We start from the raw sequence: 57,671 nt of genomic DNA on the forward strand, positions 1-57,671 counted from the left end.
GGCGACTAAGATGTCAGTATTTAATTTTACGTTAAAAGAATTACAAGAGAAGCTACATAATAAAGAAGTAACAGTTACCGAGCTTGTCCAAGCCTCATTTGATCGTATTGATCAAGTTGATGATCAAGTAAAAGCATTCATAACGTTAAACAGAGAAGCTGCGCTTGCTCAAGCAAAAGAACTAGATCAACAACCTAATTCAGGCAGTAACCCTTTATTCGGTATTCCAATTGGCATCAAGGATAATATCGTCACAAAGGGCTTACGGACAACCTGTGCCAGTCAATTACTCGATAACTTTACTGATCCCCTTTATGATGCAACGGTTATTGAAAAGCTAGCCAAGCAACAGACGGTTACAATCGGGAAATTAAATATGGATGAATTCGCAATGGGTTCATCTAATGAAAACTCTAGCTACTTCACAACACGTAATCCTTGGAATACTGATTATGTGCCAGGTGGTTCAAGTGGTGGCTCTGCAGCATCAGTTGCAGCGGAAGAAGTATTCTTCTCATTAGGGTCTGATACTGGTGGTTCAATTCGGGAGCCAGCAGCATACTGCGGCGTGGTTGGCTTAAAGCCAACCTATGGGCTAGTATCACGTTTCGGTCTAGTTGCCTTTGCATCGTCATTAGATCAAATTGGTCCAATCACCCGTACTGTTGAAGACAATGCGCATCTACTACAAGCAATTGTTGGTCACGATCCAATGGATTCAACGTCTGTTAATGTCGATATACCTAACTATGCTGATGCGTTAAAGCAAGATGTTAAAGGGTTGAAAATTGCGGTGCCAAAGGAATACCTTTCTGAACAAGAAGGATTAGACCCAGAGGTACGTGAAGCTGTGTTAGCAGCACTTAAAGTGTACGAAGATTTAGGCGCAACGTGGGAAGAAGTGTCATTGCCACACTCTAAGTATGGTATTGCCGCATACTACTTGCTTGCTTCCTCAGAAGCATCAGCGAACCTAGCCCGTTTTGATGGCGTCCGCTATGGGGTCAGAACAGAAAATGCAGACAACATGATTGATCTGTTTAAGAAATCAAGAAGCGAAGGCTTTGGCGATGAGGTCAAGCGCCGTATTATGCTTGGAACCTTTGCCTTAAGCTCAGGTTATTATGATGCTTTCTATAAAAAAGCACAAAAGGTTAGAACGCTAATTAAAAATGATTTTGATCAAGTTTTTGAAAAATATGATGTTATTATTGGACCGACAACACCGACCACAGCATTTAAAGTTGGTGAGAAGGTCGATGATCCTTTGACGATGTACGCCAATGACCTATTAACCATTCCAGTAAACCTTGCTGGTGTACCAGGTATGTCATTACCGTGTGGCTTCTCAAAGAAAACAGGCTTACCAATTGGTTTGCAAATTATTGCAAAGCATTTTGGTGAGGATACGATTTATCGTGCCGCCCATGCTTTTGAGCAAGCAACTGATCATCACAAACAACGCCCTAATCTGGGAGGTGAGCAAGCATGAATTTTGAAACAATTATTGGTTTAGAGGTACACGTTGAACTGAAAACCGATTCAAAGATTTTTAGTCCAAGCTTTAATCATTTTGGTGCACAACCTAACGAAAATGTTAACCCGATTGATCTTGGCTATCCAGGCGTATTACCTGTCTTGAATGAGGAAGCCGTGAATTTTGCCATGAAAGCAGCGATGGCACTAAATTGCGAGATTGCAACCGATACTAAATTTGATCGAAAGAACTATTTTTATCCGGACAATCCAAAGGCCTATCAAATCTCCCAATTTGATCAACCGATTGGTGAAAACGGCTGGATTGATATTGAAGTTGATGGCAAAACAAAGCGGATTGGCATTACGCGCTTGCACTTAGAAGAGGACGCGGGCAAGCTCACGCATAGTGACGATGGCTATTCCCTTGTTGATTACAATCGCCAAGGTACGCCACTTGTTGAGATTGTTTCTGAGCCAGATTTGCGCTCGCCAGCAGAAGCCTATGCCTATTTAGAAAAACTTAAGAATATTATCCAATATACAGGTGTATCCGATTGTAAGATGGAGGAAGGTTCGTTGCGCTGTGACGCAAATATTTCATTGCGTCCAATCGGTCAACCACACTTTGGTGTGAAAGCAGAGTTGAAAAACTTAAACTCATTTTCGTTTGTCCAAAAGGGTCTTGAATTTGAGGAAGTACGTCAACGGAAAGAATTGCTTGCTGGTGGTCTTATTCTTCAGGAAACACGACGTTATGATGAACAAACAAAAGAAACAATTTTAATGCGTGTTAAAGAAGGATCGGATGATTACCGTTACTTCCCAGAGCCTGATCTTGTGCCACTTTATATTGATGACGCATGGAAGGAACGTATTCGTGCGGAAATCCCCGAGCTTCCTGATGCGAGAAAAGCACGTTATATTAATGAGCTAAGCTTGCCTGCATATGATGCGATGGTCTTAACAAGTACAAAGGAGATGTCGGACTTCTTTGAGGCGACTATTTCAGCAGGTGCTGATGTCAAGCTTGCCTCTAACTGGTTAATGGGCGAGGTATCAGCTTACCTGAACAAACAACAACAAGAACTGCATGATCTTCCGCTAACACCGGACGCCTTAGCAAAAATGATTATTTTAATTGGTGACGGTACCTTATCATCAAAAATGGCGAAAAAAGTATTTGCCGAGCTTGTTGAAAATGGTGGCGATCCTGAGCAGATCATTAAGGATAAAGGGTTAGTTCAAATTTCAGATGAAGGACAGTTAACGGAAATCATTACTGCTATTCTTGATCATAACGAGCAATCAATTGAAGATTTCAAAAATGGTAAGGATCGAGCCCTTGGCTTCTTAGTCGGGCAAGTGATGAAACAGACAAAAGGTCAAGCAAATCCACCATTGGTTAACAAAATCTTATTAGCAGAATTAAATAAGCGATAAGGTATATGAAAGACTATCAATACATAAGCTATTGATAGTCTTTTTAAATGAAAAATGGTATGATATAGCAAGACAATGCACGTGAACAGGGGGATTAAGATGAAGCGCGCACGAATTATTTATAACCCTACTTCAGGTCGAGAAGCCTTTAAAGCAAAGCTCCCTGACGTATTATTGAAATTTGAACAAGCAGGCTATGAAACTTCAACGCATGCAACTACTGCAGCTGGTGATGCGACTCGGGCAGCTAAGGTAGCGATTGCTCGTGGTTATGATGTCGTTGTTGCTGTTGGTGGTGATGGCACGATTAATGAGGTTGTATCTGGTGTAGCTGAAGCGGATAAACGACCAAAACTGGGCATCATTCCAGCTGGGACAACTAATGACTTTGCTCGTGCCTTAGGGCTACCGAAACAAATAGATAAAGCAGTGGATGTTATTTTAGCGGATCATTCACATAAGCTTGATGTCGGCCGTGTAAATGAAAAATACTTTGTTAATATCGCAGGCGGTGGGAAATTAACCGAGGTCTCTTATGAAGCACCGAGTAAATTAAAAACGGTCTTAGGTCAACTTGCTTATTTTGTTAAGGGGATTGAGCTTGTCCCGCAATTAAGACCAATTCATACGCGAATTGAATATGATGGAGAAGTGTTTGAGGATGAGATTTTACTATTTTTAATTACAAACACCAATTCAGTTGGCGGATTCGAAAAATTAGCACCTGATGCTACGATGGATGATGGTTACTTTGATTTACTTGCGCTCAAGAAAAGCAACGTTGCTGAGCTTGTTCGCGTGTTAACAGCAGCGACGAGAGGTAATCATATTGATGATCCTAATGTTTTTCATGCAAAAGCAAAGCACATTAAGGTGCATACTGATGAAAAAATGCAATTAAACGTTGACGGTGAATTTGGCGGTATGCTGCCAGGTGAATTTTCAAATCTAAAGCAACACATTGAATTTTTTGTCCCAAGCCTTGAAAAAAACCAGCTTCAAATTGAATCATCAGAAGCAGAAGAGACTCCCGAGTAATATCGAGAGTCTTTTACTATGTGGGAATCAGAGGTAGTGCGGAAAACGGGAGGAAGCACTTGGATAAAAAGTAGCAGCCGCGGAAAAAAAGCTAGTGTCCTCACGACATTTTTCTTCATTTCCCGGGAAATGAACGACAACAATAGCTTTCCTTTCTAACTTGTATTTGATAAACTAACTAAAGCAATAGAAAAAGGACGTTGATTTCATGAGTAAAACAGCTACGCCAATAAAAAAGAATGAGCTTGTAACTATCCAATTTGAAGATATGACCCATGAAGGAAATGGTGTTGGGAAAATAAATGGTTACCCCATATTTGTTCCTAATGTAATCCCAGGTGAAATAGCTAAGGTTAAAGCGATTAAAGTAAAAAAGAACTTTGCAATTGGTAAATTAATAGAACTTGAGCATGTGAGCCCAGAGCGAGTTGATCCGCCTTGTGATGTTTATCTTCAATGTGGTGGTTGTCAGCTTCAGCATATGAGTTACCAGTTGCAGCTAGAGATGAAGCAGAAGCAGGTGGAAAATGCCCTCAAAAAAATTGGGCATATTCAGCATGTCAAGGTTGAGCCGACGATTGGCATGGAGGACCCGTGGCGTTACCGTAATAAAGTGCAGATTCCGGTTGGTGAAAAAGCTGGCGAGCTAATTACCGGTTTTTATCGCCAAAAAAGCCATGATATTATTGAAGGAATGGATCGCTGTATTATTACCTCGGAAGTAAACGATCGGATGGTCGAGGCGGTAAGAGCAATTGCTAGCAAACTTGGCATCTCAGCCTATGATGAGCAAACGCATCGGGGCATTTTACGGCACATTATGGTTAGAACAGGTGAAAATACTGGACAAACCATGATTGTGCTTGTTACGAGAACAAATGAACTTCCGCATAAAAAGAAATTGATTGAACAATTAACGCAAAACTTTCCAAGCATTACGTCAATAATGCAAAGTGTAAATCAGGAACGGACCAATGTCATCTTGGGGAGGAGAACCAAATGCCTCTGGGGTAAAGAATATATTTACGATACGATTGGAGAAATTAAGTTTGCCATCTCAGCTAAATCCTTTTACCAGGTTAACCCCACCCAGACAAAAGCGCTTTACGATAAAACGTTAGCGTTTGCCAATTTAACCGGTGGTGAAACAGTTATTGATGCCTACTGTGGAATTGGCACGATCTCACTTTTCTTGGCGGAGCGTGCCAAAAAAGTATATGGCGTTGAAATTGTCCCAGAAGCAATTGAGGATGCCAAACAGAATGCTAAGCTAAATGGTATCAGAAATACTGAATTTGTCGTTGGTCAAGCCGAAAAAGTGATGCCGTGGTGGACTGCTCAAGGCTTGAAGCCTGATGTAATTGTGGTTGATCCACCCAGAAAAGGCTGTGATGAAGCACTACTTCAAGCTATGCTGCAAATGAAACCAGATCGGATTGTCTATGTTTCCTGTAATCCATCCACGCTTGCTCGTGATTTGCAAATTCTTGAGGATGGTGGCTATCAGACTCAGAAAGTGCAGCCGGTGGATATGTTTCCGCAGACTGCTCATGTGGAGACGTTGGTAAAACTACAACGTCGGTACCCTTGATTTTACTGGAGTTCAAGCACTTTTGTGAGTTCTTCAGTTTCAGTAAAAATAGCGAAAATTACCATCAAAAAGACCTGAAAAGCAGTATCAGAATCAAAGTCGTTATATGACATGGTACGTGGGAACACGTCTACCAGCAGTCTGTAACCACAAAATAAACATTTCCGATTCAGACCTGATTTCCGTGAGAATAAACTTTTCCGAAATCGGGTCTTTTTCATGCCTGGTTCTTCTCGAGCTTCAACTGTATCAAGGGTTTGTCAATTTCTCTTTCTCTATTTTCTTTCTTCTATTATCGAAAGACTTTATTTTAACAGCGAAAAAAACGTGAAAAAATGGGTTAAAAAATGAGAAAAACGGGTGATTTTTGATCAAAAAAAGGTCAAAATGAGGATTTGTCGGAAAACTTTATTTTAACTGGAACGGTGGAATGCGGGTTTGAGTGGGGGGATTTAGGAAAAGTTTATTTTGGGGAACATAGTAGAGCCAAGAATTGAAATTTTGTTTGTAATATTCCATCTTAATTATGGAAATCAAGAGTTAAGAGAAGAGATAAAAGTATAGTGTAGTTGTACAAAAGAGATTTACAGAAAGTGTTACTGTGTTACTCTAATATATAGTCTAGTACTCTCTATTGTTAATTTAAAATAAAGACTAATCATTTCAAAATAAAGATTGATAATTTGTAAAAAAGCTAGGTGAAAAGAACTACATTATAAAGTATTCCTATGTTCAACAATCGAACCAAATGGTAGAAGAAATCGAAAGAGTAAAAATATTGATTAAAGATAATTTGTGAGGATTTTCATTAAAATGAGCAAAATAATTCAAATCGATGGAAGGAAAAAATAATCATTTTCAACTAACGAGTGCATAAGAAAGAAAGGATGACAAAAATGGATAAAGAATTTTCCTCAGAAGAAAATCTTTTGTTGATTAATCAACAAAAGATCACTGTTCAAAGGAAAAAAATCGATTCTCAAAGAGAAGTTGCATTATCAGTTCAAGCGATAACAGAAGATGAAAGGAATTGGATAAGGCAGGTTTTGAATGAAGCGGATTGTTGAATAAGACTTTGATAAACTTTAAATACAAAGGGGCAATTATAGTGGTAAACGTTTTTGTTGATACACAAGTATTCATACAAAAGAACTTTGATTTTAGCAATGAACTATTTAAGAGACTAATTGATGCTGTAGAGGATGACCTAATTTCCGTTTATTTAACGGAAGTTGTAAAAAAAGAAATAGAGTCAAAAATTCACGGAAATGTATATGAAACAGTCAATAATAGTCAGAAGAAATTTATTAAAGAGGCTAAAATTTTAAGAAATTTGGAGGAATATAAGAACATCTTTAATATAGCCAACGCATTAGATTGTATAAGTGATTCTTTAATAAAACAGTTCGAACAATTTTTAGGAGATGTTGATGCAGTAATAATTCCTATAGACGATATATCGCCTACATTAATCTTTGAAAAGTATTTTAGAGCAGAACCTCCATTCAGTAATAAGAAAAAAGATGAATTTCCAGATGCCTTTTCATTAATAGCTATTCAAAGATGGGCTGAGACAGAAGGCGAGGGTGTCTCTATCATAAGTAATGACCAAGACCTAAAATGTTTTTGTGACAATATAGAAAAACTTTCATTTGAGCCTTCTCTCGAATCCTTTTTTAACAGTTTAACAAAGAATGATTCTTATAATCATAAGTTTATCGTATCTGTTTACGATGCCAATTATGAGATTATGCAAGAAAATGTATTAAAATCCATTGAGAAACATGAATTTAGATTATCAAATGAAGATGGGGATGTAAATAAAGTAAGTATCAATGACGTTGAGTTAGATGAAGATCCCTATATTATTGAAATAGAGAAAGACGAAGGAATTGCCACAATAGCATTTAATGCTGTTATTTCACTACATGCTGAGGTATCTTACATTGATTATGCAAGTTCTCCTTATGACAAAGAAGAAGGAAGATACTTATTTCATCATACTGAAGAAGCAGTAGTTGAAGATGTTGTTGTTTTGCCAATTATAATGAAGATCGAGTATCAAGATCATGACAAACATGAAATAAGAATTATTGATTTAGTACTTAATGAGGATGAATTTATAGATATTGAAATTGAAAATAGCTATGATTATAGATAAGAGGTATTTTGGTTACTGTGTTCCCGTTCTTTCATCTTCTCCCTATAACTTTGTTTTCCTAGTGGAACTTAATTGGTTTCCTAGTCGGAAGCGGATGGAGAGAAGAATGTGAGAAAATACTATTTCTTGGATGGTTTTTCAATCATTATTCAATAGAATTTTTCAATAAAAAATTAATACAGTTCGAGCTAGACTCAATAGCGGAACCAGTTCTTTTCTTTCCCCTAATATCATGTCGAATCCCTTACCCAATAAGGCTTTCATTTAGGGAAGAGTTAAGAGCCATAAGGGTTCGAGGAGCGTAGGACTTTTTGACAGGAGAACATCTGGCTTGATATTAGGTAGAGATGAAGGTGGTCCTCTGTCAAGATTTCGGACAAGTTAAACGTGGAAATAATCTTAGTTTTGAATTGTGTATTTAATGATGAGCCACCGCGTGTATAAGGTGAGCTTAGGCATGCACTGTGTTCATTAACTTGATAATGCGTGCTCAAAATCATAAGGTGCCATCATGCCACAATGTTCATGAATTCTGACGGTGTTATAAAACGTTTCGATATATTCAAATACTAATTGATGAACGTGTTCGCTATCCTTAATGACGTACCGGTTAAGCCATTCCCGCTTAATCAAGGCATGGAAGGATTCGATACAGGCATTATCCCATGGATTCCCCTTATTTGAATAGCTACGGATAAACTGTTTCGCTGGTGTGGCTTCAAGATAGCTTTTGGATACGTATTGACAGCCACGATCACTATGGATAATGACAGGTTTACTCAGGTTTCGATTGCTTTTCGCCTTTTCAACAGCTTTTAATACATGTTCTGTAGCTAAATTATGCGATACCTGCCAGCCGATGATTTTTCTTGAAAACAAATCCATCACACTCGTCAAATAGGCAAAGCCAGATAGGGTATAAATATAGGTTATATCCGTTACCCAAACCGTGTTGGGGGCGGCTGGACTAAAGTCTCTATCCAGGATGTTTTTTAGCTTATTGTCAAAATCAGGCGCTACTGTTGTTCTCATGTAAGGGCGTATCCAGATGGCCTTTATGCCTTCTTCACGCATGTAATTACCAACCGTTTTCTCTGCGATCACATGACCTCTTGAGTGAAGGATTGACGTTATTTTGGGTGCTCCATATATGTGGTGAGAGGCATTGTAAATGTCAACGATTTCAGCTTTGATTTTTTCTTTCCTCATTCCCTGATGAGACGGCTTCCGCTTGACCCAACTATAATAGCCTGATGAAGAAACGCCCAATAGATTGAGCACACTGTTAACAGAAATCTTGCGTTCCTTCGCTGTCAAACGTGTTGCTTGGTAAATAGATTCTGTTAATCGTTCAGTATGCCGATAGCCTTTTTAAAAATATCAAGTGCATCTTTTGAATCCCTTAATTCCTTCTTTAAGCGTGCGATTTCCTTTTCAGCATCAGATCCATCATTCCCTGACCCTCTGTGATGAACAACACCATGATTAGCTTCAGAACTTCTCACCCACTTACTTAAGGCAGACTTACTCACTTTTAGATCGCTCGCGACTTGTTCAAGTGAGTTGCCAAATGAATGATAATAGTTGACAGCGTCCTGTTTGAATTCTGCACTATATTGTTTAGACATTAACCATTTCCTCCTCGTTTAGATCCTTTAATTTTTATCACTAAACTAAGAATTGTTTCTTTTTCTCCTCTCCTACTTCTATTCTATCAGCAGATACCAAAAAAGATTAAACGGCCATAGCCCTATGGAATATAGAGCTATGGCCGCATAAATCCTTTTTATTGTTTCCACTGTATACTTGACAGGGGGCAGTTCACTAATACTTAGAGTGTCTTTTGTTATTTATTTAGCTCTTAACCAATCTATCTTTCTAAGAAATAATGTGTATACTTTTCCTGAAAACGAGGATCTAGAACTGCATTTTTCTTTTCTGATTTTCTCTTATCATAATCTTCATTGTTGTGTATCCCAAAGATCTCAAAGATGGTCGGTTTTTCATTATTTCCATTAACAATATAACCGTCTGGAATAAAATTACCGTATTCAGGGAGCGGAAGGTAGGGCTTAAAAAATCTTACGCCTTCATCACATAGCTTCTCATAATGCTCTTTTTCGTGATGACTTTCACAATATAGACCTTCTTTTGTAACCGGAATGACTGCATAGCTGGTGAGGCTCAGTAGTCTATGGTATAAATTTGCTTTATAGGCATATCCAGCAACAACATAACGATCACTATGAGGTTCATTTTCAATCTTCGTCTGGAATTCTTCCTTATCTATGTAAAACTTTCTCGTCTTTTTAAAGCTATCTATACAATTTAAAGCCACTTTCTCCGTACCATCAGGCAATGGCTTCTCTTGTGTAATTGGCCTTGATTCATCTACATACATATAGACAAAAGAGATTTCTTTATTGACTTTAACTTCTCTAATAGATTTATACTTATAGAACATCTCATTAAACGTTTTCTTCTTTCCCTTTAAGCGAATGCGCCCGGCCACTCCATAAATTTTCCTTAGCAGCTCATACCTGTCTGGTGTTTTTGGCTCATACCCTTGAACAGAGTTCTCCCAGGCCATCATATTTAATTTCGCAACAAAGCCTAACATCGTTGTTTCATATTGAACTTTGCTTACAGTAGAAGCATTATTTGTTTTTCTATAAATGGTTTTTTTGTTATTATCCTCTTCCTTAGAAGCGGAAGGAGCAATAACTAATTTTTCTAAGTTTACTATATGGAGGCCTTTATCTTCATCATAATTCCAGCCTTTTTCATAGTCACTCCTATTAGTGTTATTAGAATGACGAATACAATCATCTTTATGCTTATGTTTTTTTGTTGACGGGTAGAGGAAAGGGTTTGATTTTACAGAGACCGATAAAGTTACATTATCAGAGCAAGCACATTGTATGGTGATTTCATTCTTTTCTTTTCTTTCATGAAGTCTTCTTAACATACCATGGTTGACCCAATTATATTCGTATTCCGTAGCAACTTTTGTTTCTTTATTTATAACCAAGAAAGATTGTTTCATTTCTATCAACTCCTTACTTTAATTATAATACAGATCCCTTATATGGCTACATTTATTGAGAGATTTATCCATTTAACTGAAGGTTGAAGAAGCATATCTTTAAGTCAGTTCAACAAAAAAATTCAGTTGCTTACAGGAAGGGGAATATGTGTAAATTGTGAATTTAAAAGATTAATCTATTTTCTAATACTCTTATCTCTACTATGTAACCACAAAATAAACATTTCCAATTCAGACCTGATTTCCGTTAGAACAAACTTTTCCGAAATCGGGTCTTTTTCATGCCTTGTTCTTCTCGGGCTTCAACTGTATCAAGGGTTTGCCAATTTCTCTTTCTCTATTTTTCTTCTTCTATTATCGGAAAACTTTATTTTAACTGGAACGGTGGAATGCGGGTTTGAGTGGGGGGATTTAGGAAAAGTTTATTTTGGGGGAACACAGTCGGTTTTAAATTTCAATAATTGAAAATAGGTAGCAAAAAATCCTGAATTCGTGGAATGAGAATTCAGGATTTTTTTTATTGCTTACTGATAGTTGTCATAATCGTATTCGATGTACGAACGGTATTCAGCTTCTATTTCCATCATTATTTCTAAGTGGTGATCAAGTTGACTTTCTACGCAAGAAAAGAAATAGTTAATATCATTAAAACATTGAGCAACATTTTTAAAATTATATCGAGTTTCTCTTTTGAATAAATAATCTCCAAGTTTATTTATTGGATATCTGAATTTACTAGAACATCCATCCCAATTGTTTAGTTGTTGAATATAAACAGAACAATCATCTAAGGTAGTATCATTCTTTTGTGCATTTGAATGCTCATCGATTGTGGGAAGAGTTGCTTTCCAAAGACCCAATATTTTGTGTTTATACTTTGTTAAATCATAATCTAGATTATTTAAATTGCAATGCGATATATAGATCTTCTTCAATTCCAACTCAATCGAATTTCTAAACAAGTAGCACATAGGTAAGAATAAATCTAAATTCTCTACATCGGCGTTCATCCGATCAAGTAAGAAATTTGCAGATCCAGAGTATGCTTTTATATAAGGATAAAAATTTTGTTGGGAAAATTGATAGCCAATAACTGCTTGTTGATAATAGTGACCACCTTCGATTAAAAGAGCTGGTTCATAATTGGATTCTGGAGTAAATGTATCAATAGATTTATTAATTAAATTGAATAATGTTGATCTAGCCCGGTCAACATTTTCGGAAATGGCTATATAGTCATAATGCTTTTGCTCTTTGAAGAAAGCTTCCATAGAACTAGAAGAGCTACATGAGGCCCTTAAGAATATAAAATAATATGAAAAGTAGATCAAGCAGGAGGGTCAGATGGAAAACTTAATGAAGTTTACAATACAGTTAGCCATGCTTTCCAGCCTGCTTGATGAAAAGATGATTTCAGAAAAAGAATTCATCAAGATCAAAGTTGATTTGGAAATAAAATACAAAATTAAACGAGGTTTAAGAGGCACTTAATTATCTACTGTGATAAAATTAAAATGATAATTGGGAACATAGATAAATGAACTATTCGGAATTACCGGATAGTTCATTTATAAATGTCAGACAGTGTCTGATGAATTGAAGTTACATATGGAGAAGGAGGGTTACATTGGAACATAGTAATGATTTACTCATATATCAGACAGAAGACGGAAAAACAAAAATAGATGTAAGACTTGAAAATGAAACTGTATGGATGACACAGAAGGCGATCGCGGAGCTTTATCAAAAAGGCGTTAATACCATTAATGAGCATATAAAAAATATTTATGCTGAAGGTGAATTTGAAGAAAATCGAACTATTCGGGAAAACCGAATAGTTCAAACTGAGGGAAATAGAGAGGTTGAGAGAACAGTACGTTTTTACAACCTAGAATTAATTATTGCTGTTGGCTACCGTGCACGCTCTAGCCGAGGTACACAATTTAGACGATGGGCAACGGAGAGGTTAAACGAGTACTTAGTTAAAGGCTTCACTATGGATGATGAACGCCTTAAGGATATGCGTAATATTGGTGATGACTACTTTGATGAGCTTTTAGAACGTATTCGTGATATTAGAGCCTCAGAAAAAAGATTTTATAAGAAGATAACAGACATCTATGCTTTAGCTATAGATTATGATGGAAAATCTGAAGAAGCTAAAAGGTTCTTTGCAACGGTGCAAAACAAGCTTCATTTTGCTATTCATGGTCATACAGTTGCAGAACTTATTGAACAAAGAGCTGATGCTTCCAAAGATAATATGGGACTTACCACTTGGAAGGGTGACAAGGTACGTAAAGGGGATATTACCGTTGCCAAGAATTACTTGACGGAAAAAGAAATAAAATCCCTCAATCGTATTGTAACCATGTATCTCGATTATGCAGAAGATCAGGCAGAAAGACGCAATCCAATGCATATGAAGGATTGGGAAGAAAAGCTCAATGCCTTCCTGAAATTTAATGAGAGAGATATTCTTACTGGTGCAGGTTCTATTTCACATGAAGTAGCCAAGGAACTTGCTGAAAAAGAATATGAGAAGTTCAATCTAAAGCGTTTAAACGAACCTGAAAAAGATGATTTTGATGTGTATCTAGAAGAGCATGAATGGACAGTTAAGAAGTAACTCTGTTTTACATTTTGCAAAATAAGTGAGTTCATGAAAGAAGTAGAAGTTATAAAGCCTAAAAAAGAATAAATTTGACCGTGCATCGGGAAAAGAACTTTCAAAAATAAGAATAGCACCTTATTGTAGAGTCAGTACCGATTCGGCTGAGCAGATGGCTAGTTATGATTATCAAGTAGCTTATTATGAACAGAAGGTCAGAGAAAACGCTAAGTGGGAACTGGCAAAGATATATTCTGATGCCGGTATAAGTGGCACTAATGTTGATAAACGCCTTGGCTTTCAAGAAATGATTCGAGATGCCGTGGCTGGTGAGTTTGATTTAGTCATTACAAAGAGTATTTCTAGGTTTGGTAGAAATACAAAGGGTGTACTGGAATACACCAGACTATTAAAAAAGCATAATGTTGCTGTATTATTTTAAAAAGAGAATATAAACACCTTCTCTATGCAAGGTGAAGTGGCCATGACGGTATTAACTTCAATAGCCCAACAAGAAAGTGAAAGTATCTCTACCAATGTAAAAATGGGTCTAAAGATGAACATGAAGCGTGGAGAGCTAGTTGGTTTTCAAGGTTGTTTAAGCTATGACTACGACAAAGAAACGAAAGAACTTATCGTCAATAAAGAAGAAGCTGAAGTTGTCCGATTTATCTTTGATTCTTACAATCAAGGTAAGGGCGCTAGGCTTATTGGTAATGAACTCAAAGTAAAAGGCTATAAGACAAAAAGAGGAAGTACCAATTGGCCTGATCGTACTATAAGGGGTATTTTTAGGGTGGAAGATAAAATCAAGAAGCTGATTGATCTTCATCTTGATGGCGCTATTGACCGTGAAAATTATGATAATAACCTTCTTGAACTTAATACAGATAAAGAACGACTAATCAAAAAAACAAATGAACTTTCATTAACTGCTAATGAAGAAAAAGAAATGAAAGCAAGACTTTAAAGCTTTAGGAAGTACTTTGATTCTAATAAGCCCCTTAAGAAGTTTGATACTGATGTTTTTGAGTCTATAGTGGAGAAAATTATAATAGGTGGCATTGATGACAAAGGTCAAAAAGCCCCGCATCAATTGACTTTTGTATTTAAAGCTGGTCCAAAATCAACAATTACTACGGGCAAAGAATTATATTCCCACTTATCACCCATCACATGTGGAGACAGTTGCTCTCCTAGCTCACAAATAATCAGCTTGTTTTTTAGAAGATAAGTTAAGATCTACTGGAGAATATCATTGGCATGAACGGATAAGATTAGTAACGACTAATCTTATCCGTTTTTTAAGTTACGCTTTAATCAAAATAAGTTATTAAATTACAATCAAATTAATTGAGAATGATTTTCAATTGATGTATAGTAATTAACATAACACACTTAGATTAAGGAGAATATATAATGCAAATATACTGGACTAAAATTAATAAGATTATCGATGAGGCACCAGAAGTGAAAACGTACTTGCTTGATTGTCCTGAAGCGTTTACTTGGGAAGAGGGGTCACACACCCATTTCGCGTTACAGGGATTTAACGCAGGTGATAAACCTAATCGTGGCCTGGTTCGTCATATGTCAATTTCGACAATAACTGATGAGGGAGCAATTGGCATTACTACTAGAATGAAGGCGCAATGTTCGGAATTCAAAAGTATCTTAAAAGGTCTTCAGGTTGGAGACGAAGTAGCACTATTTAAAACACATACGAATGTGCCATTGCAAAGAACAGGTAAAAAAATATATCTATTATCATCAGGCGTTGGCTTAGCCACATTTAGACCGCTTGTGCTCAATTATTTGAACAATATTGATCAAGTTAGCCACGTACATTCTTTAAATATTGATTCAACAAAGCATTTCTTATTTACGAATATTTTTAATTCAGATCCAAGGAAGAACTTTACTGCGCAATTTGTCGATAATCGTACGGATTACTATAAAGAAGTTGAGCAGTTAGCAGCAGATCAGGATGGACTATTTTACATTGTTGGTAGTGATGATTTTCTGGTGCAAAACATTAAGTTGTTACGTGAGCATGGAATAACGACTGATCAAATTGCAATAGATAAGCATGAGAGTCAGATAATGAGCTTTTTATCAAACGATTTACAATAGCACTATATATCACAAAAAAACTAAGCATTGTATAAGTGCCAAATGGTATACTTAGGCAATGCTTTTTCTAATATTAGTTGCAATACTAGCTTGATTTCTTCAGGGCCGATGACAGGACAAGATGTTTTTTGGTCAATCTATCCTATGTGGCGAATTAACGGTCAGTATAACCCAATTTGTATGGAGGCTGTTATTTCGGAGGCCGTAGTTGGTTCATCCCTTTAGTGGCAGGTCTGTGGTGCTAGCAATTAGTAGGTGATAAAGCAGCACTAATTAAAAAGTCCCTTTACACCGGCACGTGTAAAAGCTCCTAACTTAGTCCCTTTTTATAATTAGTTAGCCATTGCATGTCCAGTCTTTTAGCTCTTTTATAACAAATGCTAGTTTCTCATGGTTACTATAAAAAGCTTTTGAATTGATGTTTGAGAATAGTGTAGAGTGGAAATTATATTAAGTAAGACGAATAAAGGAGCGTTATAACATGGACATTAGTCGTATTAAACCTGAATTTGTAGATGGTGAGCTTGGTATTAAGCTAGGGCGTGAACAAGCACCTACTAAACTAATCGAGTTCTTAAATCTGCGTTGTCCGTATTGCCGTCAATGGTTTGACGAATCAAACGGATTATTACAACCTCTTACTGAAAATGGTAGCTTATTACGCGTCATAAAGCTGTTTAATAAAAATAAAGAAAGTTTGCAATCAGGTAATCTAATGCACAGATACGTGCCGTCAGCATCTGAACAAGCCTATCAAGTAATAGAAAAACTGTTTAATAGTCAGACCGACTGGGGCAATTTGAGTCTCACTGAAGTGAGTAACTTTGCAGAAGATGAATTGGGACTCAAACAAGTTGAAAACGCTGGAATGCTTGAAAGGATTGGGACAGAAGCACAGGCTGCCAATATTGAAACAGTTCCGACTATTATGGTAGGTGAGCATATTTTTGATCAACATATTAGCAATAAGCAATTAAAACAAATTATTAGCTAATTAATCATCATTCAATTTAATGTTGGTATGGTTAAAAGCACATGCTCGAATTATTCGAGCATGTGCTTAGTTATGCACAATTCTAAAAAGAAAAATGACAGCACATGAACATTGTCAAAGTGTAGCATTTAACCACGCTAAACAACATGGTCTAATGATGCATGGTCAAACCACAAACGTCATTAGCCTGTAATCTATCTCCCAGTAACTAACTTTCGCCGCAGCTTGGTAGAGAACCATTCAACCAATAAAATTAGGATAACAAGGCCGATTAAAATTGAGCCGACCTCATTCCACCGATAAGAATCCATTGCAAATTTTAATGGGGCACCAATTCCCCCAGCTGCAACCAAGCCTAATACGGCTGCATCACGTAAATTAATATCAAAGCGATAAATGATAATAGACAAGAAGATGGAAAACAGCTGTGGTACGATGCCAAATCGAATTTTTTCAAAGGTGTTACAGCCAATTGAGCTCATTGATTCGAAGATGCTGATATCTAGATTTTCAATTGCATCGACATAAAGCTTCGCTAACATGCCAATCGACGTTAAACCGATCGTTAGGACGCCAGCAAAGGGACCCGGACCTGTTACCCGTATAAACATTAAACCATAAACAAGCGCAGGGACTGTTCGAATTACAATCAGTAATAGTCGTGTTAAATAAGCGACAGGCTTTGTGACGATATTTGAAGCAGATAAAAAGGCAAGTGGGATGGCCAACATGCCACCAATTAAAGTCCCAAGGAAGGCAATTGCAATTGTCTCAAGCAGCAGATAGGCAATGCCCTGCTGATTTAGTGCAAACAATAACGCAAGATTAGGCTTAAAGATACCTGTTAAAATACTTTTGGCGATTGTCCACCCATTACTTTCTAGACCATTTACCTGAATTGAGGTCAACAACCAAATAATCAGGCCGACAATAATTAGTGAAATGGTTAGTAAATAACGATAATTCCTTGGTGTTGTTGCTAATTTTTGTTCAATTTGATTCATAACGATGCCCCTTTAAAGTAACTTCTTTCTAAAATGCTCGCTAACTGATTCAATAAGCAAAACAGTGATCGCTAGGACTAATAAAATCATGCCTACCCCAGCATAGTCACGCCACCCTAATCCTTCATTAAGAAGTAAACCAATTCCTCCTGCACCAACGTAGCCTAAAATCGCTGCATATCTGACATTTCCCTCAAAACAGAACAGTGAAGTCGATAAGTAATTTGGGAGGATCTGAGGAAAGATAGCCTGTCGAAAAGCTTGCCCTTTTGTCATTCCGAGGGATTCCATCGCTTCATAAGCGCCCATGTCGGCATTTTCAATTTGTTCGTATAGCAGTTTCCCTACATAAGAAAGTGTAAATAAACAGATTGCGATTGTGCCAGCAAAGGTCCCAAGGCCAAAAATAAATGTTGCAATTAAAGCTGTTACAAGTGAAGGAAGTGTTCTAAGCAAGCTTAGGAAAACACGTGCTAATCCAGTGATAACTGGCTGCTTTACAATGTTAGTTGAAGCAGCATAGGCGATCGGTAGAGCTACTAATGCACCAATAAAAGAGCCGAGCAGAGACATTTTAATCGTATCCAGTAATGGCTGCCAGATAGTTGAGATATGCGACCATCTAGGTGGCAGCATATCAGCCACAATGACAAAAAATTGATCCCAGCGTTCAAGTAACTGACTAAGATTAAACTGTGTGAGTTGAAGAGCAAAATAAATGCCCAAGCAGACCAGTAGTAAAATTATTGGTGTTCGGGAGTGTTTTTCTAAAACAATTTTCCCGCTAGGTAGTGGGATCTGCTTTGGGGGAAAGATGCGATCAAACATAGGCTTGCTCCTTTGCAATCTCAGCCAGTACTTGCTCAGTTTGTCCTTTATAAATATAATCGAGGATATCATCAGTAACCTTAGCTGTTTGGTCATCAAAAACAATCGCACCTTCACGTACACCAATAATGCGGTCAGCATATTGAAGAGCTATCTCAACATGGTGAATATTCATAATGACTGAGATATTCATTTCCTTATTAATTCGCTTAAAATCATCCATGACAATTTTCGATGTGACTGGATCTAACGAGGCAATGGGTTCATCAGCAAGAATGATTTCTGGGTTCTGCGATAATGTCCGAGCTAAGGCCACACGTTGCTGTTGGCCGCCTGATAATTGGTCAACACGTACAAAGGCTTTATCTAAAATGCCAACTTGATCTAAAGCTGTTAATGCTTTAATTTTGTGTTCTTTTATGTACACGCCAGTTAGCTTTCGAATAAATGAAAGATCAGGTACAAAGGAGACCAGTACGTTTTTCAGTACAGTTGTTCGTGTAACTAAGTTGAAGGATTGAAAAATCATTCCAATTCTTCTCCGAAATCGGCGTACTTCTTTTCCTCTTAATTTACTGACATCCATGCCACCTACTATTAGCTGACCAGAGGTAATCTCGTGCATCCGGTTAATACAACGAATTAAAGTTGATTTGCCTGCCCCTGAAAGACCAATAACAGCGACAAATTCGCCTTGCTCAATCTTAAGATTAATTTGTTTCAGCGCTTTTATTTCGTTTGTGTATGTTTTATTAACATTTATAAATTCGATCATGCTAGATCTCCATTTCATTTATGGTTTTATTGAGAAAATGAGAGAAAAAGAGAACACCTTATTGATGTTCTCATGCTTACCATCATGTCGTTAATTCATTTCTCTTAGAAGAACTTGCGCATCACGTTCTTTGTCATAGTCAGAATCAGAAGCTTCTTGATAGCCTTCGTGACTATAGATAGAAATAACGGCTTTTCCTTCATCGGTTTGAGCAATATTAATAAAGGCTTGTTGAATTGCACTTTTTAATGCAGCGGTCATGTTGTCCGCATTTTTGCTGGCACTTACTGTATCATTGTAAATACCTGATGTTACACCGATGACATTAGTTTCAGCCCAAATGTCAGCTTCACGACTAAACTCACCTTGCCAAGCATCAACATTATCTCGGCGCGCATCAGCGTAAGCAACAATAATATCAACTTGCTCAGCAGCTAAACGGGCGAAAGAACTACCATAAGAATCGACTTGCACAAGGTTTTCTAAGTCAGTTAATTTCATATTGTATTTATCCTGAAGCCAAAGGGTTGGATATATATATCCAGCTGAAGAAGATGATGACATCACAGCCCATGTTGCACTGTTTAAATCATCAAATGTTAATTCTTCTCCGTTGTTTACTTTTTCAGCTAATTCTTGTCCTTTTTCAGAGGGACCAGCAATTAGTAAAGAGCGGTAATAAGTAACCTGCTCGTCAACAGCCTCAGTCGGCTTATTATTATTCCATTCGACTGGATCTTCGGAATCAATACTTAATCCAGCACGTGTTGAGGTTAATAACACCTCAGCACCATCATCGTATAACACATATGTTCCACCAGGGATCAAGCCAATATCAGTGGTTCCGGCAGATAGGGCCTCACCGACTGCTTCATAATTTGTTCCAACCGTGATGTCGACTTCCCCGACATCAAAGCCTAGACCGGCAAGCTCGGTAATTAGGAGATCCTTTAATGGCTCAGTAGCGGTAATGATTTCATCTGGTTCTCTAGAAGGGACAAACCCAACGGACAGTTTAGTAATGACTTCATTTGAGCTGGATTCCTCATTCGTTTCTTCACTTGTTGGTTCTGATTCAGGTTCAGCGTTAGCGTCATCTTCTGTGTCGCTACAAGCAACAAGTAGTGCAATTAAAGCAGTAAATAAAAAAAGCAACAACCATTTTTTCTTCATTTCATTTCCCCCTAACAATCTCATTAACGTCGTTAACGTCGTGTACAACCCATCATAATATGAAAGTGTTAAGTTAATTCGAGAGTCTTGTAAAAGTCATGTAAATTAATTACCTGTTCGGAGTAGGAATAATAGTGGTCTATTTGACAGCTGTCTTCATAATGAAGGGGCAACCCGCATCAGGGTAGGCTATGAACTAAAAATTATAATTATCTGTCATGTGAGATGTCTTTGTTACCGAATAGCAACGATCATGGTTCGCTTGGCGAGCGAAAGAGGAAATAATTCTTGCGCGATTCCTGTATACTTTTTGCTAAGAGGAAGCTCTTAATTAGTGAAGGGCTTTAGAAAGGGGGAGCTATGGATTCTGACCTTTTATTGCATGTTTATCAAAAGCAAGCAAAAATGATTTACTTTTATCTGAGAAAGAACGGCTGTCATCACGAAGATGCTGAGGATATTGTTCAAGAAAGTTATACACAGTTCATGCGTTATTGTAAAGGGGTGGCTTCTGATAAGGCACTCTCTTATATTTTCACCACGGCGATAAATTTGTTTAGAAAGCTGTTAAAGCAAAGAGGGAAAGAACAAGTTATCGCCATTGATGATCAGCTTTTTTGGAGCAACTTCTCAAATGATCGAGATACTGAGACGATTATCTTAGCAATAGAGCAAAAAGATGAAATAATCCATACCTTGGCGAGTATGCAAGATCTTTTTAGGCAACTGTTACTATTAAAATATGATTTTCAATATAGCTATCAGCAGATTTCATTACTAACGGGCTTAAAAGAAGAAACCGTCAAAACTTATTTATACCGAGCAAGAAAGGCGTTTTATTTGAAATGGAGGGAACAGCATGGATGAATTTAGTGATGATACATTTGATGAGCGAAAGGTTGCAAAGGTACTAAAAAAAGGTAAGCGGAAATCAATGTTGACGACGGTATTTACCGCAATCATTGTCTTAATTACAGCTGTAATTGCTAATTTTGTCATTTCGGTATTCTTTAGTCAGTCGGCATTTCGCAGTAGAGATGCTTTCGTGCGCCTAACCATTCCGAATGGCTATATTAGCCAAACTTTAGATACTGTGGGAATTTTAGGCGGAACAAGTCACTACAAGGTTTCAAAAGATATGGGATTCAAAGCGGTGGTTATCGAACAAGACCACAAATCCTTTGGTTTAGTGCCAAATCTGGTATCAAGATATCATGGTGGTCAAATTGGTCTCACAGGAGATGATTGGCAACTTACCTATAAAAACAATGGCTGGCGAGAAATGCTTTTCTTTCACCCAGCAGTTGATTATGAGCAGTACAAAGATGATCGCAATTTAATTGAAGAGATGGATGGGGACAATATTTATGAAGTAGCGCTCTCATTTGACTTACCATACACATTTAGCGAACTCCCTTTTGTGGAATTGCCTGAACTGACCTGGCTGTGGCTCGATACATTTAATGAAGTCCAAATAGCTAGCTTTCAACAAGAAGCATTAGAATTTGATTGGACTATTTCGTTTATTAGGGAGTTTGAGTCTCTAGGGTTCACTATGCGTGATCGTTTAACCGCTACTACCACTAATAATTTTAGAAATGAGTATTATAAATTTCTCGATTTGTTGAGCGATAGTTTTTATCCAGGTCACAAGGAAGCACTAGCTAACATGGAGCAAGTTGAAGTAGAAGATATTGAGATATTAGGAGCTGTTATTTATGGAACAAAGGAAGAAGTATTAGAGATAATGGAGCATCAGAGTGTCAAGGCAGCTTCACTAGGTGGAATTATTGAGCATTATTAGTGCATGCCATTGATGCTAACAATTAATAAAGCTCCCAGTAATTGAAGCGGTAAGACCAAAGAAGGGCTTCATGTGACTCTATTGCTCAGTTAAATGACGGAAAAAAAGCTAACGAATACTACGCGCTAAACTTATATCGGGCATACACTTAATCATAACCTTTACAACCTCAAGCGTGAGATTGAGCAAAAAGCTTTTGCTTAATATTGTGTCAATTTAATGAAACTATGACTAAAGTAATCATATAAGGGCTTTTTTGATGATACAATAGTCATGCTTGGAGGGACGTTATTATGAAGAAAATAAAGTGTTGGTTAGATTGCCGTATTAAAAAAAAGCACAGATATAATTTTTATACGGATAGGTGCATTGTCTGTCAACGAAAATGTAAAAAAAGAAGCGCATAATAGCGTTTTTTTTTTTGCTTATTTTTACAAAAAAGTGTACTTGCTATTGTAAGATTATGAATGGCATAGCCCTAACGTTAATTTGGTCTATAGTACTAGATTGGTATTTGATTTAATAGCAGTAGTTAAAAGTATCTACTTAATTTACTATTTAGGGAAAGAAGGAAAAAAGCGATATATGTCTATTGTTGTATTATTTTAAAAATTATAGAAAAAATTGATAAATGTGTTATAATGTAGAAGTGGTAATGAAAAATACTAATTTTCTTAGTATAGGGAGGTGAGCTGATAGATTCAAACGTGTGAGGGTGCATCTTAGTTAGTACACAATGAAAGAAAGCTTAACTTTAAAAAATAATGGAGGTATCTTTTATGAACAAGTCAAAGCATTTCTTGTTACTAAGTTGTCTATCTATCCTAATGTTTATTCTATCTGCAATTCCTATTACAGCATTAGCACAAGCACCTATATTCACTGAAAATTTTACTGGTGCAACGACTAATAATTTATTTACGACATCCTTTCGTGCATTACCTAACGATTCAAGTCGGCCGATGTATTTAAGAACGGGTGGTTCTGTAACAGCTGGCTCTAATAAAGTAACATTAGATGGTGGGAGAATGACAATTGGTGCACGGACTACTACAGAAACAACAAGTAATTCTACACCAGGAGGATCCCTTGACTTGAGTCAACCCTATCGCATTGTTCTTAATATTGATAATTTAAGTGGCGATTCAAGTAAGCGCTTTCAAATTTACGTGGATAATAATACGGTGCGCATGAACGATTCAATTCATGGTGGCGCTTCGCGCGTGTATCATCAAACAATTGGACAAATGGGTACGGGTGATTTAGTTCTTGAGCCAGAAGTAGGTACAGCAAATTCCTTTATTCAGATCCGAACAGAGTCTGATGTAGCGGTAGTTATTAATAGTATTAGAATCGAGTCCCTAAGCGATGCTCAACAACCAGGAGGCCCCTTACCCACAGCGCCGGGTATACCTCAAGGAGATCGGCAATTATATGTTGCAACAAACGGTAACGATAGTAATAATGGTAGTCAATCATCACCGTTAGCTACGTTGGATCGAGCAATTAGCTTGTCAAGAGCTGGTGATGTGATTGTGATGAGAGGGGGTACTTATCATCACGATACCAGAATTACAGCTAATAATAGTGGTACTGCAAGCAAACCCATTACAATTGTCAATTATCCCAATGAAACACCTACATTAGATTTCTCTGCACAAGAGGAACTAGCAGGCAGAGATGGATTTCGAATAAATGGTGATTACTGGCATGTGCTCGGACTTCATCTAAGAAAAGCCGGTGGAAATGGTTTTAGAATTCATGGCAGTCACAATCGCATTGAAAGGTCTGTCGCTTATGAGAACCGATTAACCGGCTTTCATTTGGAGGATGGATCATATAATCTCATTATGAATAATGATAGCTATCGTAATTTCAACTTGAGAGGCAGAGTTGGCAATATGGCTGATGGCTTTGCCGCTAAGTACGAGGCATTAGGGCCGGGAAATGTTTTTTATGGTAACAGGTCTTGGGAAAACTCTGATGACGGCTTTGATTTTTGGATGGCGACAAGTACAATAACGCTTGAGAATAATTGGTCATTTGGTAATGGAAATCCTCAGTTTTGGAATCATTCGAATTTTGAAGGCAACGGGAATGGCTTTAAATTAGGCGGAAATCACTTGCCAGGTAACCACATCGTTAGGCGTAATATGGCTTTTGATAATCAGAGTAAAGGGTTTGATCATAACAATAATACCGGGGCACTAACCTTAATTCATAATACTGGGTTTAATAATGGGATAAGTAATAATGGCCGTAATTATGACTTCCCCAATAATCCAGCTAACGGTCAGCATGTCTTTATCAACAATTTAAGTGCCAATGCTCGTGTGACTGATCGTTTTGCATCCAACTCATCATTGCAGGGCAATAGCTGGCAAACTGGTACGGTAACGTCAAATATGTTTAATAGTGTTGACACGAGTTTAGCCAAGCGCCCAAGAAAGGCTGATGGCTCGTTACCAGATATTAATTTATTTGTGCCACGATCAAATAGCTTTCTTGTTAATGGTGGGGTTGATATTGGCGAACCGTTTAACGGATCAGCTCCAGATATTGGAGCAATTGAAACCGGACAGTAAAGAGATTATAATACATTAATTTACAGAAAACCGCGTTCCTTGTTGATAATAAGGGAGCGCGGTTCTTTAGTTACCTATTTTTTAATACTGTTTTTAAAGAGAGATGATCAGCATGACTCTGCTAAAAGCCTTATTGATTTTTCATGAAATTTTGCTTTGCTAAATAATTTAGTACGGTCTGGGAAAACTGGTGATGCGATTCCTTGGTATACTTGGCAATCGTATAGATTTGCGCCAAATTTTTCAACTCCAATTGGTCGACCATCTCTTTAAGGTGGGGGACATTCATATAACGATTCCAACCGTTCTCATTCCGCTCCTGATAGATTTCGAGAATCTCGGTGTCCGAATAATCCTGATACGTATCATAGTGAACAAGCCCCTTATCTGGGAGACGATCACGTGGGGCAGGGTCTTCAGCTGGATACCCTAATGAGAAGCCAACAACTGGAACTACATTAGGAGGTAAGTTAAGCAGTTCGCCAATTTGATCACAATTGGCAAGTGTCGAACCCATATAGCAAATACCCAATCCGTTATTTTCAGCAGCTAACGCGCAATTCTGTGATACCAGGGTGGCATCAATTGCACCAATCATAAAACTCATAAAATTATCAAAATGGACAGGTGCGTCATTCAGCGTAAGCCATTTCCGCATCCGATTAAAGTCTGCACAGAATGTTAACAGGATGGGAGCATCTATTACCATAGATTGCTCCATATGAGCATCAAATAGTTTGTTTTTTAGCTCTTGATCTTGTGTGACGATAATAGAATAGGCTTGCATATTCCCGCTAGAAGAAGCGCGAATCCCTGCTTCTAGTATAGCATCTAGCACCTCTTGACTCACTTGCTTGTCTGCATACTGCCGGATAGACTTATGTCCGTGGATAACATCGTTTAACTCCAAGGTATCACTCCTCATTCTTTTTTGAAAAATTGCCACGAAAACGACATTTTTAATAGGGTTAACATGCTGTTAATCTTATGACTAGTAGTATATCATACTAGTATAAAGGAGTGAGCGCAATGTTAACTGTTAGTAAAGACTATAATCCTGTTTTTAAAGAATTGAGGCTAGCGATTAAAACAGAAGATATTAATCGTGTACATGAGCAAGCTTTATATGTCCATGCTCTTGCTCATGATAAAAGATTAACGAATCTGCACCAACACACCTTTCAAGATCAGTGTTTGCAGGGGCTGAATAATATTAGCTTTCGCCACACTGTCAGCAAGAAGTATCAAGGCTATCGAACGCTCGCTTTTTTTATTTTTCACATGACACGTATCGAGGATATTTGTGCAAATACCTTAATTGCCAATCAATCTCAGGTCATTTTTAATGATAATTGGCTCGAGAAATTAAATATTAATCGTGTCGATACTGGCAATTCAATGACACAAGATGAAATGGAGGATTTCTCTGCAAATATCATTCAAGAAGAGCTGTTCGCCTATCGATTTGCCGTCGGAAAGCAAACTCAAAATGTCATTAAGAATCTGTCTGTTACTGATTTAAAGCAGAGGCCTTCACAGGAGCAACTTAATTTTATTTTCAGTTCAAAATCAGTTCTTAAACATAAAGATTCTGCCTGGTTGGTTGACTATTGGGGAAAGAAAAATATTGGTGAATTATTATTAATGCCAATTACCCTACATGAACTTGTCCATCTTAATGATTGTTTGGCGATTATTAAAGCTACAAAATAACCAACTAGCATGCTAGTTAAATAAAAGAGAAATTGAATTTTATGAAATAGATTATTCAATCACAGTTGGGTTAATATTATTACGCAGAGAATTAATGGCTTTTTAAGATAAAAACATTGCTAGTATTAATAGATAGATGCAATGATAATTGAGCAAAGAAAAGCATATTCAAGAAATTTTAAAAGAAAAGAGAAAAAAACATGGAGTTTAAATTTGAAATTACCGAAGAGGATTATCTTCAGTTCAATTTGTATCATAGTGAAAACTCACCATCACAGAAGAAACTGGTTAGGGTGTTAAGGTGGGTAATACCCATTGTATTTGCAAGCATAATCTATTATGTTGGTACGGCTGTATTCCACCAGCCTAGTCTCTATTGGCTAATTATCTCCTTACTGTTCAGTGGAGCCTGGATCATTTGGTATCCAAGATTTTATAAAAAGCAATTAAAAAAACAAGTGAGCAAGATGTTAAGCGAAGGTGACAATTCGGCGCTTTTTGGTGAGAAAACGATGGTGATAGAAGGAAATGAAATTAAGGTCTTTGACAAGTACGCTTCTACAACAGTTGTTAAAGAAAATATCAAGGCAATTAACTATTATGATGATATGATTATTATCTATTTAAGTTCAATTACAGCCCAAATTATTCCAACTAGAAATTTAGTGAAGGATGAGCAGAAGCAACTGATAACTTATTTGGACCAGCTAGTAGAAAAAGGTTAAATTGGTTTAATGATAAGGAGGTCCAGTAAATGGAGAAGTTGGTTCCGGCCCAAATACATATCATCGGATCGGTAGGGAGTGGAAAAACGACGCTCGCACGGATACTGTCAGATAAGTTTAACTTGGTCCACTATGAACTGGACAATGTTGTCTGGCAAAGAGGTGATGGTAACGATGTCCGAAGAACTAGTCAAGCAAGAGACGATTATTTAAATGAAATTGTCATGTTAGATGCTTGGATTATTGAGGGTGCACATCACAAGTGGGTCCAGCCCAGTCTTGAAAAGGCGGATTTAATTATATTTCTTGATCCGAAATATTCAATTAGAGTATTTCGAATCATTCGGCGATTTATTTTACAAAAACTAAGGTTAGAGGAGTCAAATTATCAACCTACTTGGTCAATTTTTAGACAAATGTTTATGTGGAATGCTTTTTTTGAGCGGAGCAGTAAGCATGAAATTATCGCATTATTAAGCCAATACGGAGATAAGGTCGTAATTTGTAAAAGCAAGGCTGATGTAAAGAGCCTCTTTAGCAGATAAGGCTGTGCCTAGCAATCAAGTTTCGCTAGCGCGAAGTCTTGATTACTAGGCTGTTATTCTTTATATGAAATAATCGCAATAAAACCTAAATCCTTCTTGTGTTGATTAAAGAAAGTAAACATTTCTTTAAAATAAGTGCGATTTTTAGCTTTCATGGCATTTTTGAAAATTTTTATTACTGTACCTATTCCTTCATCCCTAATCATCCCAATTGGATTCATTAACGACATTTCACCCGTTATACAGTCAAGTTTGTCAAAGCCGTTATCTAAAAATAGTTTTTCCCAGTTAGCTTGGTGATACGGTTTAGCGGGAACATGGATAACCCGTTGCAGCCCGCTAACAAGCTGGTCTTGATTGTCAGTCATTAGCAGAACATCGTGGGTAATCAGAACACCACCTGGTTTTAAGACGCGACGATACTCAGCCACAGCTTTGTTTTTTTGTTTATCACCAAGCATGGTGAGCATGGCTTCATTAATGACTAGATCAAATGATTGATCAGGATAGGGAAGACTTAATGCATTCGCTACCTCTACTTTAATGTGATCGGTCAAACCGTGGGCTGCCACCCTGTGCTTGGCGATGTCAACGACCTTTTTATCAAGGTCAACTGCTGTAATGGAACAGCCTGTTTTTTTTACCAGATCAATGGCATTGGTACATTGATTACAAGCGACTTCTAATATTTTGGTATCCTTTGTTATGGTTGCTTTTGAGAGTAACCAATTTGTAGCTCGAATTCCACCTGGCCTTAGTCGCGTTTTACCAAGGCTTGCTAAAAAAGAGTGGCCTGCCTGTGTCATAATTATTCACCACCTTTAACAACAGTCAAGAGCATCTTAAAGGCTTCAGTAGCCTCAAGTGCATGAGGGATTTCAGCGGGCATTACAATTGCTTGCCCTTCTTTCACAATAAAGCTGTTCTCGCCAATAATAATATGTGCTTCTCCTTCAAGAATTTGCACAAGTGCATCACCGGTAGCAGTGTGCATTGCGATTTGTTGCCCCTGATCTAAGGCAAATAAAGTTAGCGTCAAATCCTTTCTTTGTACAATTGCTTTGCTAGCCTTCTTATTTGGGACAATGTCAATTTGCTCGGCCAAATCAATCACTTTGTTGTGCGGTACTTTGTTGATCATGTAAAGGTCCTCCTCATTTTTATATAGATGAATTTGCTGAAAGCTTACATTTGCTTCAGCAATAATGGCGTGGCGAGCTTGTGTGGGGAGAATAACTGCTTGTCCTGCTCGTAACTGTTTCTCTATGCGATCGAGCTTGAGCTCAAGACGTCCAGTTAAACAATAAATGAGCTTCTGACCACCAACTAGCTCTGTACTAATCGACTCCCCAGCTCCTAAACTGAAAACGGTTATATCCAAAGCGGCATTATGAAAAACTTCTGTGCTAATAATCTGATCAGGAAGCGGATTGGCAACATCTTCAAACGTAAAAATATCATGAATCGGTAAATTCTTCACTGGCTCCCCCTTGTCAATAGATAACCCTATCGATATAATTAAAATGATAATGATTCTCATTTGTGTCTAAGTAAAAATACCATCATTCGCTCACTAAAGCTGTTGCATTTGCAACAAAGGAGGAATAAAATGAAGCCTAATGTCACATCGTTAGAAGGTTCTCCTTTCTTTAAGGATTTCTCAGTTTTGGATACTGAAAAAGCAATAGATTGTTTAGCTTTATCGATTAAAAAACTGGCTAATAATGAACAAATGTCATTATCTGATTTTCCATATCAAATTGCGATTATTTTAGCGGGACGGTTATCGGTAGAGAAGCTGGGTGCTGAAGGTGACCAAGTAATATTAACTATGTTAGGAGCTGATGATGTCATCTGGGCTGACAAAATGGCGTTGTCTGAGGAATACTACATTCAGGTCCATGAACCAATAAGTCTATTGGTATTTGAACAACCAATATTCCCTAAGACATGTCATTTGAGGGCTACAATTTATGAGCATCTATTGGAAGCACACCTTGAGCAAAAAATGAAGCTATTTGAGAAAATTGAATTGCTCAGCTTTCGAAAATTACGTGATCGAATGATGTACTTTCTCAGTAAGCAAGAAGAGCAACCCGGTCATTGTATTAATATCCACTATTCGCGTAACCAGCTTGCCAATTACTTAAGTGTTGATCGAAGTGCGCTTTCCCGCGAATTATCAGCGATGCAACGAGACGGCTTAATTACGTATAATAGGAATGCATTCATTATCCATCATCAACATTAAGCGCGTAACAGCTAGCGTGCTTGCTAATAGTAATACTTGCTGTTCAATTTAAAGCGAAGAGATGAGCAAGAGATGAAGGAGCAGGTAAATTGAAACCATTAAAAAAAGAGGAACTAACATACTTAAGTGAAGAAATAGTAAGGGTGTTAGTAGATACTCATGCTTTTTATGAGCGAACGCCCCATCGATTATTAGACATTTTCCCTAAAAGTCTGACTACTGAAGAGGCAGAGAAGGTGTCATTTGCTTATGAAGAATTACATTTAAAACATGAGTATAAGCATATTAGCTTTTTTAAGCAATTGTATAATGACAATGTGGGTTCACCGTTAATTGTTGAAATAGATTATCAGAATATTGATGCAGCGACTCACCTTAATATCTTAGAGGTGTTGGATCGCTATGAACAATTTCTATGGATCGAACAGCTTGTGAAGATAGATGTAAGTAGTACGACCAATTTCTTTGAAGTTACCTCATTTGAAACACTGAAGATGCTGCTACAAGTAAACACGCGTGAGGCTTGGTTTTGTAATTTTCATTTTCTTAAACTTGATCTCGTTATAAGAGGGCACTATGACCTGTCAATGGAGATGTTTTTTAAGCATGAAGAGCAGATTAAGCATTTACAAGAAAAGGCACAATTGTACAATTTGTTTATTAGACATTATCCAGAGGATTAATCGTTCTCTTCTTAATACTATTTGCGATAGCCAAGTATTTGATCAGTATGTCACTAAGTCCAAACAGTTTAATTGTCTAACAGATGAGATAATTTTTGAATAAAGTTAACCAGTAACGTAATATTTTCGATTTAGAAAGGCAAAACACTTAAAGTAATATCTAAGTGTTTTGCCTTTATTTGGTGAAATATAGTTACATTATAAAGAATTATGTAATGAAAATGATTGACTTTTTTTAAATAAAATAGTTGTGATCAAGAGTGCTGATTATTAGTAAAAACCCTTATATTAATGGTGCAGATTAAGCTTCTAAGATGCAGAAGAACTTGATAGAAATTATTTAAATTGGTAACTACGAAAAAACTTTAAAAACATAATTGACATAGAGGAAACTCTAAGTGATAGGATTTAGTACAAAGGCCAGATAAGTCCTTGACGGAAGTGAAAAACGTCTCTGTCTCGTTCATTTAAGCGCAGAGGCAGCACTTTTTGTAAAAACATTAAAAGGAGTCGGTAATTATGACAGAATCAATTAAAAAAGGCTGGACCGCTGCGGATATACCCTCACAAACAGGAAAAACAGTTGTCATTACTGGAACTGGTGGGATTGGCTATGAAACAGCATTGGCATTGGTACATGCTGGTGCGGAAGTTATTATGGCGGGAAGGAATAAGAATAAAGGAGCAGAATCGATTAGAAAGATTAGACAAACTAATCCAATCGGTCGCATTCATTTTGAACTGCTTGATCTTGCTGATTTATCGTCAATTAAAGCGTTTAGTGAACGAGTGACAGCAGAATTTAACAGTTTGGATATGTTAATAAATAATGCTGCAGTAATGAATCCACCTCAGCGGAAGCTGACGAGTGATGGCTTTGAACTACAGTTAGGAACAAATTATCTTGGTCATTTTGCTTTAACAGCCCAACTGCTTCCCCTGTTACGACAAGCGAATAAACCACGAGTGGTTACTTTGAGTAGCGTGGCTCATTTGTCGGGGGAGATCAATTTCGATGATCTCCAGTCAGAGTATTCGTATAAGCCAATGGAAGCTTATGCGCAATCAAAGCTTGCTTGTCTAATGTTTGCATTTGAACTTCAGCGTAGAAGCGACAAGGCAGGCTGGGGACTTAGCAGTATCGCAGCGCACCCTGGGATCTCGAGAACTGAATTAATTCCAAACGGGTCAGGGCAAAATAGTCCGGCCGGAATTATTCGGCGTTTTGCTGCCTTTCTTTTTCAGCCGGCAGCTCATGGTGCTTGGCCATCACTTTACGCAGCTACTGCTAAAGAAGTTGTTAGTAGTACTTATTATGGACCATCTCGCCTAAGAGAAACAAGAGGGCACCCCAAAGTTGCTCGAGTTGCCCCACAGGCGAATGACATGAAGGTGGCTGCCCAATTATGGACGCAGTCAGAAAAATTAACGAAGACAATCTTTGCTTAATATGTGAGGCTAAATTTGCATGACCTTACTTGAGAGCACTAGGAAAAGATAACTTTATTTATTCTGGTCATCAAATAGCTGAGCAAGAGAGAAACTATTAATAGAATCAAAGGAAGCGATTTTTAAATCAATAATATTCAAGTTTTTCTTAAGATCAGCCATTTGACTATTAATATTTTTTTTATGATTAATCATCATCTCTTTTCGCTCTGCTGATGTCTCAGCACCTTGCATGGTTAAGTCAATATATTTTTTTATATTTTTAATTTGCATACCACTATTTTTAAAGCAACAAATAAGCTTAATTACGTTTAAGTCAGTATCACTAAATTGTCTACGTCCAGTTTCATTTCTTGAAACGAACGGTAACAGACCTTCTTTGTCATAATATCGAATGGTGTGCGGGGAAATATCACAAATATCAGCGACTTCATTAATTGTGTACATAATGGCATACTCCTTAAAAAATAGTTTCCTTAAGTATAAATTTAATGAAAATAAATAACAAGACTGGCTGTACATCCACGGAATTATTAAAGTGGAGATTGTTGAACTGTTTCAGATAATAAGGTAGAGCAGATTCATGCGTGTTTTTTTTAAAAAAAAATCTAAATCATGCATTAAAAATGTTTGGATCTTGTATAAGCGGGAATAGAATACTACAAGGCAAATAAATATGGCTGGTAAAGGAAAGTAAAAGATTGATCAAGAGTCATATTTAATCTGCACAGCCTTGGCGGAAAATTTGCTTAATTGACGACGTAACTCGTCAGTAAGAAGATCTAGTGGTAATAAATGTAGGAGATTATCAGCAGGAAAGCAAAGTAATTTCGGTAAAGTGCATGTCTAAAGCAGCCTAAGCAAATGTTGTGAGAATGTTGTTCACAAGCATGCTCAACCCACATAATGGGTAATGGACTGTAACACAAGCGTTTAGTTTGGCGAGTAACGTTTAGTAGAAGTAAATGCAGGTAAAACTTAATAGGAAAACACAAATTTTCCGCGTATTGAAGAAGCGTGCTCATGATGGTGAGCATGCTTCTTTGTTGTAAAACTGGTCTTAATGATGTAAGCGTACTGCAAAACTGTGACAAATCTTTCACAATGCTATGCTGGTTAAAGTGCTATAATATGTGTATTGCATCACATACTATTCGGAAGGATCTGATCATCATGGGCTTTTATAGTCCGCAGGAGATTGCTAATTATACGGTTACATCGGGAAGTAAGAAGGCTAATTATACCGTGTTGCAATCATCAATATTAGGCTTTGAAGCTGGTGCATTCATTGCGCTAGGTTATTTACTTTATATTCATGTCACAGCAAACATGCCAGTGGAGTGGGGAGGCTTCTCAGCATTCATCGGTGCATCACTGTTTCCGTTAGGCCTTATCTTAACACTGCTGGCTGGTGGTGAACTGTTAACGGGGAACTTTATGGCGGTTCCTTTATCGAGGATGGAAAAAAAGGTTCGTTCACGACAAGTGTTAAAGAATATTTTAATTATCACATTTAGTAATTTTATTGGAGCCATATTTGTTGCCTATTTTTTTGGGCATATTGTTGGTTTAACCGAGAATGCCTATTTAGAAACAACCATTAAATTAGCTGAACATAAGCTTGAAGCAACATTCTTACAAGCATTTTTATCAGGAATTGGTTGCAACTGGTTAGTTGCATCGGCAGTCTGGTTAAGTTATGGTGCGAAGGATATGGCAGGCAAGATTTTAGGTATCTGGTTTCCGACCATGGCATTTGTCGCAATAGGCTTCCAGCATGTTGTCGCCAATATGTTCTTAATTCCGGCAGCCATCTTTGCTGATCATTTTACTTGGTTAGATTATGTGTACAACTTTATCCCTGTCTTCTTAGGGAATGCAGTAGGTGGAATCCTGTTCGTTGCTGGTGCCTATTGGGCAGTTTATTTAAAACAGGAGCAGTCGATTGCACCAATTGATAAACAATCCAAGCATATTGATAAGTTTCAAAAGACTAGTTAGTAGACTAGCTATCATAGATATCTGAAAGCCCAAGAGCCTATTAAATTGACTCTTGGGCTTTTGCTAATTACTAATAGAATAAATTATTGTATAATCAAGTAATGGTTAGGAGTGAGACAATGATAAATAAAACAAGTAATTATATACCAGGGGTTATGTTGGCGGTTGCGATTGCGTTTGTTGCAAGCATGACAGCTACCTATTTGCCTGTTCACATTATAAGTGCCACCGTTTTGGCATTGCTACTAGGGATGCTTATTAATGCTGTGTGCGAGCCCAAACAACCATTTGTTTCGGGCATTCGCTTTACCTCTAAAAAACTTTTAAAATTTGCAATTATCCTTTTAGGAGCTAGCTTAAATATGACTACGATTATTCAAGTAGGTGGTAGGTCACTTATTGTGTTAGCTTTTACACTCTTTACGTGCTTTGGAATTGGCGCGATACTAAGAAAAGTATTTAAATTAAACTGGAAACTGTCGAATTTGATTTCTACCGGAGCGGCAATTTGTGGCGGGTCAGCGATTGCAGCGGTAGCACCTGTCATTGAAGCTGAAGATCGCGATATAGCGTACGCATTAACAGTTACCTTCATGTTTGATATGGGAATGATTATCCTTTTTCCAATTATCGGAAAGTTGACTGGACTTACTGATACGGCATTTGGACTTTGGGCAGGGACAGCGGTAAATGATACGTCTAGTGTTGTGGCAGCTGGCTATGCCTTTAGTGAAGTAGCGGGTGATTTTGCTGTAACCGTTAAATTGATTAGAACACTGTTTATTATACCAACAGTTATCGTGTTCGCAGTTATTCATTCCTATCAGAAAAAGGACTTAGCACAAAAACAGTCTCCGAAAATGGCTAGTATGGTAAAAGCGATTTTCCCTTGGTTTATTGTTGGCTTTCTTGTACTGGCTATTTTAAATAGTGCTAGCTTAATTCCTAGCGCTGTTTCAGATGCGCTAAAGGAACTTAGTCGTTTTATAATGGTTGCAGCCTTGGCTGCAATTGGTTTGAGTACCCGCTTTAAGGACATCAAACAGTTGGGAGTAAAACCACTCCTTTATAGTTTAACGCTATCATCACTCGTTGTTGTGGTAGCTTTGCTCGTTATTTCATTGCAATGAGCATAAATTAAGTAGAACGATAAATCCATTCCTTTATCGTTCTTTTTTTTGACTAAAAAATGCCGATAGGCTAGAAAAAGAATTGCTAAACCGTCGTCATACTGTTATAGTAATCTATAACAGTATGACGAGGAGGGAATTATAGTGATTAATTGTGAAAATGTAAGTTTTAATTATCGAAAGAAAGCTATTTATCAAAATTTTAATTGGTGTCTTAAGGCTGGAACAATCTGTGGCTTGCTTGGACCGAATGGTGCCGGCAAAACAACGCTGTTTAATATGCTTGCTGGTTTAGTGTTTCCAACTAAAGGAGAGATCAACATCGCGGGGCATAACCCAAGCAAACGGGAAGCAGCTTTTTACCGGCAATTTGCTTACGTTGCTGAGACTTTACCTTGTCCTTCAATGAGTCCTATGGTATATGCAACCTTATGTGGCCCGCTATACCCTAATTATTCACCGGAACGGTTTCTGCAATTAGCAGAAGCGTTTGAGCTTGATATTGAGCAAAACTTTAATGCCTTTAGTGCAGGTGATCTAAGAAAAGCCTGGCTCGCGATCGTATTGGCCTGTCAGACAGCATTAATCTTATTGGATGAGCCATCGAAGGGTCTTGATATTAAGGCACAAGCTAGTTTGCGGAAAGCCCTTGCTGAAACAGCTGCAGCCGGCTCCCGAATTCTACTATCTACCCATCATGTCCGTGAGGTTGAAGGGATTTTAGATCATGTTACGATTATTAATCGTGGTGGAAAGCTCTTATTAAATGCTGAAGTTGCCCAGCTTTATCAACACTATTCTTTAATTGAAGCAGCTCAAGAGCACCAACTACCAAGTGATATCCTTGCGAAACAAAGACTGACGATGGGCTGGGTTGGCCTTGTCAACCAACCCGCACAAACCATGCAAGACATACCATTAGAATTATTATTTAGTGGGCTCTGTCGTCAAGAGCAGGTGATCAAGAGATGAACAATCAGCTAACATTGAAACCGAAACAGGTATTAGCTTTTTTAGAAACAGGTGCTTATCATTGGCGCTTGGCACTGCTACCACTGTTTGGGGCAGGGATAGCATTTATTAGCTTTGAGATTAGCGAGAATGCTACTAGTGGAGAGATTATCCTGCCATTCTCTTTTGCTGCGATCTTTTACACTGTGTTCCTGTATATCTTATTCTGGCACGGTAGTCTGTTATCGAATCGTTTGTTTGTTAAACAGGTCATCGCCTTAATCATTCAGTGGCCAATCTCGGTTAGGCAAAAGCAATTTTGGTTAGCCTTTCGAGGTACTTGGATGCCGGCTGGCTTATTATTATTAGGTGCAGCCTTAGCTGATTTGTTTGTTAATGGTCCATTGCTTTGGTTATTGCTTAAATCGCTTCCTTATGGTTTGGCAGCTTGCTTTTTTATTAGTGTTACATTGTGGCGCGGGACGTTTTCAGTTGCTGATCTCGGCATCATAAAGATTAGTTCACGGGAGGAAGTTAAGCTATCATTTTTAAATTTATTTGTTTTGGTTAGCCCAGTATTAGTTAGTTACTTAAATAGTTGGGCTGAACTTACGCTTGCTTGTTTTCTTTTTGGTCTGACTATTGTGATGCAAAGATCACCTAAGCTTACTTTTCAAATTACCAATAGTGCTGATTCAGTCGATCGTAATGAAAGGGAATCTAATCAAACCATCCTTTCTTTTAGTGAGAGGGTTAAGTCTAAGAGTGCTCGTATTTTTATGTTATTAAGCTGGGATTCAATTATCCAGCCGATAAAAAAACTGTTCATTTTAAACTTTGGTACGGTGTCTTTCATTGTCTTTGTCTATTATGCTATAAATGGTTTATTTTCAGCCAGCTCTGCATTGTTAATGATGGAGCGGGGGATGTTCTTAAGTATCCATATTGGTTTTGCTACTGCATTAATGCCAGGTAGTAATAGTATAATGACCTATGATGATGAATTGACATTGACAATGCTCCCAACTTCATTACTAAAGAAAGTGACAATCCGCATGACCCGTCAGTTTATTGAAACCGTATTACTTAACGTTTTTAATATTATGCTCATTACCACAGCGATCTGGTTTACGCATTCACTTTTAAATCCTTTTATTAGTCAGCCTGAGCTTAAATATGGATTAATGGTAATCTATACACTGAAAAGCAGCCTGCTCATCATCCCACTTGTTTTGGCGGTAATGGGTCTGCTTGAGCTATTGCTAAACACGGTAATTGTGCTTGCTCAGCGACTTATCACACTAAAAGCATTTAATTGGGCATTAGTGGGCGGGATTTTTATCCCGTCGATTCCGTTAGTGGTGTTAGCATTTTTAAACATTTCTAGCGGGCAGATATATGTGAGGTTAGTTAGCTATCCACTTGCTTTGATGGCGATAGGCGTCTTTTTGATAACACGAATGGGGATTTATTGGACCAGCAAAAAGATCCAGGTGGTGGCGGGATGAGTCAATCATTTCAAGCGTCTCTTACGATCTATAAGCAAATTGCCTTAGGGATAGAGAATGCCATTTTAGAAGGAACGGTAAAGCCCGGTGAGCGATTAGCCTCGCTTCGAGAAAGTGCGGTAGAGCTGGAAGTAAACATTAATACGATCATGCGTGCTTATAATATTTTGGAAGAAGAAGCAATTTTGTTCAAAAAACGCGGCTTAGGCTTTTTTGTTACAAAAGATGCGCTAACGAGAATTCAGCAAAAACGAAAAGTGGACTTTTATCAGCAGACTATTCCTGAGCTAGCTAGAACGATGAAGCAATTAAATATTAAAGAGCAAGAATTGCTTGCAGCTTTACAAAATTATTACCAATAAACAATTGAAATAAAAAAGCGCTTGTAGAAGGAGCGCTTTTTTGTTGGCTATTGAGAAGAACCAAATGTCGTTAGCGATTCCATGCCATGATCATGCTGACCTAATGAAGCAGACCAGGTAACTAGACAAATATGGGCTACTCGAAATTGCAAGTGCATTAAAGGCAATCAATGTATAGATTTACATGGAAAAAGTAAATAACTTATTGTTTTATTCTAGCAATTTATTTAAATGCAATTATAATAAAATGGAAGCGTTATAATGAGGTGAGAAAAATGAAAGTTTCCCAGTTAATTAGTGATGGAATGGTGATCCAACGCGATCGTCCGTTCATCGTAAATGGACTTAATGAGCCAAATGAAAAAATTGTATTAGCTTTCCGTGAAAAGTCCTATCAAACAATGTCAACTGCTAATGGAGAATGGCAGATTACGATTGATGCGACTAAAGCAGGTGGCCCCTTTCAGCTCACGATAATCGGCGACCAAAAGCTTGAGCTTAACAATGTCCTTGTTGGTGATGTTTGGCTTTTAGGCGGTCAATCAAATATGGAATTACCGGTAAGGCGGACGCTTGATCTATTTGCCGATGAATTAAAGACGGTGAATCAGCCGTTGATCAGGCACTTTGCCGTTCCCCAAATTTATAATTTTGAACAGCCACAAGCCTTTATCGAAGGTGGAGAATGGTGTCCAGCTACTCAAGAGCATCTCTATGATTTTAGTGCTGCTGGCGTCTTTTTTGCGAGTGAAATGTACCAGAAAGAGCAGGTTCCAATTGGGTTAATTCAGGCGGCAGTTGGTGGTACGCCAATTGAAGCGTGGCTAAGCGAAGAAACCTTACGTCAGTACGGCGGATTCGATCCATTGTTAGCTAACAATAAGAATAGTGAACGCATTGAGCAGACGATTGAACTAGAGCAACAACAGCAAGCATTATGGTATACAGCCCTTAATCTACAGGATCGGGGGCTGATTGAACAATGGTATCAGCATGGAGAACCAGCACTAGCTTGGCAGAAATTTGAGGTCCCAGGATCATGGGCAGAAACAGAATTGGCTACTATTAGGGGTGCGGTATGGTTTACAAGGGAATTCGTACTTCCTGAATCTATTGATCAAGGTCCAGCTCAGCTAAAGCTGGGTACTATAGTTGATGCGGATGATACTTATATTAATGGTCATTACATTGGCGGGACGGCTTATAAGTACCCGCCTCGACGCTATCCTATTCCAGAGGGTATTTTAAAACCTGGGCGAAATACCATTATGGTACGTGTAATAAGTACGAATGAAACGGGGCAGTTTATCCCTGGTATGCCTTATGAAATCAAGACCGACCAAGCAAGCTATTCTTTAGCTGGAACTTGGCATTATCAAGTGGGAGCAGTCACCGACCCATTAAGTCCAATGACGTTCTTTCAATACCACCCATCTGGTGTATTTAATGGCATGATTGCCCCGCTGAATGGGTTATCTGTCAAGGGTGTCCTTTGGTATCAAGGTGAATCAAACACTGGTGACCCGGACGATTATGCTGAAAAATTTAAGCGCCTTGTTAAAGACTGGCGCATTACCTTGGCAGCTCCTACATTGCCTTTTATTTTTGTGCAGCTCGCTAACCTTGAGACGGGCAACCAGCAGCAAGAGAGTAATTGGGCACTATTACGCGATCAACAGCGTCAATGTCTTGAAATAGATCATACCGCTATGGTCGTTTCAATTGATATTGGTGAGGCTAACGATCTGCACCCACAGGATAAGAAGACTCTGGGCCAGCGGCTAGCCAGATGCGCACAAGGCTTAACAACTTCAAAGCAACGTCCAGTTATGGGGCCAATCTTTCAGTCAAAGCAATTAAGTGTGGATGGTATCACCGTTTATTTTAATCATGTTGGCCAAGGGTTAGTTTGTAAAGGAAAAGCGCTTGGTGGGTTTGAGCTAAGCATTGATCAAATAAACTATCAACCTGCATGTGCTAAGATCGTCAATAATCATGTTTTTGTTTATCATGATCAAATTAAGCAGCCTAAATATGTCCGCTATGCTTGGGCGGATAACCCTACGGAAGCTAACCTCTACAATCAAGAAGGCTTACCTGCCTCACCTTTTCAAGCTTAACCTTAGCAAAGCAGGTTTGGTGAAGGTGGGGTGACCATTTAGGTTGTTGTGGTTTTGCTATACAATTTTGCAGACTTACTATCTTATCGGCAGTTAGCCAACTTTTTTTGAGCATAATGGCCTGTCAATTTCCTTATTCATACAAAAAAATATAATTATAATGCTATAGGATAGTTAAGCTGAAAACTGTCCTTTTTTTTGTAAGAAAAACTGAATAACTGCGTCTTATTAATAGGAGGTGATGACGTGACAGAATTTGAGCAGATTTATCGGCGATACTTCCGCGCTGTCTATTGGTATGTTTATCGATTGACGAAGGACCAACATCTGGCAGAGGATATAACTGCGGAAACATTTTTAAAAGCACTGTCAGCAATAAAACAGTTTAAAGGTGAGTGTGACCTAAGGGTATGGCTCTGTCAAATTGCTAAAAATAATTATTTATCCTATTTGAGAAAACATCGGCGTTTTGGTGAATTTGAACGCTTAAGCCAGATAGAAGATGATGTGCGAATTGAAGAACGTGTTGTTCAATCATATGATGTTGAAGTTGCTAAGCAATATATTACCAAACTTAAACAGCCTTATCAACAGGTGTTAGAGCTCCGTATTTTTCAAGAACTAAGTTTTTTTCAAATAGGTGTTAGGTTTCAGAAATCGGCAAATTGGGCTTGTGTCACCTATCACCGAGCCAAGAATAAGCTTAAACATGAAATGAGGGATTACCAATGAAAACGTCATGTTCGATTATTCAAGATTTACTACCTCTATACAAAGAGGGGTTAGCTAGTAAAGAAAGTGTAATCATTGTTGATCAGCATCTGACTTGCTGTCCAGATTGTCAGTTGTTTGTTAACCAGATGAATGAAACAGCTATTCCAAATGATCCAGAAGTGACAACATTTAAACAGGTAGCTTTAACAGTTCAGAAACGGAAAAGGCAGCTTATGTTGTGCTCATTTCTCTTTGCCATTACATTATTTGTTGTTGTCTTTTATCACCTAAACAAACCGCGCTTTCTACCATATACTGAGGAATTGATAACAGTTGAACAAGTTGCTGATGAGCTAGTCGTTGCAGAATTGAATAGTGCTGTTACCAACTTTGAAATAACCTGGAGCAATAATAATGCGCATATTACAACATGGAATACAATGTTAGCACCTAAAAGAACGGATGATAGTAATCAAATTATTCTATTAAGCCACCCAGATCAGTCTGTAGAGCAGGTTTATTACGTTGAACCGAATGAGGGAAGCGATTTATTGCTTTATTCACAGCAAAGAACTGATGATTTTGAAGGTGTCATGACCTTACCAAGGTTAGCTTTAAGCTATTACGTGATAATAGCAGGGATAATGGCATTTACCTGTTTCGTCGTGAGCGGTCTTACTGGTCACAACATGGTGCGTACGCTTTCTAAAAAGCTTTCGTTACTGGCAACTTGTTATGTAGTCGCTCATCTAGTAATTAAAGGGGTTAGTCCCACGACATATGTGCTGATCAGAGATTTTGGCTATATTTTAGTTGTAGCTGTAACCTTGTTTGTGAGTACTTCAATTTGGCTGGAAGGTCGCAAATTGATAGCTAATTAATAGTAAATTAAGTTCGATTAAATTTTTTGGATTTTTTTAATGTGGCATTTAGAATAGAAGCATATTTAGACAATCTTTATCGCTAATCAACGGCAGACAAAGAAAATGTTTAAATTTGAAAACCACACACGAAACGTTTCAGGAAGAACATTTGCACTTAATTTGACAAACCGTCATAAAAAAAATCTATACAAAACGTAATTGATAACATTACGTTTTGTATAGATTCGAAAGAAAAGACTTATTTTAAAGTAAGTTGACCAGGATCATTAAGTAAGTTAATGATTCCATCTAAATAACCATTTACATAAAGAATAAAGCCTAAAGTTACTGAAAGTAAAATGATTGAGGGAACTAAAAATTTCTTCATGTTATTAACCTCCTTCCATATTTATATATTTAAACGGTAACCTTGCATAAAAAAAGTCACCATTTTTCTCAATAAAATCATTATAGGATTGCATTAACATTCGTTTATCATTATATGCCCGACCAAGGTAGTACTTGGTAAAAGGTGTTATTGGTTTTATCCCTGCTAGGATTTTTTTAGCTAATGCATTATTACCTTTTGCTAATGCAAGATGGGCTTGCTCACTTTTATTTTCTGTCTTGATATCATCCACAATACCGAAATGAGCATGAATAAAAGGTATGTTTTGCATAATTAATAGTTTAATTAAGAATTCATTTTTGGTTTCAAAAACGATCTTTTGAGCAGTGTTTAAATGGTATTTTGCCGAATTAAAACTATCAAATATAAAAGTAGAAGCCAAATTAATATGGATGATCGTTTTAGATGTCTTATTATGCGACATGGATAGAACCTTATAGGCATGCTTTCTTGCTAGGATAATATCATTGCTTTTCCAATAATGAATAAAAAGAACACGATCTAATCTATTCTCTATATACGGCCTTAAAATAGAGTAATTATTAATTTGATTGAAAAGTTGCCGGTATTGACTAATCAGATTTGATGCTAAAGTAGATTCATAAGTATAAGTAAATATTGAGTGTTCTTGAAAAAGAATAACACATTGAAGAGCTGGGTCCGTTGTCTTAACAGCATGAAGTTGATTTAGTAGATTCTTCTTATTAATTTTGTTAATCTCATGCAATAACATTAATTTATATACTAAAGCCCAATCCTGATTAAGCTTATTTGAATGCGCTCTATTTTTCTCAATTAACTGATATAATTCAGCCATATAATCGTTCATATACAAATACTCTAAGCCAACGCACATTGAGTACGGATGTTTGGTATTCATAAAGTAATTGCACATTACTTGGCTAAGGTGTTCTTCAGGTACTTGTTTTTGTACCAAAAGGTAAAAGGATTCGGCATCCAGATGATAGTGAGCTTGTCCAAAGTCACAGTCATCTGCTCGTTTAATAATCAATTCTCATCCTCCCTTCAATTAATTTCCATACGTTAATCTTCTCATAAATTCGTTTTTTTTCAAGGGGTTTCGACGATGAATCGTTCGTCAAATAATGAGCCAAATCCCTATTAATCGACTTTTACTAAAGTAAACCGACAATTAGTGGGGATCTTACAGTCCGTTAATCCGTGATAAGTTTTGTTTTTTGGAAACCTTTTTACTAAAGTGGACGTATTAAAAAAGAGAGGAGGTTGTTCACCATGACAGAAATGTTTAACGATGAAGAAATTGATTTTGGCTTTAATAATGCTAGCCAGCGCTCATTTGCTGACGTATACCAACTCCATGTCGAAACAATCTATCGCATCTGTTATACAATGGTTGGCAATAAAGGGGATGCAGAGGATATGTGCCAGTCTGTATTTATTAAGCTATTAGAGAAGCAGAGGAGCTTTGCTAATGTCAACCATGAGCATGCCTGGTTAATTACCACTGCCAAAAATCAATGTATTGATCTTCATCGGAGTCGATTAAGACGAAAAGTTATTCAGTTTGATATTGATTTGCTTGGTTGGGAGGGGTTGGACCAATTTGAGTATCAGGATTTAGAAGAGCAATTAAAGAAATTACCTCCGTTAAATCGGCTTATTATCTATCTGCACTATTACGAAGGATACAAGCTTGCAGAAATAGCTAAGCTACTCCAAGTAAATTTAAACACAATTAAGACGAGAATGCGCCGGGCCAAGAAGGTACTTAGCACTGAACTAGGAGGGATAAATGATGAAAGGTGATAAACTTAATCGTTACTATGAAGCAACAGGACCTTCAGGAGAGCAGAAAGATAGCATGTTGGGCGAAATTTATCAGTCTTCAAAACGTGTGACGAACCCAAAAAGACACTGGAAAAAACATCTGCCCCTCATTCCTGTAACAGCAGCAAGCATACTACTGCTTTTAATTCTGACCCTGTTTATGCCAAGAGTGATTGAGCGTAACCCATCAGGCGCACAAGGGGACCATTACCAAATTCGGTTAAACCCGCAATACGATTCAATTAGAAATTCAGATGAGACGTTTATTGTTGAAGAAATTAATGGCTGGTTTGAAATGTTTTTTCAAATTGAGGGCGACAATATTCGAGAAATAAACATTAAGGCAGAAAATGAATATGTCGACGGCTATGGTATTAGAGAAGCAACTGAGCATTATGGTGAAAGGGATTATGAGAGTAATTATTACGATAGTCAGATCTGGTCATATAACCGTTATTATGATGATTTTCTTACACAAGAGATTACCTTTCAGTTTGATCAGGACTTTACTGCCCATGATGAAATTAATTATAAATGGACCGCCTGGGAATTATATAAGTGGTCAATTACTGACGAATTTGAACACTATTATTTTGATCGTTTCAGCCACCTGAGTAATAAAGCGTTACAGATTGTTACCGATAACAATGGTGGTCGCGTGCCTGGTGAATTGCAGCTCAATGACTATCCAGATGAACTTAAAGAAGATTTAATTACAATTACAATTACTGACCATGATGGGAATGAGACTGTTAAATACATTCAAATTAAGCTATCTAATAATGAAGATCACTATATGATTATTCAAGCTGAGGTAATAGATTAGGTTAATAGTGTCAGAAGAACAGCTAAGCTTAATAAGTTATCGACTTTTTTTGAAAAAATAGAAATAACGAGCTAACAGACTGTCAAAAGTGACAATCCGTTAGCTCGTTATTATTTGTATTTTTCCTCAAGCCTAGTCATCCACCAACCGAGCAAGGTTCCTGCAAGTAACAGTGCTGCACAAGCGAGTAAACCAAGCAGGGTTATTCCGCTATAATCAACAGGAACAATCATCACTGTTGAAGCAAACACAACCCCTAGAATAAAGTGGAAAAGTGGTCGATAAGCTTTTCGGAAAATAAAATCCATTAGTTTCGATAAGCTTAATACACAGATTACTACGCCAAGAAAGACAGGAATAATAATTGACCATTCCCCATCCTTAATACCATCCGACATTGCCTTATACATGCCCATATAGATTAGAAAATTGGATGGACTTAACCCTGGAATAATCATTCCCAGTCCAATTAAACCACCGGCGAGTACCCAAGTATAGAGATTCTGATCTACCGCACCTTGAATTAAGTTTTGCCCATAGATTAAAAATAGCAGGGCCAGCACAAATGTGATGATCAGAATATAGATATCGCGTGGTTCTCTACCATGTTTACCCGCCTCAGCCCAAAGTGCAGGAACCGTTCCAACGATACAGCCAACAAAAAACCATAAAATCGGCGTTTGGTAATTTCCAAGTAAGAAACTAACAACAAAGGAAAAGATAAAGATCCCAAAGACGGCACCTAAACCAATGGGGATAAAGAATCGAACATTTTCTTTGAAGTTCTTTGTTATATGGGCCAGAAAAGTAATAATCCGCTCGTAAATGCCGAATACAGCCGCAAGAGCACCGCCACTAACGCCAGGCAGAATAAAGCCGGATCCGATAAAAATACCTTTAATGAAGCGTAACAACCAATCAAATGAACGAGGTTTGTCCATTAAAACGTGCACCCCTTTTGTGATGAATAGATAATTTTGCCGTACGATTTATCATAGCATATTTTTTCAAAAATGCATGAAATTATGCTGTAAGTTTGTGCTATAGTCAGTATATGCAAAAGTACGTGATAAATTAGTTTAAAAGAGGTGAGCAGTATGGGTGGTGTGTTACAGAATCCGAGCTATCGAACAGTAAAGCAAATAAAAAAAGGTTGGTCTTCTGACCAAAAGTATTTTGTGCGCACGATAGATGATAAAGCATTACTTATTCGCCAAACAGAGCTTTCAGCCTATGATCAAAAAGTTAGTGAGTTTAATATGTTAAAAACATTAACTTCAATGGGGTTTCATACCAATCAGCCAATTGAATTAATTCCCTGCAAGGAAGAGGAAACTCTTTATATGATTATGAGTTGGTGTCATGGGCAAGATGCTGAGATCATTTTACCGACGCTAACCAATGAACAGCATTATCAGCTTGGGATCAAAGCTGGTCAAATGCTTAGGACAATTCATGATGTTAATGTTCCTGCAAAGCATCAAGACTGGCAGGCTTTTTATCTAAAGAAAACAGAATACAAGATTAAGAAATATCTTAGATGTGATGAGTCCTTTGATGGGGATACCTTGATCATCAATTATTTACAACAACATCAGGAGCTACTCAATGACCGACCACAATGCTTTCACCATGGTGACTATCATCTCGGCAACATGATTTTAACCGAAAATAATGACCTGGCTATTATTGATTTTAATCGTCATGATGTTGGTGACCCTTGGGAGGAATTTAATCGTCTTTCTTTTAGTGCTAAGATAAGCCCAGCATTTGCAACTGGGCAGATCGATGGCTATTTTGCTGGTACTCCACCAAAGTTGTTCTTTCAGACACTAGCCTTTTATTTCTGTAGCAATATAATTGGATCCCTACCTTGGGCTATTCCCTATGGAACACAAGAGGTTGCGTTCATGAAGCGACAAGCAGCTGATTTCCTTCAATGGTTTGAAGCTGGAACGTTGCCAGATTGGTACTTAAGTAAAAGTTAGCAAGAACGGTTTATTTATCTGAATTGTCAGAAATTTTAACAACGTGTGAGTAAATGTGACAATGTAGTTGTCTGGGTGATAACGTTGTAATATTATTACCTATGTGTTTTCAAATGCTTTGAAGGGAAGGATGACCAAACATGCAGATAAAAAAGATAGCCATTATTGGTCTGGGGGCACTTGGTGTGATGTATGCTGAGCATTTTTCAAAACATCTACCAGCTAATGCTCTCCGCATTATAGCAGATGAAGAACGAATTGAAAGATATAAAAAAGAGGGTTTTTTTAGTAACGAGCGGCGCTGTCAATTCTCGTATGTAACACCAGAAGAGGAGATGACTCCGGCTGATTTGGTTTTAATTACGGTTAAATTCAATGGCTTAGCAGAAGCATTGGAAGCAGTAAGAAATCAGGTTGGTGAGCATACGATTATTATGTCAGCAATTAATGGTATTACGAGTGAAGAGCTCATTAGTGAAGTGTACGGGAAAGAGCGCGTGCTTTATTGTGTTGCGCAAGGAATGGATGCGGTGAAAGAAGGAAACAGGCTTACTTACGCCAATAAAGGTGTGCTTTGTTTTGGTGAAGAAGTAATGACGGAGCCAACGAAGAATGTGCAGGCTGTTGCGCGTTTCTTTGATTCGGTAGCTTTTCCGTACGAAATTGATCAGAACATGAGAAAGAGACAATGGGGCAAATTTATGCTCAATGTCGGCGTCAATCAAACGGTTGCAGTATACCAAACCAACTATGAAGGGGTGCAGGTAGACGGCAAAGTAAGAGATACCATGATCGCTGCAATGAAAGAGGTAAAAGCGCTATCTGAGCATACCGATACACCACTAGATGATTCGGACCTTAAGTATTGGCTAAATTGTCTTAACCAGCTTCATCCGCAAGGGAAACCATCGATGCGGCAGGATTTCGAAGCTAAGCGCTATTGTGAAGTTGAATTATTTAGTGGGACTGTCTTAAAGCTGGCCAGCCGCTTTGGTGTCGAGACGCCAATTAACCAGATGCTATATGATCAAATTGCAGAAATTGAGTTGCAGTATACTTAAGAAGGAAAGAGGGCGCCAAGCTAGGGTAGCCCTTTTTTTAATGCCGTTATCCCCGCTTTCCGAATTGACCTTGTTAGTATGGAAAGATCGCACCTATTCCACTAATTTCGCTCTCAACTCAGACAGTTGCGCACTTAATCTATGTTTCAGTGCAATTAACAAACTTTACGTGCGAACACTTATCAATTGAGAGCGATTACTCCTAAATAAGGAGACATTCACAGGTGATGAGAATATTTTGAAGTTAAAATTCCTGTACTAATACAAAAAATTTAATAGCAAGATATATTAGCTTCTGTTTTACCTTGAATTACTCCTCTCTTTTTGATTGATACTTACTAATTTATTTGATGTATTAAGAATAACCAAACTTTTGTATTTTATTATAAGTAGCTATTCGAATAAGTAATTTGTTGTATAACAGATTGTTTTTGAATGGTTATTCACCGATTGGAGACTTGACAGGGTAAAAAGTCTGTGATAGAAAAATGATGATATTATTTTTATTTTTTAGCGAAGGTGGATGCACAGAAAAAAGGGCGGTGAGTAGGTGAAAATAGATAAAATTTTGAATAATAATGTTGTAACAACAACGAACCAGGAAGGGCAAGAAATGGTCGTAATGGGGAGGGGCTTAGCATTCCAAAAGAAGATCGGTCAGTCAATTGAAAATAGTAAGGTTGAGAAAATGTTTGTGGTACAGGATAAAGAAATAGCACTTAAACTTGACCAGTTATTAAAATACACTTCAGAGGAGTATCTCGATATCGCTTCTGAGATTTTAATTTATGCCCAAAAACATTTGCCATACAAGTTAGACGAATATCTTTATGTCGCATTAACCGACCATTTGAGCTTTGCTATTGCACGGTACAAGCAAGGCATTCAGCTAAAGAATAAGCTGCTTTACGAGGTAAGAAAGTACTACAAAAGAGAATTTCAGGTTGCAAAACGCTGCCTAGGAATTATTGAGCAACGTACCGGTATTGTACTGGATGAGGATGAAGCGGGTTCAATTGCGCTACATCTCGTTAATAGTCAATTATCTGGGGAGAACATGCAGGCAGCCATTCAAGTTACAGAGATGGTTGATAGTATTTTAAACATTGTTAAGTATTTTTTTCAAATGAGTCTTGATGAGACTACCATTAACTACGAACGGTTTGTCACGCATCTTCGTTATTTCTCTGTACGGTTTGTTCGGAGAGAGGAGTCGACAGATACTGTTGATGATTTCATGCATGAGCAGGTTAAGGTTAAGTATGCTAGGGCCTATGCCTGTACGGAGAGAATTAATCTGTATTTAGAGCAGGAGTTTAAATGGCCGCTTTCGCAGGACGAGCGTGTTTATTTAACTGTTCATATTCATCGAGTCACCTATCGTGAGCGTAAGGAAGCAGAAAATCGAAAAAATAATGAAAACGCTTAATTTTTTGTTGACAGGGAAATGTAAGCGTGTTAGATTTAAGGTGTTAATCGATTAATAAAACTATATACTATTTAGGAATGTTACCTTTTTTGGGCATAACCTGAATCAATCAAAGCTACACGATAAGTGTAGGCTTATGATTGGTTCAGGTTTTTTATTTGAAATTTCCAATTAAAGAAAGGATGAGAAAAGATGAAACATGAGCAATTGGCAAAAGATATTGTTCACCACGTGGGTGGTCGGGAGAATGTAAATAGTGTGGTGCATTGTATAACTAGACTTCGATTTAAATTAAAGGACGAGAGTAAAGCCAATACGGATGTATTAAAGAATATGGATGGTGTTGTCACGGTTATGCAGAGTGGTGGGCAGTATCAAGTCGTTATTGGAAACCATGTCTCAGATGTATACAGAGCAGTTGTCGAGGTAGGGGGCTTCCAAGCAGAAGCTTCTGATGCAAATAACCAAAGTGAAGCGAAAGGGAATCTATTTAATCGTTTTATTGATATGATATCGGGAATATTTACACCCATTCTCGGTGTTCTAGCAGCCTCTGGGATGATCAAGGGGATTAATGCACTTTTTATCGCGCTGGAGGTATTTACGGATACAAGTGGAACGTATCAAATCCTAAATGCGGCTGGAGATGGTTTATTTTATTTCTTACCCGTTATCCTGGGTTACACAGCAATGAAGAAATTTGGTGGAACGCCTTTCTTGGGAATGACGATTGCGATGGCACTCGTCTATCCAGCTCTTGAAGGAATTCCAGGTGCTAGTGAACCACTCTATTATTTATTTTCAGGTACCTTGTTTGAATCACCGATTTATGTCGAGTTTCTAGGGATTCCGATTATTTTAATGACGTATTCCATGTCAGTTATTCCAATTATTATTTCAACTCTGTTTGCAGCTAAAGTCGAGAAGTTTCTAAAGCGCGTGATTCCTTCTGTTGTAAGCATGTTCTTAGTTCCGATGTTTACAATTCTACTCATTGTCCCGTTAACGTTTATCGTTATTGGTCCAATTGCGACTTGGGCAAGTCAATTACTTGGTGAAGTCACGGTATGGGCGTATGATTTAAGTCCTGTTATTGCGGGTATCTTCTTAGGCGGTCTTTGGTTAGTGTTTGTTATGTTTGGCTTACACTGGGGTCTTGTACCAATTGCAATTAATAACTTTGCTGTTAATGGATCAGATTCAATACTTGCATTAGTATTTGTCCATTCATTTGCCTTAGCAGGTGCGATCTTAGCCGTTTGGATCAAAACAAAAAACCAAAAACTAAAAGGACTCTGTGCACCGGCTCTTATCTCATCCATTTTTGGTGTTACTGAGCCGGCGATGTATGGAATTGCGTTACCGTTGAAAAAACCGTTTATCTTTACCTTAATTACTTCAGCAATAGGTGGTGGCGTACTTGGTTTCTTTAGAGTAACAGGCTATGTTATGGGTGGCTTAGGCGTCTTTCAGTTCCCAAGCTTTATCGGTCCGGAAGGCTTTGACACAGCATTTATTGCTTCTGTTGTCGCAACAGTACTCGGTTTCGTAGTGGCCTTCCTCCTAACCTATTCATTTGGTGGTATTAATATAGAGGAAGCAAATCAAGAAATGGTCGGTGACGCTGGAAAAAAGTCCGTAAAGCCTGAGCCAGGCCAAGGTACTGCAATTGTGGTGACAAGTCCAATCAATGGTGAAGTTAGAGCTTTAAATCAAATTGATGATGCTGCTTTTAAATCAGGTGCTCTTGGTAAAGGCATTGCGATTGAGCCGATGGAAGGTAAAGTATTTGCACCTGTGGCTGGAACGGTGACGTCGCTCTTTCCGACGCATCATGCAATTGGCATTACATCTGCTGAAGGTGCTGAGGTATTAATTCATGTTGGAATGGACACAGTTAAGCTTGAAGGTAAGTACTTTAGCCATCATGTTAATCAAGGTGATCGTGTTGAGCGTGGACAGTTAATGTTGACCTTTGATGCTGAAAAAATTAAGCAAGAGGGTTATACGCTTACCACACCAGTAGTTATCACGAATTCGTCCGGTTTTTCATTTAACATCTTGGAGCAAGGGAACTATCGTGTAGATGATGTTATTATGGAATTAGTAACAAACTAGCTCTGGAAGTGGATTAGAGGTGCACATGATGCACCTCTAAATAGATAAGTGAGTTTCTAAAAAATGTAGGAGGACAATCCAAATGACTAATCAATTTAAGGACGGCTTTTTATGGGGCGGTGCAACGGCAGCAAATCAATTTGAAGGCGGTTTAAATGAAGGTGGCAAGGGACTAAATCTTGCCGATGTGTTACCTGGTGGCAAAGAACGTTTAAAGCTCTTAGCTAGTCCAGGCTTTGATTTCGAAATTGATCAGGCTAAGTATCATTACCCCAATCATGAGGGCATTGATTTTTATCACCGTTATAAGGAAGACATTGCTCTATTCGCGGAAATGGGTTTTAAGGTTTTCCGGTTAAGCATTGCTTGGAGTCGGATTTTCCCTAATGGAGATGAAACGGAAGCTAATGAAGCTGGCTTAGCCTTTTATGATCGTATCTTTGACGAACTAGCGAAGTATAATATTGAGCCACTGGTCACCATTGCCCACTACGAAACACCGTTACACTTAATTAAGGAATATGGTGGTTGGAAAAATCGTAAGTTAGTAGAATTCTTTGATCGTTATGTTGAAGCGATTTTTACGCGCTATCAGGATAAGGTGAAGTATTGGTTAACATTTAATGAGATTAATGGTGCGACACATCTACCACTTTTAGGCTTAGGTTTCTCGCCTGAAAGTGAAGCGACTCGCTTGCAGGAAAGCTTCCAAGGTTTGCATCATCAGTTTGTAGCAAGTGCGCGGGCTGTGAAGAAAGGGCACGAGATTATTCCCGAATCGCAGATTGGTTGCATGTTACTCTATGCTCCCGTCTACGCTTTCGATGCTAATCCTGAAAATGTAATGTATGTTAGAAGAGAAGCAGATCTGTTTAACTTTTTCTGTGGAGACGTTCAGGTGAGAGGGGAATACCCGTACTTTGCGAAACGTTATTTTGAAGAGAACAATATCAAACTTAAGATTGAAGCGGGCGATTTAGAAGAAATTAAGCAAGGAACAGTGGATTTCATCTCATTTAGCTATTATATGTCTCGGACGGATAAAAAGCATAAAACCGCTGAGGAAATGGGGCAAGGTAATTTAATCGGCGGTGTTAAGAATCCATTCTTAAGTGCAAGTGATTGGGGATGGGAAATTGATCCAATTGGCTTGCGGATTGCCTTGAATGAGTTGTATGCGCGCTATCAAAAACCATTAATGATTGTTGAAAATGGTTTGGGTGCCTATGATCAGATTGAAGCAGACGGTTCGATTCAGGATGATTATCGTATTGATTATTTACGTGAACACATAAAGCAAATGGGTGAAGCAGTCCAAGATGGAGTTGACCTAATTGGCTACACGCCATGGGGGTGTATTGACTTAGTTAGTGCTTCTACCGGTGAATACTCAAAGCGCTATGGCTTTATTTATGTGGATAAACATGACGATGGATCTGGAACAATGGAGCGCATGCGTAAGAAATCCTTCTATTGGTATAAACAAGTTATTGAATCAAATGGAAATGAACTCTAGAAAATAACGGGTAGGCACATTAGTTAATGTGTCTACTTTTTTTGAGTAAAACAGCAAATTGATAAGTTGCTAATATCGCCAATTAATAAAGGCATTTGCTTTCATTCCTAAGTAATTCCTTAGCCCAATAAAGCGCTCAACAATTCTTTCCCCTCGCGCAAGTTCTGTATCTGTTGTTAAGTGATTTCTGTTGCTTCGTTTCTTTTGGTACAGTTAATTTTTATTCGTTTTGAGTTGAAAGCTTTGTTCAATTATAATGAGGGATGTGCTTAACTTAAAGAGAAAGAATAGCTTTTGGGAAAGAAGCTAATAAGCAGAAGCAAGCTTCTCGGACAAAGAGAATTGAGGAGAATTTTAAGAATAAATTATTTTATAGAGGGAGGAATTAAGATGGAAAAATGGGACGTTTATGACCGCGAGCGCAATTTAACTGGAGAAACGATGACCAGAGGTGATCGTTTTACAGATGGGGCATATCATTTAGTGGTGCACGTATGTATTTTTAATCAGAAGGGACAACTGTTAATTCAACAACGGCAACCGTTTAAAAAGGGTTGGTCTAATTTATGGGACGTAACGGTTGGCGGTAGTGCAGTAGCAGGTGACAATAGTCGTCAGGCCGCTGAACGCGAGGTGTTTGAAGAAATTGGCTATAGAATTAATCTAACGGATACGCCCGTTGCTTTAACCGTAAATTTTGAACGTGGTTTTGATGACTTCTATTTAATTGAGTATGATCTTGATCTTCAGCAACTTAAGCTACAGCCGGAAGAGGTACAGGCCGTTAAATGGGCAAGCTTAGAAGAAGTCTTGACTTTAATTGATCATAAAGCGTTCGTACCTTATCACAAAAGTTTAATAGAGACTTTATTTGTGATGCGAAAAAGGATTGGTGCGCATCACTATATAATAGAAGAAAAAAGCTAGTCCTCTTACCTCGAGAGACTAGCTTAGCTAGGGAAGTCCTTGCTAGTGTAGCAATTATAATGAAGCATCAAGCTGCAATGCTGTCTGCCACTGCTCTACTTTTGCCAGGGCAAGCTGATCAGTTAAAATATCATTTGGTTTATTCCCGTGCCCAATGAGATAATCAATAAATTTAATCCCCACATAGCTAAAGATGTGATTAAATTGCTGAATCAATGGTAAGGCGGTTAAATTAGGATCAGGGTAATGTGCAGTGACAATAACATAAGCTTGTTTGTTCGAAAGATTAGCTTTTAAATCATAACGCTCATCTCTTAAATATTGACTCCAACGGTCAAAGAACAGTTTCATGTGAGCGGACATGCCAAACCAGTATAGTGGTGTTGCAAAAATGATTGTGTCGTGAGCGAGGAATTTTTCTAAAATTAAAGGATAGTCATCGTCTGCTGGTTCGAACCCTGTCGCTGTATGTCTTTGATCTACAATGGGTTCAATGTAATGATCTGCCAAATAAATGCGCTCGTGTTTAATGTTAGCTAGCAAGTTATTAATCAAGTTCTCTGTGTTACCGCCTTTTCTACTACTCCCCAAAATAACTAAAATACTCAAGATATATCCACTCCTTTTTTCTACGTTAACACAAGTGTATAATAATATTATAATTCAGTAAAATTGAAATAATCGAATCGTTGATTCAGTAAAATTGATAATAGAAAGTTGGATACTTATGGAACTACGTCATTTAATAACGTTTAAAACCATTGTAGAGTCAGGTGGCTTTAAAAAAGCAGCGGATCATTTAGGCTATGCCCAATCTTCAGTAACTAGCCATATTAAAGAACTAGAACGAGAGCTGGGTAAGCCCCTCTTTGATCGACTAGGAAAAAAGATTAGTTTAACCGAGACAGGGGAGGTTTTTTTGCCATATGCTCGTAAAATGATTGCCTTATCTTCGCAGTCAATGGAAGCTATTCAATCAGAGCACATGCCCCAAGGGTCATTGGTAATCGGGGTTAGTGAGTCACTGTTGATCTATTGGTTACCAACTGTGATTAGTACGTTTCGAAAAAAATATCCAATGGTAGATATTACTGTTAAGGCTTTAAAATATCCGAATATAGCCAATCAGCTTAAGGAGGGAGAAATTGACTTTGCTGTGTTAGTAGAGCTGCCTGATTGGCATGCACCGTCGCTCAGTTTAAAACAACTGGGCAAGGAAGCACTTTTGATGGTAACAGCTGCCCACCATCCCCCTCAACCCAATCAAACCATGCTGGTTACCGAGTATACCTGTAGTTGGCGCCCGGTAATAGATACCTATATGAAGGCATTCTATGTAGACAAATTAAGTCAAGTTGAATTACCAAGTGTTGCTGCCATTAAGCAATGTGTACTAGCTGGCTTAGGGATAGCTATGCTCCCTAGATTTGTAATTGAAGAAGAGCTAGCACAAGGCGTATTGCAATTGGTGACGCCAGATGAACCACAAGAGGAATTAGGAATCTACACTGCAATTCATAAGGATAAGTGGGTCTCTTCAAAGCTGCAATTGTTTTTTGAATTACTTGAAACCCATGCTAACTGGCGTGCCGATAATACTAAACCAATAATGTGTTTGAAAGGGCAATGAAATTTTCTTAATTTGGTCTAGTCAAAACCTGAAGCAATAATTAGGATTGTTATCATCTTGTTTGTTAATAAGTAAACATGTTCCGATAATTGCTAATGTTTAGGAGAAGGGTGTTGTCAATCTTCTACTACTCCTTATGATGCTGTTTTTATACTTGTAAGAATGATATGTTACAAATTGAGGTGCGTAAATTTTAAGCAAATTGGGCTTATCCAGGTAAATAGTCCATATTTATAATTGTCCGCACCTCTTAACCTCTCCTGTATATTATTTTTAAATATAACCGGCAGTAAAAGAGAAGACAATAAAAATAAAAGATAACTTGTACGTATATGTTTTTTTGTTTATAATTAACTAAAGAAAGCGTTTTAATATTATCGGACTTTGGAGGAGAAGGTATGACTGAAGCTGTTAAAGCGAGTATATTAGAAGGAAAGACAGTGCTGGGGATCGAGCTAGGCTCAACACGAATAAAGGCTGTTCTGATTGGCGAGGATAATCTGCCTATTGCAACAGGTAGTCACGATTGGGAAAATAGTTATCTTGACAATATTTGGACGTATAGCACAGAGGAAATATGGAAGGGTCTGCGTGATAGCTATCAGAAACTAGTAACCGATGTTGAGCGGCAATACAACGTCAAGCTTAGTAAACTTGCTGCTATTGGAATTAGTGCAATGATGCATGGTTATCTGGTGTTTGATCACAATGACCAATTACTCGTTCCTTTTCGCACATGGCGAAACAATATAACAGGTGATGCTGCTAGTGAATTAACCACATTATTTAATTATCAAATTCCGCAGCGCTGGAGTATAACGCATCTTTATCAAGCCATTTTAAATGAGGAGCCGCATGTTGCCAGTATTCATTTTCAAACAACTTTAGCAGGCTATGTTCATTGGATGCTTACTGGGGAAAAGGTGTTAGGTGTTGGGGAAGCATCTGGTATGTTCCCAATTGATTTAGCGACAAAATCGTTTAATAAGAAGATGATTGAGCAATTTGATCAGCTTGTTGAGGGAGAAGACTATAACTGGCAGTTATCAGAAATCTTGCCAGCTGTAAAAGTTGCTGGAGAAGATGCAGGTCGGTTAACAGAAGCAGGAGCGATCTTGCTTGATCCAACTGGCGAACTTCAGGCTGGTGCATTATTATGTCCACCTGAAGGGGATGCGGGCACTGGAATGGTCGCTACAAACAGTGTTGCTCAGCGGACCGGTAATGTTTCAGCTGGTACCTCCGCTTTTGCTATGGTGGTACTGGAGGATGAGCTATCAAAGGTTTATCCAGAAATTGATCTTGTGACAACCCCAACAGGAAGTCTAGTTGCTATGGCGCATTCAAACAACTGTACGTCTGACCTTAACGCCTGGCTTCATTTATTTAAAGAATACAATCAAGTAATGGGAATTGAAGTGGATACTGATACGTTATATCACACGTTGTTTAATAAAGCCTTAGAAGGCGATGCTGATGCAGGTGGTTTATTATCATATGGTTACTTGTCTGGCGAGCATATGACTCATTTTGAATCGGGTCGTCCATTATTTGCTCGGTCTACCTCTAGTTCGTTTACATTAGCAAACTTTATGCGGACTCACCTATACTCAGCTGTCGCTGCAATGAAAATGGGGATGGACATTCTGTTAAAAGAAGAGCAGGTTAATCTCGACGAAATGCACGGACATGGTGGGTTATTTAAGACGGAAGGTGTGGGACAACAGATCATGGCAGCTGCCTTAAACACACCAGTTGCGGTTCTAGATACTGCTGGTGAAGGAGGCGCTTGGGGTATTGCTATTTTAGCAGCTTACTTAATTAATAACGATGACGGTGAAACGCTAGCTCAATTCCTCACTAGTTCGGTTTTTGGTCAGCAAGCAGCACAAACAATTAGGCCTGATCCGAGAGCAGTAGCTGGCTTTGAACAATTTATGGAGCGCTATCAAAAAGGACTTCCAATTGAACGAGCAGCTGTTGAACTTTTAAGCTAATATAATAAGTAATTGTAAAAAAGTGATTAAGCTAACAGCTTAATCACTTTTTTTATGTGAAATTCTTTAATATGTTAATAAATGACTATAATATGTAGAAATGATTATTTACTGGTAGCGCTTTCTTTATTATGGTAGTAATAGCGAGAGGAAAGGAGGAGTGGGGTAATCAGCATTGTATTAGCAAACGGACTTTAAAAACTAACAAAAGGACGTGAAAGAGATGAGAACAGGGTTAACGAAGTGGTTCGTCACAGGATTCATGGTTCTATTGTTCTTTGGTC

General features: G+C 37.9%; 56 protein-coding genes (1 of these 56 only partly in view). 40 read left to right on the forward strand and 16 right to left on the reverse strand.

Features of this window, described 5'->3' with window-relative positions:
- Nucleotides 1–10 precede the first annotated feature (10 nt).
- The 6 genes from gatA (at nucleotide 11) to BM000_RS06705 (ending at nucleotide 7,709) form a co-directional block, all read left to right on the forward strand.
- Nucleotides 11–1,492 (forward strand): Asp-tRNA(Asn)/Glu-tRNA(Gln) amidotransferase subunit GatA, encoded by a 1,482-nt coding sequence (gene gatA, locus BM000_RS06680; RefSeq protein ID WP_091496114.1) that lies wholly within the window; start codon nucleotides 11–13, stop codon nucleotides 1,490–1,492.
- A complete protein-coding gene (gene gatB / locus BM000_RS06685) occupies nucleotides 1,489–2,919 on the forward strand; it encodes an Asp-tRNA(Asn)/Glu-tRNA(Gln) amidotransferase subunit GatB (RefSeq protein WP_091496116.1) in 1,431 nt (476 codons plus the stop codon). Before gatA ends, gatB begins: the two co-directional genes overlap by 4 nt.
- A gap of 99 nt (nucleotides 2,920–3,018) precedes the next feature.
- Nucleotides 3,019–3,957, forward strand: coding sequence for a diacylglycerol kinase (locus BM000_RS06690; protein ID WP_091496118.1), 939 nt, complete (start codon nucleotides 3,019–3,021; stop codon nucleotides 3,955–3,957).
- A gap of 208 nt (nucleotides 3,958–4,165) precedes the next feature.
- On the forward strand, nucleotides 4,166–5,548 hold the full coding sequence (rlmD, locus tag BM000_RS06695) for a 23S rRNA (uracil(1939)-C(5))-methyltransferase RlmD (protein WP_091496120.1): 1,383 nt from the start codon (nucleotides 4,166–4,168) through the stop codon (nucleotides 5,546–5,548).
- An 896-nt stretch (nucleotides 5,549–6,444) separates the two neighbouring features.
- Nucleotides 6,445–6,615: a hypothetical protein gene (locus BM000_RS16750; protein ID WP_177178235.1), complete on the forward strand. Its 171-nt coding sequence runs from the start codon at nucleotides 6,445–6,447 to the stop codon at nucleotides 6,613–6,615.
- 41 nt (nucleotides 6,616–6,656) lie between these two features.
- Complete coding sequence (locus BM000_RS06705; protein WP_091496124.1) at nucleotides 6,657–7,709, forward strand: PIN domain-containing protein; 1,053 nt, start codon at nucleotides 6,657–6,659, stop codon at nucleotides 7,707–7,709.
- Nucleotides 7,710–8,180: 471 nt separating this feature from the next.
- Here the strand turns inward: BM000_RS06705 and BM000_RS06710 are convergent, their stop codons facing one another.
- The 4 genes from BM000_RS06710 to BM000_RS06725 form a co-directional block, all read right to left on the reverse strand.
- Nucleotides 8,181–9,026: an IS3 family transposase gene (locus BM000_RS06710; RefSeq protein WP_091496126.1), complete on the reverse strand. Its 846-nt coding sequence runs from the start codon at nucleotides 9,024–9,026 to the stop codon at nucleotides 8,181–8,183.
- Nucleotides 9,027–9,052: 26 nt separating this feature from the next.
- A complete protein-coding gene (locus BM000_RS06715; protein ID WP_091496128.1) occupies nucleotides 9,053–9,337 on the reverse strand; it encodes a transposase in 285 nt (94 codons plus the stop codon).
- A gap of 242 nt (nucleotides 9,338–9,579) precedes the next feature.
- A complete protein-coding gene (locus BM000_RS06720; RefSeq protein ID WP_091496130.1) occupies nucleotides 9,580–10,755 on the reverse strand; it encodes a hypothetical protein in 1,176 nt (391 codons plus the stop codon).
- Nucleotides 10,756–11,279: 524 nt separating this feature from the next.
- The gene (locus BM000_RS06725) at nucleotides 11,280–12,026 is read right to left on the reverse strand and encodes a hypothetical protein (protein WP_091496132.1); all 747 of its coding nucleotides are present in this window, start codon (nucleotides 12,024–12,026) and stop codon (nucleotides 11,280–11,282) included.
- Nucleotides 12,027–12,099: 73 nt separating this feature from the next.
- On the opposite strand from BM000_RS06725, the gene BM000_RS16755 reads away from it, so the two are divergent.
- From BM000_RS16755 to BM000_RS06745, 6 genes are all read left to right on the forward strand, one after another.
- The gene (locus BM000_RS16755) at nucleotides 12,100–12,246 is read left to right on the forward strand and encodes an SHOCT domain-containing protein (protein ID WP_177178236.1); all 147 of its coding nucleotides are present in this window, start codon (nucleotides 12,100–12,102) and stop codon (nucleotides 12,244–12,246) included.
- A 136-nt stretch (nucleotides 12,247–12,382) separates the two neighbouring features.
- On the forward strand, nucleotides 12,383–13,384 hold the full coding sequence (locus tag BM000_RS06730) for a virulence RhuM family protein (RefSeq protein WP_143063902.1): 1,002 nt from the start codon (nucleotides 12,383–12,385) through the stop codon (nucleotides 13,382–13,384).
- Nucleotides 13,385–13,496: 112 nt separating this feature from the next.
- Nucleotides 13,497–13,808: a recombinase family protein gene (locus BM000_RS16915; RefSeq protein ID WP_281245851.1), complete on the forward strand. Its 312-nt coding sequence runs from the start codon at nucleotides 13,497–13,499 to the stop codon at nucleotides 13,806–13,808.
- Nucleotides 13,809–13,850: 42 nt separating this feature from the next.
- Nucleotides 13,851–14,336: a recombinase family protein gene (locus tag BM000_RS16920; protein WP_218144083.1), complete on the forward strand. Its 486-nt coding sequence runs from the start codon at nucleotides 13,851–13,853 to the stop codon at nucleotides 14,334–14,336.
- 449 nt (nucleotides 14,337–14,785) lie between these two features.
- Nucleotides 14,786–15,499, forward strand: a complete 714-nt coding sequence (locus tag BM000_RS06740; protein WP_091496134.1) for a dihydropteridine reductase — start codon at nucleotides 14,786–14,788, stop codon at nucleotides 15,497–15,499.
- A gap of 481 nt (nucleotides 15,500–15,980) precedes the next feature.
- Entirely contained in the window at nucleotides 15,981–16,493 is a 513-nt protein-coding gene (locus BM000_RS06745) for a thioredoxin domain-containing protein (protein WP_091496136.1), read from the forward strand.
- A gap of 194 nt (nucleotides 16,494–16,687) precedes the next feature.
- Here the strand turns inward: BM000_RS06745 and phnE (BM000_RS06750) are convergent, their stop codons facing one another.
- The 4 genes from phnE (BM000_RS06750) to BM000_RS06765 form a co-directional block, all read right to left on the reverse strand.
- The gene (gene phnE, locus BM000_RS06750; protein WP_091496138.1) at nucleotides 16,688–17,497 is read right to left on the reverse strand and encodes a phosphonate ABC transporter, permease protein PhnE; all 810 of its coding nucleotides are present in this window, start codon (nucleotides 17,495–17,497) and stop codon (nucleotides 16,688–16,690) included.
- 12 nt (nucleotides 17,498–17,509) lie between these two features.
- A complete protein-coding gene (gene phnE, locus BM000_RS06755; protein ID WP_091496140.1) occupies nucleotides 17,510–18,325 on the reverse strand; it encodes a phosphonate ABC transporter, permease protein PhnE in 816 nt (271 codons plus the stop codon).
- A complete protein-coding gene (gene phnC / locus BM000_RS06760) occupies nucleotides 18,318–19,100 on the reverse strand; it encodes a phosphonate ABC transporter ATP-binding protein (RefSeq protein WP_091496142.1) in 783 nt (260 codons plus the stop codon). Before phnC ends, phnE (BM000_RS06755) begins: the two co-directional genes overlap by 8 nt.
- 90 nt (nucleotides 19,101–19,190) lie before the next feature.
- Nucleotides 19,191–20,273 (reverse strand): phosphate/phosphite/phosphonate ABC transporter substrate-binding protein, encoded by a 1,083-nt coding sequence (locus BM000_RS06765; protein WP_091496144.1) that lies wholly within the window; start codon nucleotides 20,271–20,273, stop codon nucleotides 19,191–19,193.
- A 360-nt stretch (nucleotides 20,274–20,633) separates the two neighbouring features.
- On the opposite strand from BM000_RS06765, the gene BM000_RS06770 reads away from it, so the two are divergent.
- The 3 genes from BM000_RS06770 (at nucleotide 20,634) to BM000_RS06780 (ending at nucleotide 24,662) form a co-directional block, all read left to right on the forward strand.
- Entirely contained in the window at nucleotides 20,634–21,140 is a 507-nt protein-coding gene (locus tag BM000_RS06770) for an RNA polymerase sigma factor (protein ID WP_091496146.1), read from the forward strand.
- A complete protein-coding gene (locus BM000_RS06775; protein WP_091496148.1) occupies nucleotides 21,133–22,077 on the forward strand; it encodes an anti sigma factor C-terminal domain-containing protein in 945 nt (314 codons plus the stop codon). The genes BM000_RS06770 and BM000_RS06775 overlap by 8 nt, the downstream gene beginning before the upstream one ends.
- A 779-nt stretch (nucleotides 22,078–22,856) precedes the next feature.
- A complete protein-coding gene (locus tag BM000_RS06780; protein WP_177178237.1) occupies nucleotides 22,857–24,662 on the forward strand; it encodes a right-handed parallel beta-helix repeat-containing protein in 1,806 nt (601 codons plus the stop codon).
- 130 nt (nucleotides 24,663–24,792) lie between these two features.
- On the opposite strand, the gene BM000_RS06785 is transcribed toward BM000_RS06780, so the two are convergent.
- Nucleotides 24,793–25,572, reverse strand: coding sequence for a nitroreductase family protein (locus BM000_RS06785; protein ID WP_091496152.1), 780 nt, complete (start codon nucleotides 25,570–25,572; stop codon nucleotides 24,793–24,795).
- Nucleotides 25,573–25,691: 119 nt separating this feature from the next.
- Here BM000_RS06785 and BM000_RS06790 point away from each other — a divergent pair, with 119 nt between their 5' ends.
- From BM000_RS06790 to BM000_RS06800, 3 genes are all read left to right on the forward strand, one after another.
- Nucleotides 25,692–26,375 (forward strand): hypothetical protein, encoded by a 684-nt coding sequence (locus BM000_RS06790; RefSeq protein ID WP_091496154.1) that lies wholly within the window; start codon nucleotides 25,692–25,694, stop codon nucleotides 26,373–26,375.
- Nucleotides 26,376–26,575: 200 nt separating this feature from the next.
- On the forward strand, nucleotides 26,576–27,100 hold the full coding sequence (locus BM000_RS06795) for a YcxB family protein (RefSeq protein WP_091496156.1): 525 nt from the start codon (nucleotides 26,576–26,578) through the stop codon (nucleotides 27,098–27,100).
- Nucleotides 27,101–27,129: 29 nt separating this feature from the next.
- Nucleotides 27,130–27,645 (forward strand): P-loop NTPase family protein, encoded by a 516-nt coding sequence (locus BM000_RS06800; RefSeq protein WP_091496158.1) that lies wholly within the window; start codon nucleotides 27,130–27,132, stop codon nucleotides 27,643–27,645.
- 53 nt (nucleotides 27,646–27,698) lie between these two features.
- Here BM000_RS06800 and BM000_RS06805 read toward each other — a convergent pair whose 3' ends face one another.
- Nucleotides 27,699–28,451, reverse strand: a complete 753-nt coding sequence (locus BM000_RS06805) for a class I SAM-dependent methyltransferase (RefSeq protein WP_218144084.1) — start codon at nucleotides 28,449–28,451, stop codon at nucleotides 27,699–27,701.
- A gap of 2 nt (nucleotides 28,452–28,453) precedes the next feature.
- A complete protein-coding gene (locus tag BM000_RS16980) occupies nucleotides 28,454–29,125 on the reverse strand; it encodes a cupin domain-containing protein (RefSeq protein ID WP_245751596.1) in 672 nt (223 codons plus the stop codon).
- A gap of 129 nt (nucleotides 29,126–29,254) precedes the next feature.
- Between BM000_RS16980 and BM000_RS06815 the strand changes: the two genes are divergently transcribed.
- The 3 genes from BM000_RS06815 to BM000_RS06825 all read left to right on the forward strand — a co-directional run bounded on the left by BM000_RS06815 (nucleotide 29,255) and on the right by BM000_RS06825 (nucleotide 32,028).
- Entirely contained in the window at nucleotides 29,255–29,896 is a 642-nt protein-coding gene (locus BM000_RS06815) for a Crp/Fnr family transcriptional regulator (RefSeq protein ID WP_091496163.1), read from the forward strand.
- A gap of 89 nt (nucleotides 29,897–29,985) precedes the next feature.
- Entirely contained in the window at nucleotides 29,986–30,579 is a 594-nt protein-coding gene (locus BM000_RS06820) for a hypothetical protein (RefSeq protein WP_091496165.1), read from the forward strand.
- Between the two features lie 519 nt (nucleotides 30,580–31,098).
- A complete protein-coding gene (locus tag BM000_RS06825; RefSeq protein WP_091496167.1) occupies nucleotides 31,099–32,028 on the forward strand; it encodes an oxidoreductase in 930 nt (309 codons plus the stop codon).
- 54 nt (nucleotides 32,029–32,082) lie between these two features.
- Here the strand turns inward: BM000_RS06825 and BM000_RS06830 are convergent, their stop codons facing one another.
- Nucleotides 32,083–32,475, reverse strand: a complete 393-nt coding sequence (locus BM000_RS06830) for a MerR family transcriptional regulator (RefSeq protein WP_091496169.1) — start codon at nucleotides 32,473–32,475, stop codon at nucleotides 32,083–32,085.
- 726 nt (nucleotides 32,476–33,201) lie between these two features.
- Between BM000_RS06830 and BM000_RS06835 the strand changes: the two genes are divergently transcribed.
- The 8 genes from BM000_RS06835 (at nucleotide 33,202) to BM000_RS06870 (ending at nucleotide 41,695) form a co-directional block, all read left to right on the forward strand.
- On the forward strand, nucleotides 33,202–34,029 hold the full coding sequence (locus BM000_RS06835; protein ID WP_091496172.1) for a formate/nitrite transporter family protein: 828 nt from the start codon (nucleotides 33,202–33,204) through the stop codon (nucleotides 34,027–34,029).
- Between the two features lie 119 nt (nucleotides 34,030–34,148).
- Nucleotides 34,149–35,159, forward strand: coding sequence for a YeiH family protein (locus BM000_RS06840; protein ID WP_091496174.1), 1,011 nt, complete (start codon nucleotides 34,149–34,151; stop codon nucleotides 35,157–35,159).
- A gap of 144 nt (nucleotides 35,160–35,303) precedes the next feature.
- On the forward strand, nucleotides 35,304–36,131 hold the full coding sequence (locus BM000_RS06845) for an ABC transporter ATP-binding protein (protein ID WP_177178238.1): 828 nt from the start codon (nucleotides 35,304–35,306) through the stop codon (nucleotides 36,129–36,131).
- Nucleotides 36,128–37,618 (forward strand): hypothetical protein, encoded by a 1,491-nt coding sequence (locus tag BM000_RS06850; RefSeq protein WP_091496178.1) that lies wholly within the window; start codon nucleotides 36,128–36,130, stop codon nucleotides 37,616–37,618. Before BM000_RS06845 ends, BM000_RS06850 begins: the two co-directional genes overlap by 4 nt.
- Nucleotides 37,615–37,980 (forward strand): GntR family transcriptional regulator, encoded by a 366-nt coding sequence (locus BM000_RS06855; RefSeq protein ID WP_091496180.1) that lies wholly within the window; start codon nucleotides 37,615–37,617, stop codon nucleotides 37,978–37,980. The genes BM000_RS06850 and BM000_RS06855 overlap by 4 nt, the downstream gene beginning before the upstream one ends.
- 275 nt (nucleotides 37,981–38,255) lie before the next feature.
- On the forward strand, nucleotides 38,256–40,100 hold the full coding sequence (locus BM000_RS06860; RefSeq protein ID WP_091496182.1) for a sialate O-acetylesterase: 1,845 nt from the start codon (nucleotides 38,256–38,258) through the stop codon (nucleotides 40,098–40,100).
- A gap of 246 nt (nucleotides 40,101–40,346) precedes the next feature.
- Complete coding sequence (locus BM000_RS06865; RefSeq protein WP_091496184.1) at nucleotides 40,347–40,832, forward strand: RNA polymerase sigma factor; 486 nt, start codon at nucleotides 40,347–40,349, stop codon at nucleotides 40,830–40,832.
- Nucleotides 40,829–41,695 carry a zf-HC2 domain-containing protein gene (locus tag BM000_RS06870; RefSeq protein WP_091496185.1) on the forward strand — a complete coding sequence of 289 codons (867 nt, stop codon included), beginning with the start codon at nucleotides 40,829–40,831 and terminating at the stop codon, nucleotides 41,693–41,695. The genes BM000_RS06865 and BM000_RS06870 overlap by 4 nt, the downstream gene beginning before the upstream one ends.
- A gap of 241 nt (nucleotides 41,696–41,936) precedes the next feature.
- On the opposite strand, the gene BM000_RS17080 is transcribed toward BM000_RS06870, so the two are convergent.
- Both BM000_RS17080 and BM000_RS06875 read right to left on the reverse strand, forming a co-directional pair.
- A complete protein-coding gene (locus tag BM000_RS17080; RefSeq protein ID WP_281245850.1) occupies nucleotides 41,937–42,065 on the reverse strand; it encodes a hypothetical protein in 129 nt (42 codons plus the stop codon).
- Nucleotides 42,066–42,069: 4 nt separating this feature from the next.
- On the reverse strand, nucleotides 42,070–43,098 hold the full coding sequence (locus BM000_RS06875; RefSeq protein WP_091496188.1) for an AimR family lysis-lysogeny pheromone receptor: 1,029 nt from the start codon (nucleotides 43,096–43,098) through the stop codon (nucleotides 42,070–42,072).
- Between the two features lie 242 nt (nucleotides 43,099–43,340).
- Here BM000_RS06875 and BM000_RS06880 point away from each other — a divergent pair, with 242 nt between their 5' ends.
- Both BM000_RS06880 and BM000_RS06885 read left to right on the forward strand, forming a co-directional pair.
- Nucleotides 43,341–43,874, forward strand: coding sequence for an RNA polymerase sigma factor (locus BM000_RS06880; protein ID WP_091496190.1), 534 nt, complete (start codon nucleotides 43,341–43,343; stop codon nucleotides 43,872–43,874).
- Nucleotides 43,861–44,721 (forward strand): hypothetical protein, encoded by an 861-nt coding sequence (locus BM000_RS06885; protein WP_143063904.1) that lies wholly within the window; start codon nucleotides 43,861–43,863, stop codon nucleotides 44,719–44,721. Before BM000_RS06880 ends, BM000_RS06885 begins: the two co-directional genes overlap by 14 nt.
- 110 nt (nucleotides 44,722–44,831) lie before the next feature.
- On the opposite strand, the gene BM000_RS06890 is transcribed toward BM000_RS06885, so the two are convergent.
- Nucleotides 44,832–45,662, reverse strand: a complete 831-nt coding sequence (locus tag BM000_RS06890) for a DUF368 domain-containing protein (protein WP_091496194.1) — start codon at nucleotides 45,660–45,662, stop codon at nucleotides 44,832–44,834.
- Nucleotides 45,663–45,818: 156 nt separating this feature from the next.
- Here BM000_RS06890 and BM000_RS06895 point away from each other — a divergent pair, with 156 nt between their 5' ends.
- The 6 genes from BM000_RS06895 to BM000_RS06920 all read left to right on the forward strand — a co-directional run bounded on the left by BM000_RS06895 (nucleotide 45,819) and on the right by BM000_RS06920 (nucleotide 53,760).
- Nucleotides 45,819–46,709 (forward strand): aminoglycoside phosphotransferase family protein, encoded by an 891-nt coding sequence (locus BM000_RS06895; protein ID WP_091496196.1) that lies wholly within the window; start codon nucleotides 45,819–45,821, stop codon nucleotides 46,707–46,709.
- 140 nt (nucleotides 46,710–46,849) lie between these two features.
- Entirely contained in the window at nucleotides 46,850–47,770 is a 921-nt protein-coding gene (locus tag BM000_RS06900; protein ID WP_091496197.1) for a ketopantoate reductase family protein, read from the forward strand.
- 550 nt (nucleotides 47,771–48,320) lie between these two features.
- The gene (gene licT, locus BM000_RS06905) at nucleotides 48,321–49,199 is read left to right on the forward strand and encodes a BglG family transcription antiterminator LicT (RefSeq protein ID WP_091496199.1); all 879 of its coding nucleotides are present in this window, start codon (nucleotides 48,321–48,323) and stop codon (nucleotides 49,197–49,199) included.
- Between the two features lie 192 nt (nucleotides 49,200–49,391).
- On the forward strand, nucleotides 49,392–51,317 hold the full coding sequence (locus tag BM000_RS06910) for a beta-glucoside-specific PTS transporter subunit IIABC (RefSeq protein WP_091496201.1): 1,926 nt from the start codon (nucleotides 49,392–49,394) through the stop codon (nucleotides 51,315–51,317).
- Between the two features lie 82 nt (nucleotides 51,318–51,399).
- Complete coding sequence (locus tag BM000_RS06915) at nucleotides 51,400–52,833, forward strand: glycoside hydrolase family 1 protein (RefSeq protein ID WP_091496203.1); 1,434 nt, start codon at nucleotides 51,400–51,402, stop codon at nucleotides 52,831–52,833.
- 390 nt (nucleotides 52,834–53,223) lie between these two features.
- Nucleotides 53,224–53,760 (forward strand): NUDIX hydrolase, encoded by a 537-nt coding sequence (locus BM000_RS06920; RefSeq protein WP_177178239.1) that lies wholly within the window; start codon nucleotides 53,224–53,226, stop codon nucleotides 53,758–53,760.
- A 54-nt stretch (nucleotides 53,761–53,814) separates the two neighbouring features.
- Here the strand turns inward: BM000_RS06920 and BM000_RS06925 are convergent, their stop codons facing one another.
- Nucleotides 53,815–54,369 (reverse strand): flavodoxin family protein, encoded by a 555-nt coding sequence (locus tag BM000_RS06925; protein ID WP_091496205.1) that lies wholly within the window; start codon nucleotides 54,367–54,369, stop codon nucleotides 53,815–53,817.
- Nucleotides 54,370–54,487: 118 nt separating this feature from the next.
- Here BM000_RS06925 and BM000_RS06930 point away from each other — a divergent pair, with 118 nt between their 5' ends.
- The 3 genes from BM000_RS06930 to BM000_RS06940 all read left to right on the forward strand — a co-directional run.
- Entirely contained in the window at nucleotides 54,488–55,390 is a 903-nt protein-coding gene (locus tag BM000_RS06930; RefSeq protein WP_091496207.1) for a LysR family transcriptional regulator, read from the forward strand.
- A 398-nt stretch (nucleotides 55,391–55,788) separates the two neighbouring features.
- Nucleotides 55,789–57,387, forward strand: coding sequence for a xylulokinase (locus BM000_RS06935; RefSeq protein WP_091496209.1), 1,599 nt, complete (start codon nucleotides 55,789–55,791; stop codon nucleotides 57,385–57,387).
- A gap of 262 nt (nucleotides 57,388–57,649) precedes the next feature.
- Nucleotides 57,650–57,671, forward strand: partial view of a pectate lyase family protein gene (locus BM000_RS06940; protein WP_177178244.1) — the start only. Its footprint extends 938 nt past the window's final position; only the first 22 of its 960 coding nucleotides appear in the window; its start codon is at nucleotides 57,650–57,652; its stop codon lies off the right edge, out of view.

It is taken from the genome of Amphibacillus marinus (assembly GCF_900110345.1).
Taxonomy (GTDB): Bacteria; Bacillota; Bacilli; order Bacillales; family Amphibacillaceae; genus Amphibacillus_D; species Amphibacillus_D marinus.

Bases quoted from the DNA above. Each gene is read 5' to 3' on its own strand.
- BM000_RS06775 (WP_091496148.1), top strand. From the start codon at position 21,133: ATGGATGAATTTAGTGATGATACATTTGATGAGCGAAAGGTTGCAAAG.
- BM000_RS06725 (WP_091496132.1), bottom strand. From the start codon at position 12,026: ATGGAAGCTTTCTTCAAAGAGCAAAAGCATTATGACTATATAGCCATT.
- BM000_RS06870 (WP_091496185.1), top strand. From the start codon at position 40,829: ATGAAAACGTCATGTTCGATTATTCAAGATTTACTACCTCTATACAAA.
- BM000_RS06855 (WP_091496180.1), top strand. From the start codon at position 37,615: ATGAGTCAATCATTTCAAGCGTCTCTTACGATCTATAAGCAAATTGCC.
- BM000_RS06900 (WP_091496197.1), top strand. From the start codon at position 46,850: ATGCAGATAAAAAAGATAGCCATTATTGGTCTGGGGGCACTTGGTGTG.
- BM000_RS06690 (WP_091496118.1), top strand. From the start codon at position 3,019: ATGAAGCGCGCACGAATTATTTATAACCCTACTTCAGGTCGAGAAGCC.
- phnC (WP_091496142.1), bottom strand. From the start codon at position 19,100: ATGATCGAATTTATAAATGTTAATAAAACATACACAAACGAAATAAAA.
- BM000_RS06895 (WP_091496196.1), top strand. From the start codon at position 45,819: ATGGGTGGTGTGTTACAGAATCCGAGCTATCGAACAGTAAAGCAAATA.
- BM000_RS06720 (WP_091496130.1), bottom strand. From the start codon at position 10,755: ATGAAACAATCTTTCTTGGTTATAAATAAAGAAACAAAAGTTGCTACG.
- BM000_RS06790 (WP_091496154.1), top strand. From the start codon at position 25,692: ATGTTAACTGTTAGTAAAGACTATAATCCTGTTTTTAAAGAATTGAGG.
- gatB (WP_091496116.1), top strand. From the start codon at position 1,489: ATGAATTTTGAAACAATTATTGGTTTAGAGGTACACGTTGAACTGAAA.
- BM000_RS06835 (WP_091496172.1), top strand. From the start codon at position 33,202: ATGGGCTTTTATAGTCCGCAGGAGATTGCTAATTATACGGTTACATCG.
- BM000_RS06830 (WP_091496169.1), bottom strand. From the start codon at position 32,475: ATGTACACAATTAATGAAGTCGCTGATATTTGTGATATTTCCCCGCAC.
- phnE (WP_091496140.1), bottom strand. From the start codon at position 18,325: ATGTTTGATCGCATCTTTCCCCCAAAGCAGATCCCACTACCTAGCGGG.
- BM000_RS06795 (WP_091496156.1), top strand. From the start codon at position 26,576: ATGGAGTTTAAATTTGAAATTACCGAAGAGGATTATCTTCAGTTCAAT.
- BM000_RS06745 (WP_091496136.1), top strand. From the start codon at position 15,981: ATGGACATTAGTCGTATTAAACCTGAATTTGTAGATGGTGAGCTTGGT.
- BM000_RS06915 (WP_091496203.1), top strand. From the start codon at position 51,400: ATGACTAATCAATTTAAGGACGGCTTTTTATGGGGCGGTGCAACGGCA.
- BM000_RS16750 (WP_177178235.1), top strand. From the start codon at position 6,445: ATGGATAAAGAATTTTCCTCAGAAGAAAATCTTTTGTTGATTAATCAA.
- BM000_RS06815 (WP_091496163.1), top strand. From the start codon at position 29,255: ATGAAGCCTAATGTCACATCGTTAGAAGGTTCTCCTTTCTTTAAGGAT.
- BM000_RS06920 (WP_177178239.1), top strand. From the start codon at position 53,224: ATGGAAAAATGGGACGTTTATGACCGCGAGCGCAATTTAACTGGAGAA.
- BM000_RS06805 (WP_218144084.1), bottom strand. From the start codon at position 28,451: ATGACACAGGCAGGCCACTCTTTTTTAGCAAGCCTTGGTAAAACGCGA.
- BM000_RS06825 (WP_091496167.1), top strand. From the start codon at position 31,099: ATGACAGAATCAATTAAAAAAGGCTGGACCGCTGCGGATATACCCTCA.
- BM000_RS06910 (WP_091496201.1), top strand. From the start codon at position 49,392: ATGAAACATGAGCAATTGGCAAAAGATATTGTTCACCACGTGGGTGGT.
- BM000_RS06770 (WP_091496146.1), top strand. From the start codon at position 20,634: ATGGATTCTGACCTTTTATTGCATGTTTATCAAAAGCAAGCAAAAATG.
- BM000_RS06860 (WP_091496182.1), top strand. From the start codon at position 38,256: ATGAAAGTTTCCCAGTTAATTAGTGATGGAATGGTGATCCAACGCGAT.
- BM000_RS17080 (WP_281245850.1), bottom strand. From the start codon at position 42,065: ATGAAGAAATTTTTAGTTCCCTCAATCATTTTACTTTCAGTAACTTTA.
- BM000_RS06800 (WP_091496158.1), top strand. From the start codon at position 27,130: ATGGAGAAGTTGGTTCCGGCCCAAATACATATCATCGGATCGGTAGGG.
- BM000_RS06880 (WP_091496190.1), top strand. From the start codon at position 43,341: ATGACAGAAATGTTTAACGATGAAGAAATTGATTTTGGCTTTAATAAT.
- BM000_RS06840 (WP_091496174.1), top strand. From the start codon at position 34,149: ATGATAAATAAAACAAGTAATTATATACCAGGGGTTATGTTGGCGGTT.
- BM000_RS06930 (WP_091496207.1), top strand. From the start codon at position 54,488: ATGGAACTACGTCATTTAATAACGTTTAAAACCATTGTAGAGTCAGGT.
- phnE (WP_091496138.1), bottom strand. From the start codon at position 17,497: ATGAATCAAATTGAACAAAAATTAGCAACAACACCAAGGAATTATCGT.
- BM000_RS16920 (WP_218144083.1), top strand. From the start codon at position 13,851: ATGACGGTATTAACTTCAATAGCCCAACAAGAAAGTGAAAGTATCTCT.
- BM000_RS06935 (WP_091496209.1), top strand. From the start codon at position 55,789: ATGACTGAAGCTGTTAAAGCGAGTATATTAGAAGGAAAGACAGTGCTG.
- BM000_RS06885 (WP_143063904.1), top strand. From the start codon at position 43,861: ATGATGAAAGGTGATAAACTTAATCGTTACTATGAAGCAACAGGACCT.
- BM000_RS06890 (WP_091496194.1), bottom strand. From the start codon at position 45,662: ATGGACAAACCTCGTTCATTTGATTGGTTGTTACGCTTCATTAAAGGT.
- BM000_RS06850 (WP_091496178.1), top strand. From the start codon at position 36,128: ATGAACAATCAGCTAACATTGAAACCGAAACAGGTATTAGCTTTTTTA.
- BM000_RS06715 (WP_091496128.1), bottom strand. From the start codon at position 9,337: ATGTCTAAACAATATAGTGCAGAATTCAAACAGGACGCTGTCAACTAT.
- gatA (WP_091496114.1), top strand. From the start codon at position 11: ATGTCAGTATTTAATTTTACGTTAAAAGAATTACAAGAGAAGCTACAT.
- BM000_RS06740 (WP_091496134.1), top strand. From the start codon at position 14,786: ATGCAAATATACTGGACTAAAATTAATAAGATTATCGATGAGGCACCA.
- BM000_RS16755 (WP_177178236.1), top strand. From the start codon at position 12,100: ATGGAAAACTTAATGAAGTTTACAATACAGTTAGCCATGCTTTCCAGC.
- BM000_RS06765 (WP_091496144.1), bottom strand. From the start codon at position 20,273: ATGAAGAAAAAATGGTTGTTGCTTTTTTTATTTACTGCTTTAATTGCA.
- BM000_RS06780 (WP_177178237.1), top strand. From the start codon at position 22,857: ATGAACAAGTCAAAGCATTTCTTGTTACTAAGTTGTCTATCTATCCTA.
- rlmD (WP_091496120.1), top strand. From the start codon at position 4,166: ATGAGTAAAACAGCTACGCCAATAAAAAAGAATGAGCTTGTAACTATC.